Origin of the sequence: Roseateles sp., from assembly GCF_039929605.1 — a bacterium.
Taxonomy (GTDB): domain Bacteria; phylum Pseudomonadota; class Gammaproteobacteria; order Burkholderiales; family Burkholderiaceae_C; genus Pelomonas.
Genome location: NZ_JBDSQX010000050.1, coordinates 1 through 55853, shown reverse-complemented (window position 1 = coordinate 55853; position 55853 = coordinate 1). Strand labels below are relative to the sequence as shown.

General features: G+C 67.3%; 52 protein-coding genes, 3 tRNA genes and 1 pseudogene (1 of these 56 running past the window's edge). 40 read left to right on the top strand and 16 right to left on the bottom strand.

Annotated elements, in window-relative coordinates; all coding sequences use genetic code 11:
- The 3 genes from ABIS05_RS07165 to radC all read right to left on the bottom strand — a co-directional run.
- Positions 1-527, bottom strand: partial view of a hypothetical protein gene (locus tag ABIS05_RS07165; protein WP_348011372.1) — the 5' portion only. The gene continues 121 nt to the left of window position 1, outside the view; only the first 527 of its 648 coding nucleotides appear in the window; the start codon lies at positions 525-527; the stop codon falls past the left edge of the window.
- Positions 528-682: 155 nt separating this feature from the next.
- Positions 683-1327, bottom strand: a complete 645-nt coding sequence (locus ABIS05_RS07160) for a Smr/MutS family protein (protein WP_348011371.1) — start codon at positions 1325-1327, stop codon at positions 683-685.
- Positions 1324-1998 carry a DNA repair protein RadC gene (gene radC, locus ABIS05_RS07155; RefSeq protein WP_348011370.1) on the bottom strand — a complete coding sequence of 225 codons (675 nt, stop codon included), beginning with the start codon at positions 1996-1998 and terminating at the stop codon, positions 1324-1326. Before radC ends, ABIS05_RS07160 begins: the two co-directional genes overlap by 4 nt.
- A 41-nt stretch (positions 1999-2039) precedes the next feature.
- Between radC and ABIS05_RS07150 the strand changes: the two genes are divergently transcribed.
- From ABIS05_RS07150 to ABIS05_RS07105, 10 genes are all read left to right on the top strand, one after another.
- A complete protein-coding gene (locus ABIS05_RS07150) occupies positions 2040-2483 on the top strand; it encodes an FKBP-type peptidyl-prolyl cis-trans isomerase (protein WP_348011369.1) in 444 nt (147 codons plus the stop codon).
- On the top strand, positions 2483-3460 hold the full coding sequence (gene ispH / locus ABIS05_RS07145; protein ID WP_348011368.1) for a 4-hydroxy-3-methylbut-2-enyl diphosphate reductase: 978 nt from the start codon (positions 2483-2485) through the stop codon (positions 3458-3460). The genes ABIS05_RS07150 and ispH overlap by 1 nt, the downstream gene beginning before the upstream one ends.
- A gap of 71 nt (positions 3461-3531) precedes the next feature.
- A complete protein-coding gene (gene serS / locus ABIS05_RS07140; RefSeq protein ID WP_348011367.1) occupies positions 3532-4827 on the top strand; it encodes a serine--tRNA ligase in 1296 nt (431 codons plus the stop codon).
- A gap of 48 nt (positions 4828-4875) precedes the next feature.
- Positions 4876-4963: transfer RNA gene (locus ABIS05_RS07135), tRNA-Ser, on the top strand.
- A gap of 234 nt (positions 4964-5197) precedes the next feature.
- The gene (locus ABIS05_RS07130) at positions 5198-6445 is read left to right on the top strand and encodes a phage integrase central domain-containing protein (RefSeq protein WP_348011366.1); all 1248 of its coding nucleotides are present in this window, start codon (positions 5198-5200) and stop codon (positions 6443-6445) included.
- Positions 6446-6544: 99 nt separating this feature from the next.
- A complete protein-coding gene (locus ABIS05_RS07125) occupies positions 6545-7252 on the top strand; it encodes a hypothetical protein (RefSeq protein WP_348011365.1) in 708 nt (235 codons plus the stop codon).
- Between the two features lie 75 nt (positions 7253-7327).
- Complete coding sequence (locus tag ABIS05_RS07120; RefSeq protein WP_348011364.1) at positions 7328-7576, top strand: hypothetical protein; 249 nt, start codon at positions 7328-7330, stop codon at positions 7574-7576.
- The gene (locus ABIS05_RS07115) at positions 7573-7875 is read left to right on the top strand and encodes a helix-turn-helix domain-containing protein (RefSeq protein ID WP_348011363.1); all 303 of its coding nucleotides are present in this window, start codon (positions 7573-7575) and stop codon (positions 7873-7875) included. The genes ABIS05_RS07120 and ABIS05_RS07115 overlap by 4 nt, the downstream gene beginning before the upstream one ends.
- On the top strand, positions 7872-8603 hold the full coding sequence (locus ABIS05_RS07110; RefSeq protein WP_348011362.1) for a Rha family transcriptional regulator: 732 nt from the start codon (positions 7872-7874) through the stop codon (positions 8601-8603). The genes ABIS05_RS07115 and ABIS05_RS07110 overlap by 4 nt, the downstream gene beginning before the upstream one ends.
- Positions 8593-9156, top strand: a complete 564-nt coding sequence (locus tag ABIS05_RS07105) for a hypothetical protein (protein ID WP_348011361.1) — start codon at positions 8593-8595, stop codon at positions 9154-9156. Before ABIS05_RS07110 ends, ABIS05_RS07105 begins: the two co-directional genes overlap by 11 nt.
- Before the next feature lie 257 nt (positions 9157-9413).
- Here ABIS05_RS07105 and ABIS05_RS07100 read toward each other — a convergent pair whose 3' ends face one another.
- The 6 genes from ABIS05_RS07100 to ABIS05_RS07075 form a co-directional block, all read right to left on the bottom strand.
- Positions 9414-9851, bottom strand: coding sequence for a hypothetical protein (locus ABIS05_RS07100; RefSeq protein WP_348011360.1), 438 nt, complete (start codon positions 9849-9851; stop codon positions 9414-9416).
- Between the two features lie 4 nt (positions 9852-9855).
- Positions 9856-11229, bottom strand: coding sequence for a copper oxidase (locus ABIS05_RS07095; protein WP_348011359.1), 1374 nt, complete (start codon positions 11227-11229; stop codon positions 9856-9858).
- A gap of 16 nt (positions 11230-11245) precedes the next feature.
- Positions 11246-12619, bottom strand: coding sequence for a TolC family protein (locus ABIS05_RS07090; protein WP_348011358.1), 1374 nt, complete (start codon positions 12617-12619; stop codon positions 11246-11248).
- A gap of 76 nt (positions 12620-12695) precedes the next feature.
- Positions 12696-13031, bottom strand: coding sequence for a hypothetical protein (locus tag ABIS05_RS07085; RefSeq protein WP_348011357.1), 336 nt, complete (start codon positions 13029-13031; stop codon positions 12696-12698).
- A 103-nt stretch (positions 13032-13134) separates the two neighbouring features.
- A complete protein-coding gene (locus ABIS05_RS07080; protein ID WP_348011356.1) occupies positions 13135-13881 on the bottom strand; it encodes a response regulator transcription factor in 747 nt (248 codons plus the stop codon).
- A gap of 103 nt (positions 13882-13984) precedes the next feature.
- Entirely contained in the window at positions 13985-14962 is a 978-nt protein-coding gene (locus tag ABIS05_RS07075; protein ID WP_348011355.1) for an NADPH:quinone oxidoreductase family protein, read from the bottom strand.
- A gap of 93 nt (positions 14963-15055) precedes the next feature.
- Between ABIS05_RS07075 and surE the strand changes: the two genes are divergently transcribed.
- The 6 genes from surE to ABIS05_RS07045 all read left to right on the top strand — a co-directional run bounded on the left by surE (position 15056) and on the right by ABIS05_RS07045 (position 21736).
- On the top strand, positions 15056-15799 hold the full coding sequence (gene surE / locus ABIS05_RS07070) for a 5'/3'-nucleotidase SurE (protein ID WP_348011354.1): 744 nt from the start codon (positions 15056-15058) through the stop codon (positions 15797-15799).
- Positions 15799-16614, top strand: coding sequence for a protein-L-isoaspartate(D-aspartate) O-methyltransferase (locus ABIS05_RS07065; protein ID WP_348011353.1), 816 nt, complete (start codon positions 15799-15801; stop codon positions 16612-16614). Before surE ends, ABIS05_RS07065 begins: the two co-directional genes overlap by 1 nt.
- Before the next feature lie 58 nt (positions 16615-16672).
- A complete protein-coding gene (locus ABIS05_RS07060) occupies positions 16673-17557 on the top strand; it encodes a peptidoglycan DD-metalloendopeptidase family protein (RefSeq protein ID WP_348011352.1) in 885 nt (294 codons plus the stop codon).
- A gap of 45 nt (positions 17558-17602) precedes the next feature.
- Positions 17603-18619 (top strand): RNA polymerase sigma factor RpoS, encoded by a 1017-nt coding sequence (rpoS, locus tag ABIS05_RS07055; RefSeq protein WP_348011351.1) that lies wholly within the window; start codon positions 17603-17605, stop codon positions 18617-18619.
- Positions 18620-18734: 115 nt separating this feature from the next.
- Positions 18735-20087, top strand: a complete 1353-nt coding sequence (gene rlmD / locus ABIS05_RS07050) for a 23S rRNA (uracil(1939)-C(5))-methyltransferase RlmD (RefSeq protein ID WP_348011350.1) — start codon at positions 18735-18737, stop codon at positions 20085-20087.
- Between the two features lie 122 nt (positions 20088-20209).
- Positions 20210-21736, top strand: coding sequence for a glycoside hydrolase family 5 protein (locus tag ABIS05_RS07045; RefSeq protein WP_348011349.1), 1527 nt, complete (start codon positions 20210-20212; stop codon positions 21734-21736).
- Positions 21737-21854: 118 nt separating this feature from the next.
- On the opposite strand, the gene ABIS05_RS07040 is transcribed toward ABIS05_RS07045, so the two are convergent.
- Positions 21855-22547: a Bax inhibitor-1/YccA family protein gene (locus ABIS05_RS07040; RefSeq protein ID WP_348011348.1), complete on the bottom strand. Its 693-nt coding sequence runs from the start codon at positions 22545-22547 to the stop codon at positions 21855-21857.
- Positions 22548-22638: 91 nt separating this feature from the next.
- Here ABIS05_RS07040 and ABIS05_RS07035 point away from each other — a divergent pair, with 91 nt between their 5' ends.
- From ABIS05_RS07035 to ABIS05_RS07010, 6 genes are all read left to right on the top strand, one after another.
- The gene (locus ABIS05_RS07035) at positions 22639-23040 is read left to right on the top strand and encodes a heme-binding protein (protein WP_348011347.1); all 402 of its coding nucleotides are present in this window, start codon (positions 22639-22641) and stop codon (positions 23038-23040) included.
- A 213-nt stretch (positions 23041-23253) separates the two neighbouring features.
- Complete coding sequence (gene carA / locus ABIS05_RS07030) at positions 23254-24414, top strand: glutamine-hydrolyzing carbamoyl-phosphate synthase small subunit (RefSeq protein WP_348011346.1); 1161 nt, start codon at positions 23254-23256, stop codon at positions 24412-24414.
- Between the two features lie 14 nt (positions 24415-24428).
- Positions 24429-25070, top strand: a complete 642-nt coding sequence (leuE, locus tag ABIS05_RS07025; RefSeq protein WP_348011345.1) for a leucine efflux protein LeuE — start codon at positions 24429-24431, stop codon at positions 25068-25070.
- 21 nt (positions 25071-25091) lie between these two features.
- Complete coding sequence (gene carB, locus ABIS05_RS07020) at positions 25092-28370, top strand: carbamoyl-phosphate synthase large subunit (protein WP_348011344.1); 3279 nt, start codon at positions 25092-25094, stop codon at positions 28368-28370.
- 81 nt (positions 28371-28451) lie between these two features.
- Complete coding sequence (greA, locus tag ABIS05_RS07015; protein ID WP_348011343.1) at positions 28452-28928, top strand: transcription elongation factor GreA; 477 nt, start codon at positions 28452-28454, stop codon at positions 28926-28928.
- Positions 28928-29374 carry a DUF4149 domain-containing protein gene (locus ABIS05_RS07010; protein ID WP_348011342.1) on the top strand — a complete coding sequence of 149 codons (447 nt, stop codon included), beginning with the start codon at positions 28928-28930 and terminating at the stop codon, positions 29372-29374. The genes greA and ABIS05_RS07010 overlap by 1 nt, the downstream gene beginning before the upstream one ends.
- On the opposite strand, the gene ABIS05_RS07005 is transcribed toward ABIS05_RS07010, so the two are convergent.
- The gene (locus ABIS05_RS07005; protein WP_348011341.1) at positions 29352-29825 is read right to left on the bottom strand and encodes a YhbY family RNA-binding protein; all 474 of its coding nucleotides are present in this window, start codon (positions 29823-29825) and stop codon (positions 29352-29354) included. The two genes, ABIS05_RS07010 and ABIS05_RS07005, sit on opposite strands and share 23 nt — an antisense overlap.
- A 100-nt stretch (positions 29826-29925) precedes the next feature.
- Here ABIS05_RS07005 and ABIS05_RS07000 point away from each other — a divergent pair, with 100 nt between their 5' ends.
- The 11 genes from ABIS05_RS07000 (at position 29926) to phoR (ending at position 41786) form a co-directional block, all read left to right on the top strand.
- Complete coding sequence (locus ABIS05_RS07000) at positions 29926-30600, top strand: RlmE family RNA methyltransferase (protein WP_348011340.1); 675 nt, start codon at positions 29926-29928, stop codon at positions 30598-30600.
- Between the two features lie 114 nt (positions 30601-30714).
- Entirely contained in the window at positions 30715-32616 is a 1902-nt protein-coding gene (gene ftsH, locus ABIS05_RS06995) for an ATP-dependent zinc metalloprotease FtsH (protein ID WP_348011339.1), read from the top strand.
- A gap of 61 nt (positions 32617-32677) precedes the next feature.
- The gene (gene folP / locus ABIS05_RS06990) at positions 32678-33520 is read left to right on the top strand and encodes a dihydropteroate synthase (protein ID WP_348011338.1); all 843 of its coding nucleotides are present in this window, start codon (positions 32678-32680) and stop codon (positions 33518-33520) included.
- 13 nt (positions 33521-33533) lie between these two features.
- Complete coding sequence (gene glmM / locus ABIS05_RS06985; protein WP_348011337.1) at positions 33534-34865, top strand: phosphoglucosamine mutase; 1332 nt, start codon at positions 33534-33536, stop codon at positions 34863-34865.
- Between the two features lie 285 nt (positions 34866-35150).
- On the top strand, positions 35151-36200 hold the full coding sequence (pstS, locus tag ABIS05_RS06980) for a phosphate ABC transporter substrate-binding protein PstS (protein WP_348011336.1): 1050 nt from the start codon (positions 35151-35153) through the stop codon (positions 36198-36200).
- Between the two features lie 169 nt (positions 36201-36369).
- A complete protein-coding gene (gene pstC, locus ABIS05_RS06975) occupies positions 36370-37326 on the top strand; it encodes a phosphate ABC transporter permease subunit PstC (protein WP_348011335.1) in 957 nt (318 codons plus the stop codon).
- Complete coding sequence (gene pstA / locus ABIS05_RS06970; protein ID WP_348011334.1) at positions 37323-38186, top strand: phosphate ABC transporter permease PstA; 864 nt, start codon at positions 37323-37325, stop codon at positions 38184-38186. Before pstC ends, pstA begins: the two co-directional genes overlap by 4 nt.
- Positions 38187-38195: 9 nt before the next feature.
- Positions 38196-38981, top strand: a complete 786-nt coding sequence (pstB, locus tag ABIS05_RS06965) for a phosphate ABC transporter ATP-binding protein PstB (protein ID WP_348011333.1) — start codon at positions 38196-38198, stop codon at positions 38979-38981.
- A gap of 9 nt (positions 38982-38990) precedes the next feature.
- Positions 38991-39698, top strand: coding sequence for a phosphate signaling complex protein PhoU (gene phoU / locus ABIS05_RS06960; protein WP_348011332.1), 708 nt, complete (start codon positions 38991-38993; stop codon positions 39696-39698).
- Between the two features lie 2 nt (positions 39699-39700).
- Positions 39701-40402 carry a phosphate regulon transcriptional regulator PhoB gene (phoB, locus tag ABIS05_RS06955; RefSeq protein ID WP_348011331.1) on the top strand — a complete coding sequence of 234 codons (702 nt, stop codon included), beginning with the start codon at positions 39701-39703 and terminating at the stop codon, positions 40400-40402.
- Between the two features lie 52 nt (positions 40403-40454).
- Entirely contained in the window at positions 40455-41786 is a 1332-nt protein-coding gene (gene phoR, locus ABIS05_RS06950; protein WP_348011330.1) for a phosphate regulon sensor histidine kinase PhoR, read from the top strand.
- A 1-nt stretch (position 41787) separates the two neighbouring features.
- On the opposite strand, the gene ABIS05_RS06945 is transcribed toward phoR, so the two are convergent.
- From ABIS05_RS06945 to trxA, 4 genes are all read right to left on the bottom strand, one after another.
- A complete protein-coding gene (locus ABIS05_RS06945; protein ID WP_348063231.1) occupies positions 41788-43458 on the bottom strand; it encodes a hypothetical protein in 1671 nt (556 codons plus the stop codon).
- A gap of 85 nt (positions 43459-43543) precedes the next feature.
- Positions 43544-43795, bottom strand: coding sequence for a type B 50S ribosomal protein L31 (locus ABIS05_RS06940; RefSeq protein WP_348011328.1), 252 nt, complete (start codon positions 43793-43795; stop codon positions 43544-43546).
- Positions 43796-43924: 129 nt separating this feature from the next.
- On the bottom strand, positions 43925-45190 hold the full coding sequence (gene rho / locus ABIS05_RS06935; RefSeq protein WP_348011327.1) for a transcription termination factor Rho: 1266 nt from the start codon (positions 45188-45190) through the stop codon (positions 43925-43927).
- Between the two features lie 244 nt (positions 45191-45434).
- A complete protein-coding gene (gene trxA, locus ABIS05_RS06930; RefSeq protein WP_056876926.1) occupies positions 45435-45764 on the bottom strand; it encodes a thioredoxin TrxA in 330 nt (109 codons plus the stop codon).
- Between the two features lie 142 nt (positions 45765-45906).
- On the opposite strand from trxA, the gene ABIS05_RS06925 reads away from it, so the two are divergent.
- From ABIS05_RS06925 to ABIS05_RS06905, 5 genes are all read left to right on the top strand, one after another.
- Positions 45907-48465: a PD-(D/E)XK nuclease family protein gene (locus tag ABIS05_RS06925; protein WP_348011326.1), complete on the top strand. Its 2559-nt coding sequence runs from the start codon at positions 45907-45909 to the stop codon at positions 48463-48465.
- On the top strand, positions 48462-51656 hold the full coding sequence (locus tag ABIS05_RS06920) for a UvrD-helicase domain-containing protein (protein ID WP_348011325.1): 3195 nt from the start codon (positions 48462-48464) through the stop codon (positions 51654-51656). Before ABIS05_RS06925 ends, ABIS05_RS06920 begins: the two co-directional genes overlap by 4 nt.
- 15 nt (positions 51657-51671) lie before the next feature.
- Positions 51672-51748, top strand: a tRNA-Pro gene (locus ABIS05_RS06915).
- Between the two features lie 186 nt (positions 51749-51934).
- The gene (locus ABIS05_RS06910; protein ID WP_348011324.1) at positions 51935-53914 is read left to right on the top strand and encodes an OPT family oligopeptide transporter; all 1980 of its coding nucleotides are present in this window, start codon (positions 51935-51937) and stop codon (positions 53912-53914) included.
- 10 nt (positions 53915-53924) lie between these two features.
- Positions 53925-54001, top strand: a tRNA-Arg gene (locus tag ABIS05_RS06905).
- A 14-nt stretch (positions 54002-54015) separates the two neighbouring features.
- On the opposite strand, the gene ABIS05_RS06900 is transcribed toward ABIS05_RS06905, so the two are convergent.
- Entirely contained in the window at positions 54016-54702 is a 687-nt protein-coding gene (locus tag ABIS05_RS06900; protein ID WP_348011323.1) for an N-acyl amino acid synthase FeeM domain-containing protein, read from the bottom strand.
- A gap of 589 nt (positions 54703-55291) precedes the next feature.
- On the opposite strand from ABIS05_RS06900, the gene ABIS05_RS06895 reads away from it, so the two are divergent.
- Together ABIS05_RS06895 and ABIS05_RS06890 are read left to right on the top strand one after the other, a co-directional pair.
- Positions 55292-55723 (top strand): 2Fe-2S iron-sulfur cluster-binding protein, encoded by a 432-nt coding sequence (locus ABIS05_RS06895; RefSeq protein WP_348011322.1) that lies wholly within the window; start codon positions 55292-55294, stop codon positions 55721-55723.
- Positions 55701-55853 (top strand): annotated as a pseudogene (locus tag ABIS05_RS06890) (IS5/IS1182 family transposase); the annotation flags it as partial. The gene ABIS05_RS06895 and the pseudogene ABIS05_RS06890, both read left to right, overlap by 23 nt.

Here is a 55853-nt window from a genome sequence, read left to right as displayed (position 1 = left end):
TGCGTCACGCGGAAGTCGCTGCCCACGACCCGGCCACCGCGCACGGTGGCGAGCACCTGCAGCACGGCTTCGCCGCTCCAGTTCAGTGCCGGTAGTTCAGGCTTGGGCATCACGGAGCAGACCGCGCCGGGGGTCAGGACCTGCGGCTTGGTGCCCTGCTGCGGCGCCACCGTGGTTGTGGTCGTCGGCCCCGTGGCGACCAGCGGCCCGGCGTCGGGGCGCATGGGCACGGTGCTGATGATCGGATCCTGCGCGATGACTACTTCGATGGGGTCGGGCACGGGGATGGGCTGCGGAGGATTCAGCGTCGGCTGCGCTGCGCGCACATGCTCGATGGGTGGGGGCGGCTTTTGCACATCGGGTGGCAGGGTCTTGACCGGAGTCACTTCCCGGATGCGAGGCGACGTGTTGATCAACCCGGCGCTCAGCGCGTAAATACCGGCCAGGTGAAGGGCGACAACCAGACCGATGCCCACGTAGCTCTTGGGCTGGGGCGCACGGTCGGAATAGGCGTGGGACAGGTTCATGGGGCTCTCCTCTGCAGCGGTTGGGAAACCATGGGCCGCGCTGGCGGCGGCTTGACCCCAGGCTACTGCGCTCCGGCAAGGCGGGTCAATGGTGACTTTGCCCGTCGGCCGCGCGCGACGTGCGACAGAGTGCACGCCGCCCCGTCAGTGCTGCGTCAGCCCGTTCCAGTCAGCAGCACGATGAGGGCGCCGGCGCCGCCGTCGCTGCCACGCGCCTGCACGAAGGCCAGCACCTCGTTCTTCTGCACCAGCCAGCGGCGCACGCGGCCCTTCAGCACGGGTTCGCGGCCCGGCGAGCCATGCCCCTTGCCGTGCACCACGCGCACACAGCGCAGGCCGCGCCGGTTGCTTTCGTGGACGAAATGGCTGAGCGCCTCGCGTGCGCCGTCGCGGCGCAGGCCGTGCAGGTCGAGCTGGCCCTGCAAGGCCCAATGGCCGCGGCGCAGCTTGCGCACCACTTCGACGGAGATGCCCTCGCGGCGAAAGCTCAGCGTTTCGTCGGTGTCGAGCAGCGTGTCGACGTCGATCTCGTCGGACAGTGCCTGCAGCATCACGGCGCGCTCATCGGCCTCGCGCTGGCGCGGCTCGGGGGGCGGGGGCTCCAGGTCATGCAGCACACGCTCGACGTGGCGCAGCGGCGTGATCGGGCCCACAGTGAGCTCGAAGACGCGCCGCTCCTGCTCGGCCAGGCGCAGCGCTGCCGCCACGCGCTCGCGTTCCATCTCGGCAACCTGCCGCGCCGCCGCCAGCGCGCGCGCCAGCGGCTTGAGGTCGGCGAAGCTGCGGACCCGCTTGCTCACAGCAGGCCCCGCTCAGCGAAAGAGACGACTTCGCCCGCACCGACGATGAAATGGTCGACCACGCGCACGTCCACCAGCGCCAGCGCCTGGCTGAGGTGCTTGGTCAGGATCTCGTCGGCGCGCGAGGGCTCGGCCACGCCGCTCGGGGGGTTGTGCGCCAGGATGGCCGCACCGGCGCCCAGTGCCAGCGCGCGCTTGACGACTTCGCGCGGGTGCACGGTCGTGTGGCTCAGGGAGCCGTGGAACAGCGTCTCCATCGCGATCAGCTTCAATTGAGCATCGAGAAAGAGCACCGCAAACACCTCCTGCCCCAGCCCGCCGAGCTGCAGCCGCAGATAGGTCTTGACCGTGTCGACATCGCTCATCGCCGGCTTTTCGACCAGCTGCTGGCTCAGCGAGCGCCGGGCAATCTCCAGCACGGCGGCAATCTCCGCGCGCTTGGCCGGCCCGATGCCCTTGACCTTGCCGAGGTCCTGCACGCTGGTCGCCAGCAGCCCCGCCCAGCCGCCAAAGCGGTCCAGGATCTGCTGCGCGAGCTGCAGCACGGTCGTACCCTGGATGCCGGTACGCAGCAGCAGCGCCAGCAGCTCCGCGTCCGCCAACGCCTGGGGGCCGCGTGCGAGCAGCTTCTCGCGCGGGCGGGCATCGGGGGGCAGGTGAGTCAGCGGCATAAAATCGGCAGTCTAGCCAAGCGCTCCCCCACCTCTCTCGAATGAACCCCATCCAGGCCGGCTCCTTCCTCACGCTGCATTACCGGCTCTCGGGCCCGGACGGCGCCGACATCGTCAACACCTTCGACGACAAGCCCGCCACGCTGTCGCTCGGCGCCGGCCAACTGTCGCCGGCCATCGAGGCGCGCCTGATCGGCCTGCCCGAGGGTGCGCACGAGCGCTTTCAGCTCGCACCCGGCGAGGCCTTCGGTGAGCGCAACCCCGAGATGCTGCAGCGCGTGAAGCTCACGCTGCTGCGCCAGCTGGGCGACCCGGACGAGGTCTACAACGTCGGTGACGTCGTGCAGTTCCCGGGCCCAGACGGGCAGGGCGGCTATGCCGGCGTCGTGCGCGAACTCGGCGACGAAGCGCTGCTGTTCGACTTCAACCATCCGCTTGCTGGCCAGCCGGTCAGCTTCGAAGTCCAAGTGATCGGGGTGCTGTGATGAATGCTGTCGTGCATCCCCAGGAAGTGCTGCTGGCCGAACCGCGCGGTTTTTGCGCCGGTGTGGACCGCGCCATCGAGATCGTCGAGCGGGCGCTTGTCAAGTTCGGCTCGCCCATCTACGTGCGCCACGAGATCGTCCACAACACCTACGTCGTCAACGACCTCAAGTCGCGCGGCGCCATCTTCATCGAGGACCTGGCCGACGTGCCGGCCGGCGCCACGCTGGTGTTCAGCGCCCACGGCGTCAGCCAGGAGGTGCGCCGCGAAGCCGCCGCTCGTGGCTTCAACGTGTTCGACGCGACCTGCCCGCTGGTCACCAAGGTCCACGTCGAAGTGGCCAAGCTGCACCGCGAGGGCTATGAATTCATCATGATCGGCCACAAGGGCCACCCCGAGGTCGAGGGCACGATGGGCCAGCTGTCCGAAGGTATCTACCTCGTGGAGGATGTCGAGGACGTGGCCAAGGTGTCGGTGAACAACCCGAGCAAGCTCGCCGTCGTCACGCAGACCACGCTGAGCGTGGACGACGCTGCCGAGATCCTCGCCGAGGTGAAACGCGTCTTCCCGCAGGTCCGCGAGCCCAAGAAGCAGGACATCTGCTACGCCACGCAGAACCGCCAGGACGCTGTCAAGGTGCTGGCGCCGCAGGTCGACGTGGTCATCGTCGTCGGCAGCCCCACCAGCTCCAACAGCAACCGCCTGCGCGAGCTGGCCGAGCGGCTGGGCACGCCGGGCTACATGGCCGATGCGGCCGAAGACCTGCAGCCCGAGTGGCTGGAGGGCCGCGCCCGCGTGGGGCTGACGGCGGGTGCGTCGGCGCCCGACGTGCTGGTGCAGGCCGTCATCGACCGCCTGCGCGCGTTGGGTGCCACGACGGTGCGCAGCCTGCCCGGCGTGGAAGAGCACGTGCGTTTCCCGCTGCCCATGGGCCTGGGCGACAAGTCCATGGCCGAGGTGAGTGCGTCGCGATCCTGACGCCGGTGTCTCAAGCACACGGCGGCGCTGACATCGGCGCCGTTTTTGTATTCGATTTCTGAAAGACCGACATGCTCGACATCACCCAGCTGCGCAAGGACCTCGACGCCGTCGTCGAGCGCCTGAACGCGCGCAAGAGCCCCCAGCCCTACCTCGACGTGGAGCGCTTCAAGGCACTCGAAGGCGAACGCCGTTCGGTGCAGATGCGCACGGAGGAATTGCAGGCGCGCCGCAACGCGCTGTCCAAGCAGATCGGCATGGCCAAGGGCAAGGGCGAAGACGCCTCGGCGCTGATGGCCGAGGTCGGCAGCATCCCCGACGAACTGAAGGCCGGCGCTGAGCGCTTGGACGCCATCCAGCTCGAGCTGAACACCATGCTCATGGGCGTGCCCAACCTGCCTGATGCCAGCGTGCCTGCGGGCTCTGACGAGCACGGCAACGTCGAAGTCCGCCGCTGGGGCGCACCCCGCACCTTCGACTTCGAGGTGAAGGACCACGTCGACCTCGGCGCCCCGCTGGGCCTGGACTTCGAGATGGGCGCTCGCCTCTCGGGTTCGCGCTTCGCTTTCATGAAAGGCCCCGCCGCCCGCCTGCACCGGGCGCTTGCGCAGTTCATGCTCGATGTGCAGACGGCCGAGCATGGCTACACCGAGTGCTACACGCCGTACATCGTCAACCGCGAGATCCTCGAAGGCACTGGCCAGCTGCCGAAGTTCAAGGAAGACATGTTCTGGGTGCTGCGCGGCGGCGACGAAGAGCAGGTCGAGCAGTACCTGATCTCCACCTCGGAAATCTCGTTGACCAACACCGTGCGCGAGAGCGTGCTCAAGCCCGAAGAGCTGCCCATCAAGCTGACGGCGCACAGCCCCTGCTTCCGCTCGGAAGCCGGCTCGGCCGGCCGCGACACGCGCGGCTTGATTCGCCAGCATCAGTTTGACAAGGTCGAGATGGTGCGCATCGAGCACCCCGACAACAGCATGGCCGCGTTGGAAGAGATGACCGGCCACGCCGAGGCCGTGCTGCAGAAGCTCGGCCTGCCTTACCGCACCGTGCTGCTGTGCAGTGGCGACATGGGTTTCGGCTCGACCAAGACCTACGACCTCGAGGTGTGGCTGCCGGCGCAGAACACCTTCCGCGAGATCAGCTCCTGCTCGAACATGGGCGCCTTCCAGGCCCGCCGCATGCAGGCGCGCTTCAAGAACGCGCAAGGCAAGAATGAGTTCGTGCACACGCTGAACGGGTCAGGTCTTGCGGTGGGTCGCACGCTCGTCGCAGTTCTTGAAAATTATCAGAACGCAGACGGCAGCATCACGGTGCCGGAGGCGCTGCGCCCCTATGTCGGTGGCGTCGACACCCTGCGCGGCTGAGGCGAAAAAGCCTGGCTATAATCTTGGGCTCAGCTCGCACCAGATTCCGGAGAGGTGGCAGAGTGGTTGAATGTACCTGACTCGAAATCAGGCGGGCGGTAACGCCTCGGGGGTTCGAATCCCCCCCTCTCCTCCAAGACAGTGATTCACAACGAATCATGTCCGATCAGGCCCCTAAGTGAATCAACCACTTAGGGGCTTTTTCTTTGTCCGGACGGCTCAGGACCACGCTTACAGCGCACCGGCAACCGGGGCACATTTCGGGGAACGTTTCGGCACGACCGTGGCAAACCGGGGCACGCTGCCCCCGGTCAGCCAGGGCAACCGGGACACCACTGTTCCCCAACGGACCGGGACACCGGGACACGACATGCCGACCCTGACTGAAGCCGCGTGCAAAAACACCACCTGCCCGCCCGAGCTGAAGCGCAAGCGGCTGTCTGATGGCGCCGGCCTGTACCTGGAGATCGCGCCCAACGGCTCGAAGCGCTGGTTCTGGAAGTTCTACCCGGACGGTAAGGAATCCCGCATGGCGCTGGGCAGCTATCCGGACGTGAGCCTGAAGTCAGCGCGCGCTGCGCGAGACGAAGCCCGCAAGACCCGGCAGGCCGGCGTGAACCCAGTACAGAAGCGCCTGGCCGAGAAGATCGTCAGCGGCACCGCCACGGCCACCACCTTCGAGGCCGTCGCCCGCGAGTTCCATGCGCTCAAGGCCGACACCTGGAGCCCGAGCCACGCGGACAAGTGGCTGCGCTCCAGCGAGAACCACCTGTTCCCGCACCTGGGCACGCTGCCGCTGGACGGCATCAAGGCCCCAGCGCTGCTGGCAGTGCTGAAGAACGCCGAGGCCAAGGGCATCCTGAGCACGGCGCAGGATCTGCTGTCGATGGCGGGCCAGGTGTTCCGCTACGGCGTGCAGACCGGCCGCTGCGAGCGCAACCCGGCCGCCGATCTGCGCGGCGCTCTCAAGCCCCATGTGCCCGAGAACTTCGCGGCCATCGTGGAACCGGCAAAGGCGGGCGAGTTGCTGCGCGCCATCGATGCCTACACCGGCCAGCCCACCACCCGCGCCGCGCTGATGCTGGCAGCCCTGATCTTTCAGCGGCCTGGCAACGTGCAGGCCATGCATTGGGCCTGGCTGGACCTGGACGCGGCGCTGCTCACCATCCCGGCCGCTTCGATGACGCGCACGGCCCACGGCAAGCTCAACGGCCGGCCGCACCTGGTGCCCCTGTCCACGCAAGCCCTGGCCCTGCTGCGCGCCCTGCAGCCGCTCACCGGCCATGGCGTCTACGTGTTCCCGTCTGCCCGCACCGGCGAGCGCCCCATGAGCAACGGCACCATGAACGCCGCGCTGCGCCGGCTGGACTTCTCAGGCGATGAGCATGTGGCCCACGGCTTCCGGGCGATGGCGCGCACGATGATGGCCGAGATCATCCCGGGCATCGACCCCGAGGTCATCGAGGCCCAGCTAGCGCACGGCAAGAGCGGCCCGCTCGGGTCAGCCTACGACCGCGCCGAGTACATGGCGCAGCGGCGCGTAATGATGCAGACGTGGGCGGACTATCTCGACCAGTTGAAGGCGGGGGCGAAAGTGTTCGAGTTCAAGGCCGCGTGAGTCACGGTCAGAATCGGTTAGACCGCGCCTAGGCTGATCACCGACACCCCGTTTCCCTGACGGGCTGGCGCGGCCCTCTCTCAGGGCGCGCGAGGGCGCATGACAACGAAGGTTAGGAGTGAGCGGGAGATTCTCTGGCGGCTCGCTGAACAGCGCAGCCAGATGGCTGATGAGCTTCTGTGGTTGCTTGGCCGGTCGCTGCAATGTGTACAAGCTGGGCTTAATGGCCAAGGGCCGTATGACGTTGAACCGCACGATGACGCTGAACCTGTGGGCCGCCTCTTCTTGAGGGCGCGTTTCAAAGCAGAGGCGCAAGTTCAATGCGATCCAGATGCAGCGGAGGGGCGGTCTATCGATGCGGTGGTTAGCAACGAGCTTTTCTGCCTTCAAGATTCGTTGGTACTCTTCGCGCGGCAGTGCACCCAGGAATCGGCTCAGCTCTCGCAAATGGCAGCGAAGGTTCGACGCGGGCGCCGGAAGGTTGTTCCCGCCAGTTCCATGAACGCCCTAGTTGCGGCCCTCTTGGGCATCAAATACAGCGGGCCGACGACAAAGAAGCCAGTACGGCGCCCCGGGCGCCCACTCCGCATCAATATGACCGACGACGCGATCCTTCGTGCCGTGGAGGCGGGGAAAGCAACCGGAGAACGTACGGAGCGGCGGGTTCTGGAGCGCCTTGCCAAGCAGGCCCTGACGGAAGAAGGCAAGCACACGGCTGGAAGCCGAGTTCGTGAGATTGCAGACAACTTGAAGAGGTGCCTTGCGGCTTTTCGAGCGAAGCAGTCTGGTGCAAAACGCATCGGCTAATTGTGCGAATTGGAGGTCGGGATTCCGACCACCATGTCAGCGGAAATTGCGCTCATCCAACCACGAGGGCGCACGATGCAGCCAATTCAACCCGAAGCCCGCCGCGCAGTCTCGCGCAGCGTCCAGCCACTCAACGTACTTGAACTGCCCGACGCATTGCTGCGGCTGGAAACGCTGGCGCTGGCAGCCGGTATGTCCGTCGCGACGCTGTATCGAAAGGCGGCAACCGGTGAGCTGCCACTGGTCAAGATCGGCAAGCGCTGCACTCGCGTGCGGTCCGCTGATGCGCGGGCGTTCATTGCAGCCCAAGGGGATGCGCAATGACCGCCCCGCTGCACGCCACCCCGCCCGAGCGCGTCGCGGCCTTGCACGCCATCCGCGATCGCCATCGCGGTGACACGTCGGCCACCGGCGCGGCGCGGCTGCTGGACGCCATGCAGACCCTGGCGCACGTCACCACTTTTGAGGCGTCGCGCTATCTCGACCTCTACGACCCTCGCGCCCGCAAGCTGAACTTGGTCCAGCAGGGCCACCGGGTGCTGACGACCTGGAGCACGGTGCAGACCGAAAGCGGCGAGCGGCATCGCGTGGGGGTCTATTCGCTGGTGCGGGGCGCGCAATGAGGCCCGTCACCAAGACAGAAGCCCCGGCCGTTGGCGCGGCGCAGGGCTTCGGTGAACTGACTTCTATCGACACCCCGGATTGTGCCGAGGCCGTGCCGGCGCTGCCACTGTCGACCATCAAGGACGAGGCCCGCATGGACTCGCGGCTGCTGGCCGAGGCGCTGGCGCTGCAGCATCGCAGCGTGTTCAAGCTGGTGAGCGACAACCGGGCCGACTTCGCGGCGCTGGGTAAGGTGCGATTTGAAATCGCAGCTTCGCCCGACAGTGCCACCGGCCAGGCGAGCAAGTTCGCGCTGTTGAATGAGGACCAGTGCTATCTGCTGCTCACCTACAGCCGCAACACCGAGCGGGTGCGCGGGCTCAAGCTGCGGCTGGTGCAGGCTTTCCGCGAGGCTCGCAACGCGGCCGAGGTGCGGCGCAGCGAGTACCTGCCCGGCTATCACCAGTTGCATGACGACATTCATGCGCTGGCGGCCGGCTCGCCCAATGAGCGCTTCGTTCACCTGAACGTCAACAAGCTGGTGAACCGCACGGCGGGCCTGGACGCGGGCGAGCGCAGCAGCGCACCCTTGCCCAAGCTGGCGGCGGTGATCCTGGCGCAGAACCTGGCGGCGCGGGCCATGCGCAGCGCGGGAGACCACCACGAGGGGTTTGCGCGGGCCAAGGTGGCGCTGCACTCGCTGCAGAACCTGCTGCAACTTGCCGGGTTTGGCGGCAATGAGGCGTGACCGCGCCGGCCAGCGCAAAGGCGATCTGGGGCGCGTGCCGGCCGCGTTCGTGGCCTTGCCCTGGTCGGTGCTGGACAGCGGCGCCTATGCCTCTCTGAGCGCCACGGACAAGGCCCTGCTGGTCGAGATCGCGCGCCAGTCCCTCAGGGACAACAACGACCGTTTGCTGGCGAGCCGGGCCTATCTGGCCGGGTGGGGCTGGGAGTCTGCCGACACCATCCACCGGGCGACTCAGAACCTGCTGGCGGCCGGCCTGATTCACCAGACCGTGCAGGGCCACCGACCCAGCAAGGCGAGTTGGTTCGCGCTGACCTGGTATCTGCTGGACCCGCACCCAGGCTATGACTCCGGCGCGGCGGCGACGTTCGTGCGCGGGAGCTATCTGTGGCCACGCCTGAACCGGCGGCGCGGCGCCAGCCACCGAAGCGGACCACGATTGTTGGCGCCGACACCTTGTCGCTGCGGGACAGGCCCAGGAGCGCCTGGCCACCGTCCTCGGCGAACAAGCCGTCGCTTGAACCAACTGCTTGCACCCCAAGTGCAGGCAGCATGACGCGCCGCGACAAGCCGTCGGTGGCTGGCCGGGATGCGGGTGCGCGCAATTGCGCAGGTAAAGGAGGAGGGCCGCGCAGCGGGCCGGAGGACTGAGCCCGGACTCAAACAGTCCTGAGGACTGTTTGTGCCTGGCGAAGGATCGGGCCTCTGGCCCGAGCAACGGAGCAATTGCGTGCGCCCGCGTCCCGGCTCAATCCGATCTTTGCAAGCGAGAGAAAGGCGCTCGCGGTGGAAAGGCGAACGAGATTCCCGCCCTCAGCGCCGCAGCTCCACCTCAACCTTCACCCCCGCCGCGCCCGCGTTTGTCCACATCCAGCAATGCGCCGGTTCGGCGTCGAAGCGCTGGCGGCCCTGCGCGCGGTCGGCTTGTTCCAGGCGGGCGGCGTAGACGACCTTCTTGCCTTGGTGGACATGGATGTTGAAGGCGAGCGGGGCCGACGCCTCGAACGACCACTGAATGTGGCTGCGCAGCGGCAGCTTGCCGCAGACCTCCAGCACCTCCTTGGCCGCAAGCGTGGTGGCGTGGGCAAAGCGGCCCTCGGGTGTCCAGGCGATGTCCAACACCTGGGCGGCCGCGAGAACGGGGCCGGTGACGGCGGCTAGGCAGAGCAGGGCGAGCGTTTTCATCGAATGGGCCTGAAGTTCGGAGAGCTTGATCTTGGCCGCGGCAAGGTCGGCCTTGCGGGGATTCATGGCGTCAGTGGCCCGCGTGGCCATGGGGTTTGCGCACCTGCACCTCGACGTCGGTCGGGCGGGAGGCAGAGGCCGGCGCGGCCGGCGCGCTCGGTGCTGGTGGCGCGTCGCCCACCTCGCGGGCCAGCGTGCCCGCCGGATGCTCGAACCAACCCGGGTCGCTGTAGTCCCCGCGCTTCAGCCCGCGCCTGACCTTGAGCATGCTGAACATGCCACCCATCGCGACCGGGCCGAACGGCCCCTCGCCGGCCATCATCGGCGCGGTGTTTTCGGGCAGCGGCATGGCCATCTCGGTCATCTCGTGCATGCCGTTCTGGCCCATGGCCATGTAGCCGGGCACGAGCTTGCGGATCTTGGCTTCCAGGTCGCTGGCATCCACGCCCAGCATGGTCGGCACGTTGTGGCCCATCGCGTTCATCGTGTGGTGGGCCTTGTGGCAGTGGAAGGCCCAGTCGCCTTCCTCGTCGGCGATGAATTCCAGCTGGCGCATCTGGCCGACGGCGATGTCGGTCGTCACCTCGGGCCAGCGCGCGCTCTTGGGCACCGGGCCGCCGTCGGTGCCGGTGACCTCGAACTCATGCCCGTGGATGTGGATGGGGTGGTTGGTCATCGTCAGGTTGCCGACGCGGATGCGCACGCGGTCGCCCTGGCGCGCCACCAGCGGCGCGATGCCGGGGAAGACGCGGCTGTTCCAGCTCCACAGGTTGAAGTCCAGCATCGTCATGATCTTGGGCGTGGCGCTGCCGGGCTCGATGTCGTAGGCGTTGAGCAGGAAGGCGTAGTCGCGGTCGACCTCGGCGATGTGCGGGTGCTTGGCCTTGGGGTGCGTGATCCACAGGCCCATCATGCCCATGGCCATCTGCACCATCTCGTCGGCATGCGGGTGGTACATGAAGGTGCCGGGGCGGCGGGCGATGAACTCGTAGACCCAGGTCTTGCCGGGCGGGATGGGCGGCTGCGTGAGGCCGGTCACGCCGTCCATGCCGTTGGGCAGGCGCTGGCCGTGCCAATGCATGCTGGTGGCCTCGGGCAGGCGGTTGGTGACGTAGAGGCGCACGCGGTCGCCCTCGACGACCTCGATGGTCGGCCCCGGGCTCTGGCCGTTGTAGCCCCACAGCCTGGCAGTGAAGCCGGGCGCCATCTCGCGCACGACGGGCTCGGCGACGAGGTGGAACTCCTTGACGCCTGCGTTCATGCGCCAGGGCGCCGTCCAGCCGTTCAGCGTGACGACCGGGTTGTAGGGCCGGCCGGTGGGCGGCACGAGCGGGGCCTGCGTGTCGGGCGAGGTCTGGATGACGGGCTCGGGCAGGGCGGCCATGGCCACTTTGGAGACGGCGGCGAGTGTGGTCGCGCCGAGGAGTGAACGTCGGTTGAACATGATCGGTACTCCGGGTTCAGTGGGCAGCGGCGTTAGGCGGGGCAGTGGGGCCCTGAGGAAGCATGGGTGTGACGCTGCCGACGAGGGCCTGGTCCAGGTCGGCCTGCGCGAGCCAGAAGTCGCGCAGCGCCTCCTGCGCGGCGCTGACAGCGGCGACCTGCGCGCGCGCGTCGGCCAGCAGTTCGAAGACGCCGATCAGCATGCTGTTGTAGCGCAGCAGTTGCTCGTCGGCGACGCGCCTGGCCAGCGGCATCAGCTCGTCGCGGTGCAGGCGCGCGATGTCGAAAGCGCTGCGGTACAGGCCGTGGGCCTCGCGCACTTCGGAGCGGGCGCGAATGGCCGTGTCCGCCGCCTCGTGCGCGGCCTGGCGGGCCAGCGCTTCGGCGCGGGGCAGCGGGCCGGGGCCGAACAGCGGCAGCTCCAGCGCGACCTCCCAGCCGCGTTGCGTCGGCTGCTCGTTGGACGAGTTGCGCACCGTGCCCAGCTCCAGCATGGAGACGAACCGCGTCGTGCGCGCGAGGTCGGTCTGGCGCGCGGCCTGCTCCAGCGTCAGGCGGGCGGCCTGCACGTCCAGGCGCTGCGACAAGGCCAGTGCTTCGAGGTCCGCCGGTTCGCGCGGCGCGGCGGGCAGCTCGGGCAGGCATTCGTGCAGGCGCAGCGGCGTGCCGTCCTCCAGGCCAAGCAGGCGCACGAGGCGTTCGCGCGCAGCCATGCGCTGCTGTTCGGCACGCCCGAGCGCCAGTCGCGCTTCGGCCTCGAAGGCTTGTTCGCGCGCACGCGTCAGCGCATTGAAATTGCCGGCGGCCTGCATGCGCGCGGCCAGCTCGGCGCCGGCCTCGGCGGCCTCCATCACCTGCTGGCGATAACGCAGCGTCTCCTCGGCAGACACGGCGCGCACCCAGGCGCGGCGGGTGTCAGCGGCCAGGGTCAGCACGTCGGCGGCGGCCTGCTGCTGCTCGGCCTGCAGGCGGCGCTGCTCGGCGGCGCGCACGAGGGGCAGCGTCAGCAGCCGGGCGAGGTCGACATGCCAGCCGCGCTCCAGCTCCACCTCGCTGCCGCGCGTGAGGCGGCTGAAGCGAAAGCCCGGGTTGGGCAGGTGGCCGGCATCGGCCACTTCGGCGGCCGTCACGCCCAGGCGGGCGAGCCGGGCCTGCAGCGCGCGAGTGTTCTGCAGCGCGAGTTGCACTGCGGCGTCGGCGGACAAGGGCTCGCGCAGCCGCTCGGCCAGCGCCTCGGGCGGCAGGGTCTGGTCAGCCAGCGGCTGGTGGGTGTGCGGCTCGGTCAGCCGGTTGACGTCGGCCAGCGGCGCGCCGGGGTCGACGCTGGCGCAACCCGTGAGGGTCAGCGCGAGCAGCAGCGGCAGCGCCACATTGGTGGAGAAAGGGGGCATACAACAAGCCTCTCGGGGCAGGGCGAGAACCAAGCCCGCCGGCAGTGAAGGCGGCGGGCAGCGGGAGACGAGAGGCTCAGGCCCGGGGAGGCGGGTCGGGCAGGGGCGGCACGACGCTCGCCCAGGGCTTGGCAGGCGCGAGCGCCACACGCTCGGCGGGCGCCGTGGTGACGGCGCTCAGCACCAGCACCGGTGGCGGCGCGGCCGCCAGGCAGCAGGGCGCGCAGAGCTTGCAGGGCTTGGCGGCGTGGTCGTGCGCATCGCCATGGCCGGCGCTGTGTTCATGGCCGGCATGCTGCTCCTGCGTCACTGGCGGCGGCTCGCAACTCAACTGACCGGCCGCGAGCAGGCTGCGCAGAGGCAGCAGCACGAGCAGCAGACAGAGGACGAGGAAGCGGCCGGGGCGACGCATGGGCTGCACTTTAGCTTTGCTGCAGCGACGACTGGTCGGCCACGCCAGAAACAACAAGGCCCCGGACTTGCCGAGGCCTTGAATCGGATGATGCAGCGCTTGCCTAGACCAGACCCTGCTTCGACGCCAGCACCGCCGCTTCCGCGCGGCTGGAGACGTTGAGCTTCTTGTAGATGCTCTTGATGTGGTCGTTGACCGTGAACCACTTGATGCCCATCAGGTTCGCGATCTCCTTGATCGTGAAGCCCTTGCTCAGGTAGGTCAGCACTTCGCTTTCGCGGGGCGTCAGGCGCTCCCACTCGGGCGGTGGGTCCAGCGCGACGTTGCGGCTGTTGCTGAAGGGCGCGTGCGACGACGACAGCGAGCCGAAGCCCGAGTTCAGCGGCATGGTGCCGCTGTCGCCGGTCGGCGCCGGGCGGAAGTGCGACAGCAGGCGGCGCGCAATGGCCGGTGACAGCGGTGGCTGGCCGCGCACGATGCGCTGCAGCTCTTCCACCAGCACTTCGAAGCGGTCTTCTTTCAGCAGATAGCCATCAGCGCCGCATTGCAGCGCGGGGAAGAGGTGGTCATCATCGGAGTAGAGCGTCGTGACGATCTTCAGCGACGGGGAGCCGGTGAGTTCGGTGAGGAACTCCATGCCGTTGCCGTCGGGCAGTTCGAGGTCGACGAGGATGAGCTTGAAGCCGCTCTCCGGTGCGCTGCTGGTGAGCTTGGCCACCTGGCGGCGTGCGTTCTCGAGATCGCCTACCTCGGTGATCTCCATCGCATCGCTGAAGCTCTCTCGCACCACGCGGCACAGGAAGCTGCGGGCGACGGGGTTGTCTTCGATGATGAGGACTTTGACGGTCATGGCGGGAGAAGCACGGTGGCTGTCGAATCGACCGACGAATGTAGCGCACGCCTCTTGGCCGCAAGGGGCGAGACTGCGGGGGGCGACGCCCCCCTTTCAGGCTTCACACATTGGTAAGAACTACCTTGCCCACGACCCCCCGAGCGGCCATGCGCGCGAAGGCGACGGGCAGCTGTTCCAGCGGCAGCACGCGGTCCAGCACGGGCTTGATCTTGCCGGCGGCGTACCACGCGGCCAGCTCGCCGAGCATCTTGGCGTTGCGGCCCGGTTCGCGCTTGGCGAACTCGCCCCAGAACACGCCGACGAGGGACGCGCCCTTGAGCAGCGCGAGGTTCAGCGGCAGCGAGGGAATGGCGCCCTGCGCGAAGCCGATGACGAGGTAGCGGCCGCGCCAGGCGATGGAGCGGAAGGCCGCCTCGGCCAGGTCGCCGCCGACGGGGTCGTAGACGACGTTCGGGCCCTTGCCTTCGGTCAAAGTCTTCAACTCGTCACGCAGGTTCTGCGTCGTGTAGTTGATGGTCGCGTCGGCGCCCAGGGCCTTGCAGGCTTGGCACTTCGCGTCGCTGCTCGCAGCAGCGATGACGCGCGCGCCGGCCGCTTTGGCGATCTGGATGGCCGCCGTGCCGACGCCACCGGCCGCGCCGAGGATGAGCACCGTCTCGCCGGCCTGCAGCGCGGCGCGGTCGATGAGCGCGTGGTGGCTGGTGGCATAGGTGCAGATGAAGGCGGCGGCGTCCTCGAAAGTGAAGGCGTCCGGCAGCGGCATGGCCAGCGCGGCGGAGATGCAGACCTCGGTGGCGAAGCCGCCCAGCCCGCCGAAGGCCGCGACGCGCTGGCCGATGGCAAAGCCTCTCACCCCTTCGCCCACCTCGCTGACGATGCCTGAGAACTCCGTGCCCGGCACGAAGGGCAGGGGCGGCTTCATCTGGTACTTGTTCTGCACGATGAGCAGGTCGGGAAAGTTCAGGCTGGCGGCCTTGATCTGCACGCGGATCTGGCCGGGGCCAAGGGCCGGCGGAGGCAGTTCCCGCAACTGCAGGGACTCGACGCCCACCGGGTTTTCGCAGACCCATGCCTTCATCGCCATCTCCTTTGAATTTGAGGCGGCCATGATAGGAATTCGAAGGGCTTACACCCGGTCTCCGAGGTGACGCCTTCCCTACAATTGGCCGCCATGCGCATCCTGATTTCCAACGACGACGGCTACCTCGCTCCCGGCCTTGCCGCCCTGGTCAAAGCCTGCGAGGGCCTCGGCGAGATCGACGTCATCGCTCCCGAGCAAAACGCCAGCGGCACGTCCAACTCGCTGACGCTGAACCGCCCACTCAATGTGTACCGTGCCGCCAACGGGTTCCGTTACGTCAGCGGCACGCCGTCGGACGGCGTGCACCTCGCGCTGAGCGGGTTGCTGGGCTACCGGCCTGACCTAGTCGTCTCCGGCATCAACAACGGCGCCAACATGGGCGACGACACGCTGTATTCCGGCACCGTCGCCGCTGCGACGGAGGGTTATCTTTTCGGCATCCCGTCCATCGCCTTCTCGCAGGTCGAGAAGGGCTGGGGCGATCTCGACGCGGCCGCGCGCGTCGCACGCAGCGTCATCGAGCAGGTGCTGCAGGGCGGCCTGGGCCAGGCCTTCCTGCTCAACGTCAACATCCCGAACCGGCCGAATGCCGACACGCTGCCGCGCCGCATCACGCGGCTGGGCCGGCGCCACTCCAGCGAGTCCGTCATCGAGCAGATCAACCCGCGCGGCGAAACGATCTACTGGATCGGCCCGGCCGGAGACGCCCGCGACGCCGGCGAGGGCACGGACTTCCACGCCACCAGCAACGGCCAGGTGTCGATTACGCCATTGCAGGTCGACCTCACCGAGCACGCCACCCTCGGCACGTGGGCGCAACGGCTGGGCCTTTGATGACAGGGCCCAAGCGCTTTCCGGCCAGCTTGAAATCGGCCACGGCACCGCAGCGCGAGCTGCTGATGCCGCAGCGCCATCTGCACCAGGCCACGGTCGACGCGGCTCGTCTGGCGCGGCCAAACGGCAAAAGTGCGGGCGCGGGAATGGACAGCAGCGCGGTGCGCCAGCGCATGGTGGGGCGCCTGCGTGCCGAGGGAAAGTTCGACGAGCAGGTGCTGGCCGCCATGGCAGCGGTGCCGCGCCACGAGTTCGTCGACAGCGCGCTGGCCGCCCAGGCCTATGAAGACACGGCCCTGCCCATTGGTCACGGCCAGACCATCTCCAAGCCCTCGGTCGTCGCCCACATGCTCGGCCTGCTGCTGGCCAGCGCCGGCGCCCGCCAGCGCGGCTCGCTCGGCCGAGTGCTGGAGATTGGCACCGGCTGCGGCTACCAGGCTGCCGTTATCGCCATGCTGGCGCGCCAGCTCACGTCCATCGAGCGGCTGCAGGCCCTGCATGACAAGGCCAAGTTGAACCTTCAGCGCGTCGTGCTGCCCCGCTCTCCGCGCCTCATCTGGGGCGATGGGCGCATCGGCCATTCCGCCAGCGGGCCGTTCGACAGCATCATCGCGGCCGCCGGTGGCGAGGACATTCCGCAGGCCTGGACGGAGCAGTTGGCACCGGGCGGCCGCCTCGTCGCACCCACGGCGGCGCGCGGGCGCGGGCAGGTGCTGGTGGTGCTGGATCACGTCGTTGAAGGCGGTGTCAGCCGGTGGGTGCGAAGCGAGCACGAGGCCGTGCTCTTCGTCCCCCTAAAATCTGGCGTCGTCTGACGGGCCGCTGGCGCACCGCGCCACACAATCCCGGCGGCCTCCAAGCTTCAGCCACACGATGCCCTCACGCCTGCGCTACCTCCTTATTCTTGTTCCCACCTCGCTGTTGCTCAGTGCTTGCAGCAGCGTTTCGCTGAACCAGGCGCCGGTGGAAGACCGCAACCCGACACCCGCCAAAATCGCAGCGCCAGTGCCGGAACCGGCGGCTTCCGCGCCGTTGGTTCCAGAGGTCAAGCTGTTGCCAGGCGCCGAGAACGCCGGCAAGCCGGGCTACTACACCGTCAAGCCGGGTGACGCGCTGATCCGCGTCGCGCTGGACAACGGCCAGAGTTGGCGCGACGTGGCCAAGTGGAACAGCCTGGAGAACCCCAACCGCATCGAAGTCGGCCAGGTGCTGCGCGTCGTGCCGCCTGGCGTCGATGCCGCTGCGGTGACGGCCAAGCCCATCGCGGGCGCTGGCAAGGTCGAGGCCCGCCCGCTGGATGCCAAGCCGCCAGTCGCCTCGGCCAGCGCCGCGTCTGCCGTCGCTCCTGTAGCCAAAGAGCCACCCAAGGAGTCAACCGGTTCCGACGACGACAACCTGGCTTGGGGCTGGCCGGTGTCGCAGCCGGTCAGCGCCGGTTTTGACGATCAGCGCAACAAGGGGCTGGACTTCGCCGGCAAGCCGGGCGATGCGGTGCTGGCTGTCGCAGATGGCCGCGTCGTTTACGCAGGTTCGGGCTTGCGCGGCTACGGCAACTTGGTCATCATCAAGCACAACAACACCTACCTGACGGCGTATGCCCACAACCGGGCGATGCTGGTCGAGCAGGACCAAGTCGTACGCAAAGGCCAGAGGATTGCCGAGATGGGTTCCACCGAGAGCGACACCGTCAAGCTGCACTTTGAAGTGCGCAAACTCGGCAAGCCCGTCGACCCGTCCAGGATCCTGCCTGCGCGCTGAGACAATCAGTTAGCGAACCAAACACTGCGGGCCAGCGAACACGTCATGAAACACGCTGTGCCCAAGTCCAACGGCCATGACGGCGCGGCCCGCGAGCCCGGCGTCATGCTGAGCATGAACGGCGGTACCGACATCGAGCCCGCCGCCGACGCCCCCGATGAAGACAGCCAGGCGCTGCGCAATATCGCCATTGGCAATGGTCACGAGGTGGAGGTGGGCAACGCGCTGCAGGCCTATCTGCGCGACATCCGCCGCACCCCGCTGCTGACGCCGCAACAGGAGTTCGACACGGCTGTGGCTGCCCGTGCGGGGGACTTCGATGCCCGCCAAGCCATGATCGAGCACAACCTGCGCTTGGTTGTCAGCATCGCCAAGAACTACCTCGGCCGCGGCCTGCCGATGAGCGACCTCATCGAGGAGGGCAACCTTGGCCTGATGCACGCGATCAGCAAGTTCGAGCCAGAGCGCGGTTTTCGCTTCTCGACCTATTCGAGCTGGTGGATCCGCCAGAGCATCGAGCGCGCGCTGATGCACCAGGCCCGCCTCGTGCGGCTGCCGGTGCACATCGTGCGCGAACTGAACCAGGTGCTGAAAGCACGACGCGCGCTCGAAGCGCTGCAAAGCGCCAACGGTGCCGAGCGCCGCGTGCGCGCCGAGGACGTGGCCCAGGCGCTGGGTCGGCCGGTCGACGAAGTGGCCGAATTGCTCGCCTACGCCGAACTGCCCAGCTCACTGGATTCACCGGTGGACCGCAACGGCGAGGGCGGCGAGTCCATGCTCGATCTCGTCGCCGACGACCATGCCATCGACCCGCTGGGCCTGCGCCTGTCACACGAGGTGGAGTTGCTGCTGCAGCACGGCCTCGCGAGCCTGAATGACCGCGAGCGCGAGGTGCTGGCCGGGCGCTACGGCCTGTCGGACCGCGAGCCCGAGACGCTGGACGTGCTGGCCATCCGCCTGAAGCTGACGCGCGAGCGCATCCGCCAGATCCAGATCGAGGCGCTGGCCAAGCTCAAGCGCAACATGATGCGTCACGGCGTGGATCGGGATTCGATCTTCTGAAGTCGGTGGGGCCGAGCGCAGGGCCGCCCCAAGCCGGCCCGCATCCCCTTGGGGGATCGCTCGCAGTATTCGGCGGGCGAGGGGCTCCAATCAGTGCCGGGATAATCCTGGCCCTATGAATCAGACGACAGATTGGCTCAAGGTCGAAAGCATCGAACTTGAGGCGCAGGGCGTGGCGCACAACGCCGAGGGCAAGGTGGTCTTCATCGACGGGGCCTTGCCGGGTGAGATCGTGAAGGCGCAGATCTCGCGGCGCAAGAACAACTGGGAGCAGGGCCAGCTCACCGAGATCAAGAAGGAAAGCCCGCTGCGGGTGACGCCGGGCTGCCCGCATTTCGGCCTGCACCCTGGCGCCTGCGGCGGCTGCACGATGCCGCATCTGCATGCCGGCGCCCAGGTGGCGGTGAAGCAGCGGGTCGTCGAGGACCAGCTCTGGCACCTCGGCAAGGTCAAGCCCGAAGTGCTGCTGCGGCCCATCGAGGGCCCGACCTGGGGCTACCGCTATCGCGCCCGTTTCTCGGTGCGCTACGTGCAGAAGAAGGGCACGGTGCTGATCGGCTTTCACGAGCGCAAGAGCCGTTACGTGGCCGACATGCAGGTCTGCAAGGTCGTGCCCAAGGTCGTCAGCGACCTGCTGATGCCGATGCGCGAACTGATCGCCGGCATGGCCGAGCGCGACCGCCTGCCGCAGATCGAGCTGGCCATGGGCGACGAGGTCATTGCGCTGGTGCTGCGCCACCTGAACCCGCTGCCAGAAGGCGACCTGGCGCTGCTGCGCGAATTCGCGACCCAGCACGGCGTGCAGTGGTGGTTGCAGTCCAAGGGGCCGGACACGGTCAAGCTGCTCGACGAGGGCGGCCCGCAGTTGGCCTACCGCCTGCCCGAGTTCGGCGTGACGATGCCGTTCAAGCCGACCGACTTCACGCAGGTCAACCCGCACATCAACACGACGCTGGTCGGCCGTGCGCTGCGCCTGCTGGCCGTCGAGCCGGACGAGCGCGTCATCGACTGGTTCTGCGGCCTGGGCAACTTCACGCTGCCGCTGGCCACCAAGGCGCGTGAGGTGCTGGGCATCGAGGGCAGCGAGACGCTGGTGGCCCGCTCGCGCGAGAACGCGGAGCTGAACGGCTTGGCGCACAAGACCAGCTTTGTCACGCGCAACCTGTTCGAGATGACGCCCGAACTGCTGGCGCTGGACGGCATTGCCGACCGCTGGCTCATCGACCCGCCGCGCGAAGGCGCCTTCGCGCTTGCCAAGGCCGTGGCGGACATTGCGCAGGACCCGTCGCTGGCGCCCGGCTGGACGCCGCCCAAGCGCATCGTCTACGTGAGCTGCAACCCGGCGACGCTGGCACGCGATGCCGGGCTGCTCGTCAATTTGGCAGGCTACCGCTGCACAGCTGCGAGCGCGGTGAACATGTTCCCGCACACGGCCCACGTCGAGTCCATTGCCGTCTTTGACCGCTGACCCTGCGGCTCGGCTCTCCGCGTAAGTCCGGGGTGTTGAATCCGGTGCAGTGGACAAAATAAGTAAACATTCTTGTTTAGTTTGTTTACCTATAAATCACACAGCCGGAGACAAGGCAAGCCATGTTCAATCGTTTCAAAGTTGCTCGACTGTTCGGTCTGGCTTGGCTGGCCCTCAGCCTGTCGGGCCCGGCCCAGGCCCAGGCCCAAGGGGAGGGCGCCTCGGCGCTGGGCGCGCTCAAGCGCGGCGTCAACATCGTCGGCTACGACGCGATCTGGGTGGATCCGGCCAAGGCGCGTTTCCAGCCACGTCACATGCAGGCCATCCGTGACGGCGGCTTCGACCATGTGCGCTTCAACCTGCACGCCTTCGCCCACATGGACGCGGACAACCGCCTGTCCGCGCAGTGGCTCAAGACGCTGGATGAACTCGTCGACGCCGGCCTGAAGGCGGGCCTGCAGCTCATCCTCGACGAGCACAACTTCAACGAGTGCGCCAAGGAGGCAGACCTGCCGTCCTGCCGCGTGCGGCTGCAGGCGTTCTGGCGCCAGGTTGCCGCCCGCTACAAGGGCGCCCCTGACGCGGTGATCTTCGAGATCCTGAACGAGCCCAACGGTGCGGCCGATGCCGTGTGGAACGACATGCTGGCCGAGAACCTGGCCATCATTCGCGAAACCAACCCCACGCGTCGCGTCATCGTTGGCCCCAAGTCCTGGAACTCCCTGGACCAGTTGGACAGCCTGCGCCTGCCCGAGGCCGATCGGCGGCTCATCGCCACCTTCCACTACTACACGCCGATGCCGTTCACCCACCAGGGTGCGTCGTGGACGCCGGAATTCCAGAAGCTGTCCGGCATTAACTGGGGCACTGCAGCTGAACAGGAGAAGCTGAAGAAGGACCTGGACCAGGTCAAGGCTTGGGCAGACAAGAACAAGCGGCCTATCCTGCTGGGTGAGTTCGGCGCGCTGGAAACCGCCGGCATGGCCCAGCGCGTGGCGTGGACGGCGGCGGTGGCCCGCAGTGCCGAGGCGCGCGGCTTCGCGTGGTCCTACTGGCAGTTCGACTCCGACTTCGTGCTCTGGGACATGAAGGCCGACGGCTGGGTGAAGCCCATCCACGGCGCCCTGGTGCCGGAGAAGGCCACGGCCGCACCCGCTGCGCGCGCCACGGACCCGGCGCTGGATTACCTGATCAACACGCCGCGGGTCACGACCTGGTCGGTCTACGGCGATGGTCAGTCCACCCAGCAGGTGCCCTGCGCGGCGAGCGGCAAGGTCTGCCTGCGGGTGGCGCTGCAGGGCGCCAAGCCGAACGTCTGGGACATCGGCGCCGTCGCGCCGCTGCAGGGCAGCATTGCCAAGGGCGACAAGCTGCAAGTCCTCGTCTGGGCCCGGCTCGATACCGAGGACGCCAAGGCCCAGGCCGTCGCGCCCATGATGTTGCAGGTTGGCGCGCCGCCCTACACGGCCGTGATCTCGGGCTCCGTCACGTTGACGAGCAAGTTGGAGCCCATCGCCATCGGCGGCGTGGCGGCCGAGAGCTTCGCCGGCGGCACGGTCAACCTGGCATTGCAACTGGGCCAGATCGGCCAGCCCGTCGTGCTCAGCGCGCCGTATGTCCTGAAGAACTACAAGCCGACCGCGCAATAAAAAAAGGAGCCGCGTTAGCGGGCTCCTTCATCAAGCAGCTGCCGTGGAACCGGCTTTGCCGGGCCGCTGGCAGCGCCCCCTTGAGGGGGAGGCGCGAAGCGCCTCCGGGGTGGGTCAATCAGTCGCGCTCGCCGCCGAAGATGCCCAGCAGCGACAGCAGGCTCTGGAACACGTTGTAGATGTCCAGGTAGATGGCCATCGTCGCGCTGATGTAGTTGGTCTCGCCGCCGTCGATGACACGCTTGATGTCGTACAGCATGAAGGCCGAGAACACGCCCAGCATCAGCACCAGGATGGTCAGCATCAGTGCCGACGACTGCAGGAAGAAGTTGGCGATGCAGGCCACCAGCAGCACCACCGCACCCACTGTCAGGAACTTGCCCATCGACGACAGGTCGCGCTTGATGACGGTGGCCAGCGTGGCCATCGTGAAGAAGATCGCCGCCGTGCCGCCGAAGGCCGACATGACGAGCGATGTGCCGTTCTTGTAGCCGAGCACGTGGTCGATCATGCGCGACAGCATCAGGCCCATGAAGAAGGTGAAGCCGAGCAGGGCAGCGACACCGACGGCGCTGTCCTTGGTCTTCTCGACCAGGAACATCAGGCCGAACGCGCCGACGAAGAACACGATCATGCTCGTGCCCGGGCTCATCATCTGGAGCACACCGGTGGCGACGCCGATCCAGGCGCCCAGCACCGTCGGCACCAGGGACAGGGCCAGCAGCCAGTAGGTATTGCGCAGCACGCGCTGACGATCGACGGCCAGGCCGGCGTTGGCGTAGCTGTATGGCGTTTGAATGCTGTTGTTCATGAGGATCCTCCGAGGGAAGAATGGAAACCGCACAGATTCTAGGCGGCTGACTGCCAGCTACATTGGGGGCTGTCCCTTGGAAAGCAAGCCCATGAAACAGCAAACTCAACTCGAACTCGGCGATGTCAAACGCATCGCCGCCGCCGCCGAAGCCCATGCTGCCGCGCAGAACTGGGCCGTCACCATCGCCATCGTCGACGCCGGCGGCCACATGCTGTGGTTGCAGCGCCTGGACGGCGCCGCGCCGATTTCCGCCCAGATCGCGCCCGCCAAGGCGCACACCGCAGCGCTGGGGCGGCGGGAATCCAAGGTCTATGAAGACATGATCAACGGCGGCCGCATGTCCTTCCTCAGTGCGCCCGGCCTCGCCGGCACGCTGGAGGGCGGAGTGCCAATCCTCGTGGATGGGCAATGCGTCGGCGCCGTCGGTGTCAGCGGCGTCAAGTCCAGTGAAGACGCGGAAATCGCCAAGGCGGGCATCGCTGCACTCTGAGGCAGCCATTTGAGGCGTCACGAAGCCGTCGCGAGGTGGTCACGAAGCCTCCGTACTTACCCGAGGCGGCTATACTCGATGGGTTTACCTGAACCCATCGCTGCCCGGCGGAAACCTGCAAGGTTTCTAGAAAACCTCCCCTTTGGTTTCTACAAGTTGACTCGTCTGCGGACGGGTTGATGCCGGGCACGCGCCCCACTTGCGGAGACCTTTGTGCTGGCTGACCTGCTCCACCCCCCTCAAGCAATCCTGGCATTGGCGGATGGAACGGTGTTCCGAGGCCAATCCATCGGCGCCACTGGCCAGACGGTGGGCGAAGTGGTGTTCAACACCGCGATGTCCGGCTATCAGGAAATCCTGACCGACCCGAGCTACTGCAAGCAGATCGTCACGCTGACGTATCCGCACATCGGTAGCTACGGTGTCAGCGATGAAGACGTCGAGGCGGCCAAGGTGCATGCCGCCGGCCTCGTCATCAAGGACCTGCCGCTGCGCGCCTCCAACTTTCGCTCGGGCCGAACCCTCGACCAATACCTGCGCGACGAAGGCACCGTGGCCATCGCCGGCCTCGACACGCGCCGCCTGACCCGCGTGCTGCGTACCAAGGGCGCGCAGAACGGCTGCATCCTGGCGCTGCCCGCCGGTGTCGCGTTGACGCAGGACCTCATCGACGACGCCGTCGCAGCCGCGCAGGCTGCCCCGTCGATGTCCGGCCTGGACCTCGCCAAGGTCGTCAGCCGTACCGAGAGCGAAGCCTGGACGCAAACCGAGTGGAAGCTCGGCACCGGCTACGGCACGCAAACCGCACCGAAGTTCCACGTCGTCGCCTACGACTTCGGCGTCAAGCTCAACATCCTGCGCATGTTGGCCGAGCGCGGCTGCGAGGTCACCGTCGTGCCGGCGCAAACGCCCGCCAGCGCCGTGTTCGACCTGGAGCCGGACGGCGTCTTCCTGTCCAACGGCCCCGGCGACCCGGAGCCTTGCGACTACGCGATCGCGGCCACGGCGCAGCTGATCGAGTCCGGCATCCCGGTCTTCGGCATCTGCCTGGGCCACCAGATCCTAGCGCTCGCCTCCGGTGCCAAGACCTTCAAGATGAAGTTCGGCCACCACGGGGCTAACCATCCGGTGAAGGACCTGGACAGTGGCCGCGTCGGCATCACCAGCCAGAACCACGGCTTCGCCGTCGACGCGGACTCGCTGCCGGCCAACCTGCGCGCGACGCACGTCAGCCTGTTCGACGGCACGCTGCAGGGCATCGCCCGCACCGACAAGCCGGCCTTCAGCTTCCAGGGCCACCCGGAAGCCAGCCCCGGCCCGCACGACATCGCCTACCTGTTCGACCATTTCGTGTCCTTGATGAACAAGTCCTGAAGGAGGGCCACTTCATGTTCGGCATTACCGACCTCGGCACCTTCCTCGCGGCTGCGATCTTCATCATCCTGCTGCCTGGGCCGAACTCGATCTACGTGCTGTCCGTCGCGGCGCAGCGCGGCGTGCGCACGGGTTATGGCGCGGCCTGCGGCGTGTTCGTCGGCGACACGCTGTTGATGACCGCAGCCGCTGCCGGCGGTGCGTCGCTGCTGATGGCCAGCCCGCAGATCTTCTTCATCGTGAAGATGGTGGGCGCGATCTACCTGGGCTGGATCGGCATCCAGTTGATGCGCGGCGCGGTGAGCACGTGGCGCGGTGAGGCCAAGACGGCCGAAGCGCCTCGCATGGTCGATGCCAGCCAGCCGTTCAAGAAGGCCTTGGTCGTCAGCCTGCTGAACCCCAAGGCCATCGCCTTCCTGCTGTCGTTCTTCATCCAGTTCGTCGACCCGGCCTACCCGCACCCGGCGCTGACCTTCCTGGTCCTGGGTTCCATCATCCAGGTGTTGAGCTTCCTCTATCTCTCGACGCTGATCTTTGCCGGCGCCCGCCTGGCTGCCGCCTTCCGCGCGCGCCGCCGGTTGTCCAGCACGGCCAATGCCGGCGTCGGTGCACTTTTCGTTGGATTCGGGGCCAAGCTGGCCACGGCCACTCTCTAAGTTCCAAGAGCGCAGACCGCCATGCCGAAACGTACAGACCTCAAGACCATCCTCATCATCGGCGCGGGCCCGATCATCATCGGCCAGGCCTGCGAGTTCGATTACTCCGGTGCCCAGGCCTGCAAGGCGCTGCGCGAGGAGGGCTACAAGGTCGTCCTCGTCAACAGCAACCCGGCGACCATCATGACGGACCCGGACACGGCGGACGTCACCTACATCGAGCCCATCACCTGGCAGGTGGTCGAGAAGATCATCGCCAAGGAACGGCCCGATGCAGTGCTTCCGACCATGGGCGGCCAGACGGCGCTGAACTGCGCGCTGGACCTGCACAAGCACGGCGTGCTGGCGAAGTACAACGTCGAGATGATCGGTGCCAACGAGCACGCCATCGAGAAGGCCGAGGACCGCCTCAAGTTCAAGGACGCGATGACCAAGATCGGCCTGGGCTCGGCCCGGTCTGGCATCGCGCATTCGCTGGAGGAGGCCTGGAGCGTGCAGAAGCGCATCCAGCTCGAAATCGGCGGCGCGGGCTTCCCGATGGTCATCCGCCCCAGCTTCACGCTCGGTGGCTCGGGTGGCGGCATTGCCTACAACCCGGAAGAGTTCGAAGAGATCTGCAAGCGCGGCCTGGACCTCTCGCCGACCAACGAACTGCTCATCGAAGAGAGCCTGATCGGTTGGAAGGAATACGAGATGGAAGTCGTCCGCGACAAGGCGGACAACTGCATCATCGTCTGCTCGATCGAGAACCTGGACCCCATGGGCATCCACACCGGTGACTCGATCACCGTGGCGCCCAGCCAGACGCTGGCGGACAAGGAATACCAGCTGCTGCGCAACGCCAGCATCGCCATCCTGCGCGAGATCGGCGTGGACACGGGCGGCTCCAACGTGCAGTTCTCCATCAACCCGAAGGACGGCCGCATGGTCGTCATCGAGATGAACCCGCGCGTGTCGCGCTCCTCAGCCCTGGCGTCCAAGGCGACCGGTTTCCCCATCGCCAAGATCGCCGCCAAGCTGGCCGTGGGCTACACGCTCGACGAGCTGAAGAACGACATCACCGGCGGTATCACGCCGGCGTCGTTTGAGCCCAGCATCGACTACGTCGTCACCAAGATCCCGCGCTTCGCGTTCGAGAAGTTCCCGATGGCCGACTCGCGACTGACGACGCAGATGAAGTCGGTCGGCGAAGTGATGGCCATGGGCCGCACCTTCCAGGAGTCGTTCCAGAAGGCACTGCGCGGCCTTGAGACTGGCATCGACGGGTTGACCGAGCGTTCGAGCGACCGCGAAGAGATCGTGCAGGAGATCGGCGAAGCCGGCCCCGAGCGCATCCTCTTCCTGGCCGACGCTTTCCGCATCGGCATGTCGCTGGACGAGATCTACGAAGAGACTGCGGTGGACCCGTGGTTCCTCGCGCAGATCGAGCAACTCGTGCAGATCGAAGGCGAGCTGAAAGGCCGCGCCATCGAGTCCGTCACCGAGGCCGAGCTGCGCTTGCTGAAGAGCAAGGGCTTCTCGGACAAGCGCCTGGCCAAGCTGCTGGGAACGCACCAGCACGCCGTGCGTGAACGCCGCCATGCGATGAACGTGCGCCCGGTCTACAAGCGCGTGGACACCTGCGCGGCCGAGTTCGCGACGCAGACGGCCTACATGTACTCGACCTACGAAGGCGCGGACGCCGAGTGCGAGGCCAACCCGACGGACAAGAAGAAGATCATGGTGCTGGGCGGGGGCCCCAACCGAATCGGCCAGGGCATCGAGTTCGACTACTGCTGCGTTCACGCCGCGCTCGCCCTGCGCGAGGACGGCTACGAGACCATCATGGTCAACTGCAATCCAGAGACCGTTTCGACCGACTACGACACGTCGGACCGCCTCTACTTCGAGTCGGTCACGCTGGAAGACGTGCTCGAGATCGTCGACAAGGAGAAGCCGGTCGGTGTCATCGTGCAGTACGGCGGCCAGACGCCTCTGAAGCTGGCGCTGGACCTGGAGCGCTACGGCGTGCCCATCATCGGCACCTCGCCCGACAGCATCGACATGGCCGAAGACCGCGAGCGCTTCCAGAAGCTGCTGCACGAGCTGGGCTTGAAGCAGCCGCCCAACCGCATCGCGCGCACCGAAGAAGCCGCCGTGGAGCTGGCCAACGAGATCGGCTACCCGCTGGTCGTGCGCCCGAGCTACGTGCTGGGCGGCCGGGCGATGGAGATCGTGCACGGCGACAAGGACCTGGAGCGCTATATGCGCGAGGCCGTGCGCGTGTCCGAGAAGTCGCCCGTGCTGCTGGACCGCTTCCTGGAGGACGCCGTCGAGGTCGACGTGGACTGCATCGCCGACTCGACGGGCGACGTCATGATCGGCGGCATCATGGAGCACATCGAGGCCGCCGGCATCCACTCCGGCGACTCGGCTTGCTCGCTGCCGCCGTACACGCTGGCGGCCGACCTGCAGGACGAGCTGCGCCGCCAGACGGCCGCGATGGCCAAGGCGCTCAAGGTCATCGGCCTGATGAATGTGCAGTTCGCCATCCAGGGCGATGTGACCGCCGACCTCGCGGCCTGCACGGTCTACGTGCTGGAAGTGAACCCGCGTGCTTCGCGCACCGTGCCTTACGTGAGCAAGGCCACCGGCCAGCAACTCGCCAAGATCGCCGCGCGCTGCATGGCCGGCCAGAGGCTTGTCGACCAGCGCGACCGCAAGGGCCGCGTGCCGGCCGAGGTCATCCCGCCTTACTTCAGCGTCAAGGAAGCCGTCTTCCCGTTCAACAAGTTCCCGGGCGTGGACCCCATCCTCAGCCCCGAGATGCGTTCGACGGGTGAGGTCATGGGTTCAGCCAGGACCTTCGGCGAAGCGATGCTGAAGAGCCAGATCGGCGCCGGTTCGCGGCTGCCGCGCCAAGGCAATGTGCTGATCACGGTCAAGAGCGGCGACAAGGCCCGCGCCGTCGCCATCGCCAAGGACTTGCACGAGCTGGGCTTCGGCATCGTCGCGACACGCGGCACCGCTGCTGCGATCACGGAAGCCGGCGTGCCCGTCAAGCTGATCAACAAGATCAAGGACGGACGCCCGCACATCGTCGACGCGCTCAAGGGTGGCGACATCCAACTAGTCTTCACGACGGTGGACGAGACCCGCACGGCGATTGCCGACAGCCGCTACATCCGCCAGTCGGCGCTGGCCAGCCGCGTGACCTACTACACGACGATGGCCGGCTGCGAAGCTGCGGTCGAAGGCATGAAACACCGTGATGGCCTGACCGTGCAATCCCTGCAGGAACTGCACGCCGAGCTGATTTAGACTGCATCCCTATTGATTCCGCCGCCGCAGCCTGGACACGGGCCGCAGCGGCGGAACGCTTTTTGCCCATCGAGTTTTGATATGACGACCATTCCCCTGACCAAGCGCGGCGCCGAGGCGCTCAAAGCAGAGTTGCACCGACTCAAGACCGTCGAGCGCCACGCCGTCGTTCAGGCGATCTCCGAAGCGCGTGCGCAGGGTGACCTGAGCGAGAACGCCGAGTACGACGCGGCCAAGGACAAGCAGGGCTTCATCGAAGGCCGCATCCTCGAAATCGAAGGCAAGCTGGCGGCCGCGCAGATCATCGACCCGTCCACGCTGGACGCCGGTGGCCGCGTGGTTTTCGGCGCGACGGTGGACCTCGAAGAAGAGGCCAGCGGCACCGAGGTGACCTACCAGATCACCGGCGACGACGAGGCCGACATCAAGTCCGGCCGCGTCTCCATCGGTTCGCCCATCGCCCGCGCGCTGATCGGCAAGGAGGCCGGTGACGTGGCCGAGGTGCAGGCACCCGGCGGCACCAAGCGTTACGAGATTGTCGACGTGCGCTATATCTGATGTTCGCGCGGCTTCAAGCCCTGCTGGCCGCCCTCTGGGGCGGCTTTTTGCTGTGTGTGGCCTTCGCAGCAGCGCCGAGCGCGTTTGCCGTGCTGGAGCGGGCCAACGCAGGCTTGTTCGTCGGGCGGCTGTTTGCCACCGAAGCCAAAGTCAGCCTGGCGATCGCGCTGATCCTGATGCTGCTGGAACGCCGCATCACGCGCGACAAGGTCGAGGCCGGCGCCGCCAGCAACGTTTTCTCCTGGGAGCTGCTGCTGCCGGCCGTGGTGCTGTTCTGCACCATCGCCGGCTACTACGCCCTGCAGCCGTTGATGACCGATGCCAAGGCCGGCACAGGCGTCGCATCTTTCGCGGTGCTGCACGGCGCCTCGTTGGCCTTCTTCGCGGTCAAGGGCTTCGCCGTGCTGGCGCTGGCCTGGCGACTCAGTCGGACACGTTCTTCTTGACGCTGGTCATGCGGCGCTTGGCGCGCTTGAGCTCGCCGCCCTGGGCGACGCGTTGATTGCCTAGCACCTTGAGCTTGGTGACCTGGGGACGGCCGTTGCCACTCTTGGAGAACTTGACGATCTTGACGACGCGCGCGCCGGGCTTGGCGCTCGTGCGGTCGGCGGCCACTTTCTCGGGAATCGGGCGCCACAGCACCAGCAGCTTGCCGATGTGCTGGATGGGCGCTGCACCCAGTTCGTCGCAGAGCTGCGTGAACATCGCCTCGCGGGCCGTGCGGTCGTCGCCCAGCACCCGTATCTTGATCAGGCCGTGGGCGTTCAGCGCGGCGTCGGTTTCCTTCACGACGGCTGGGGTGAGGCCATCGCCGCCGATCATCACGACCGGGTCGAGATGGTGGGCGTCGGAGCGCTTGTCCTTGCGCTGGGCAGGGGTCAGGAAGATTTGAGGCATCCCCGAATTATGTCTTCGGCCCGGCGCTGAGCGCCTTCGCGTCGCTCGCGACATGAGCCTGCGACGCAACCTGCCAGCCGTTGTCCCGTCTAATAGCCCTGTGAAAACTCAAACGAAAAGCAAAAAGCTGAACAAGGCGTGGCTCAACAACCACGTCAACGACCCCTATGTGCAACAGGCGCAGAAGGACGGCTATCGGTCTCGCGCGGCCTACAAGCTCAAGGAGATCGATGAAGAGCTGAAGCTGATCCGCCCGGGCCAGGTCGTCGTCGACCTGGGTGCCACGCCGGGCGCGTGGAGCCAGTACCTGCGCCGCCGTTTCGCGCCCACGGAGGCGGGACGAGGCGGGGCGGCGGTGGGCCAGCTCAACGGCACCATCATCGCGCTTGACCTGTTGGAGTTCGAGCCCATTGAGGGCGTGCAGTTCATCCAGGGCGATTTCGAGGACGCCGCTGTCTACGCCCAACTGGAAGCTGCATTGGCCGGCCGGCCGGTGGACGTGGTGGTGTCGGACATTGCGCCGAACATGTCCGGTATTGCATCTATCGATGGCGCCCGCATTTCCAACCTCGTCGAGCTGGCCGTGGATTTCGCCGGCCAGCATCTCAAGCCCGAGGGCGCGCTGGTGGCCAAAGTGTTCCATGGCAGCGGTTACGACCAGCTTGTTCAGTTGTTCCGGGAACGCTTCAAGACCGTCAAAGCCGTGAAACCCAAGGCCTCGCGCATCCGGTCTTCAGAGAACTTTCTGGTCGGTATCGGTTTGAAACCTCGTTAAAGCACGGTGATGCCGGGGGCTGGCCCCTTGCGTCACCTAAAATCGCCCTCACTGTCCTGGGGCCGAACGCGAGAGCGTCGTGGTAACAGGGCCAAGAAGGGCCAAGGAGTCGCAGTGAACAATCAATGGTTTTCGAAGTTCGCCGTCTGGATCGTGATCGCGCTGGTGCTGTTCACGGTGGTGAAGCAGTTCGGCGGCGCGACGGCGCCGGGCAAGCAAGTGACGTATTCGGAATTCCTGGACATGGTCCAGGCGCGCCGGATCAAGTCCGCCACGTTGCCGGATGGTTTCGCCGGGGACGTCATTGCCGAGGACACCGAAGGCAACAAGCTGCGCACCCTGGCTACAGCCAAGGATCAGGGCCTTGTCGGCGACTTGCGCAACAACGGCGTCAAGTTCGACGTCAAGCCGCGTGAAGAGCAGAGCTTCCTGCTCAGCATGCTGATCAACTGGGCGCCGATGCTGCTGCTGATCGGCGTGTGGGTCTACTTCATGCGCCAGATGCAGGGCGGTGGCAAAGGCGGGGCGTTCAGCTTCGGCAAATCCAAAGCCCGCATGCTCGACGAGGCCAGCAACACCGTCACCTTCGCCGACGTCGCCGGGTGCGACGAGGCCAAGGAAGAGGTGAAGGAGCTGGTTGACTTCCTGAAGGACCCGCAGAAGTTCCAGAAGCTCGGCGGTCGTATCCCGCGTGGCGTGCTGCTGGTCGGCCCTCCCGGCACCGGCAAGACGCTGCTGGCCAAGTCCATCGCCGGTGAAGCCAAGGTGCCCTTCTTCACGATCTCGGGTTCCGACTTCGTCGAAATGTTCGTCGGTGTCGGCGCGGCCCGCGTGCGCGACATGTTCGAGCAAGCCAAGAAGAGCGCGCCCTGCATCATCTTCATCGACGAAATCGACGCTGTCGGCCGCCATCGCGGTGCTGGCCTGGGCGGCGGCAACGACGAGCGCGAGCAGACGCTGAACCAGATGCTGGTCGAGATGGATGGCTTCGAGACCAATCTCGGTGTCATCGTCGTCGCGGCCACCAACCGCCCCGACATCCTCGATCCGGCCCTGTTGCGCCCCGGCCGATTCGACCGCCAGGTCTATGTGACGCTGCCGGACATCCGTGGCCGCGAGCAGATCCTGAATGTGCACATGCGCAAGGTGCCCATCGGTCAGGACGTCAACGCGTCCATCCTGGCCCGCGGCACGCCCGGCATGAGCGGCGCCGACCTGGCCAACCTCGTCAACGAGGCGGCGCTGTTTGCTGCCCGCCGCAATGGTCGCTTGGTGGAAATGCTTGACTTCGAGCGCGCCAAGGACAAGCTCTACATGGGCCCCGAGCGCAAGAGCATGGTCATGTCCGAGGACGAGAAGCGCGCCACGGCTTATCACGAGTCCGGTCACGCCATCGTTGCCGAGATCCTGCCCAACACCGACCCGGTCCACAAGGTCACCATCATGCCGCGCGGCCGCGCGCTGGGCGTGACCTGGCAACTGCCCGAGCGTGACCAGCACAGCCTTTATTTCAAGCAGATGCTCAACAGCATCAGCATCATGTTCGGGGGCCGCATTGCCGAGGACCTCTTCGTCCACGACATCTCGACGGGCGCGTCCAACGACTACGAGCGTGCCACCCGCATGGCCCGCGACATGGTCACGCGCTACGGCATGAGCGAGGTGCTGGGCCCGATGGTCTATGCCGAGAACGAGGGCGAAGTCTTCCTCGGCCGCAGCATGACCAAGACGGCCAACATCAGCGAGAACACGCAGCAGAAGGTCGACGGCGAAATCCGCCGCATCCTCGACCAGCAGTACGCCGTGGCGCAGAAGATCCTGGAAGACAACCGCGACAAGGTCGAGACGATGACCGCCGCGCTGATGAAGTGGGAAACCATCGACCGCGACCAGATCCTGGACATCATGGCCGGCCGCCCGCCGCGCGAGCCGGGTGGCGGCACGCCGACCCCGAGCAGCGGCCCGAGCGGTGGCACGCCCCCGGTCAGCACCGACGGCGCTCCGGCCGCAGCCTGATCCTCTCCCCATCGACGGGCCCGGCTTCCACCGGGCCCGTTTTCTATTTGCGAACGACAACATGCATTGGCAGACGCGCCGTTTCCGCATCGACCTGAGCCGCCCGAAGGTGATGGGCATCGTCAACGTGACGCCCGATTCCTTCTCGGACGGCGGCCGGCACGACGACGATCGCACCGCCATCGCCCACTGCGAGCGGCTGGTGGCGGAGGGCGCAGACATCCTCGACATCGGTGGCGAGTCCACTCGCCCCGGAGCCCCCAGGGTCGATGCCGACAGCGAATGGGCGCGCATCGTGAAGGTGCTGGCCGCGGCCGTCACGCTGGGTGTGCCGGTCTCGGTCGACACCTGCAAGCCCGAGGTCATGCGCCACGCGCTGGATGCCGGCGCCGACATCATCAATGACGTACAGGCCCTGCAACTGCGCGGTGCGTTGGCGGCCGTTGCTGGCAGCGGCGCCGGTGTCTGCCTGATGCATATGCGCGGCGAGCCGGCGTCGATGATGGATCTGGCGGTGTATGGCGACGTTGTCGTCGAGGTGGGCGCCTTCCTGGGCCAGCGGGCGCAGGCAGCACGGGACGCGGGCATCCCGGCCGACTGCATCGCGCTGGACCCTGGCTATGGTTTTGCGAAGACCGCTGAGCACAACCTCCAGTTGCTCGCGGGCCAGCAGCGCCTGACTGAACTGGGCTACCCGCTGCTGGTCGGCTGGTCACGCAAGCGCACGCTGGGCGACATCACCGGCAGGCCCGTCGACCAGCGCCTGCCCGCCAGCCTGGCTGCCGCGCTGCGCGCCGTCAGCGCTGGCGCGAACGTGATTCGTGTGCACGATGTCGCTGCGACGGTGGACGCCCTCAAGGTCTGGGCTGCAGTCGATGCGGCGACAATTCCGGCGACTGAATAAGAGAAAGAGCTCAATGAGCCGCAAGTATTTTGGAACCGATGGCATTCGGGGCACAGTCGGTCAGTCGCCCATCACGCCGGACTTCATGCTGCGCCTGGGTCATGCCGTCGGCCGTGTGCTGCGCAAGACCAGCCAGCGCTCCACGGTGCTGATCGGCAAGGACACGCGCATCTCCGGCTACATGCTGGAGTCAGCGCTGGAAGCCGGCTTCGCCTCCGCTGGCGTCAATGTGCTGCTGACCGGCCCGCTGCCCACGCCGGGCGTGGCCTACCTGACGCGAGCGCTGCGCCTGGACCTGGGCGTCGTCATCAGCGCCTCGCACAACGCCTTCCAGGACAACGGCATCAAGTTCTTTTCCGCCAAGGGTGAGAAGCTGCCTGACGCCTGGGAGCTGGCGGTCGAAGCGGCGCTGGACGAAGAGCCGCAATGGGTCGACTCCGCCAGCCTGGGCCGCGCCAAGCGCCTGGAAGACGCGCGCGGCCGCTACATCGAGTTCTGCAAGAACAGCTTCGGCTCCGACCTCACGCTCAAGGGCCTGAAGATCGTCGTCGACGCGGCCAACGGCGCGGCCTATCACGTCGCGCCAGACGTGTTTCATGAGCTGGGCGCCGAGGTCATCTCCATCGGCTGCAAGCCCGACGGCTTCAACATCAATGCCGGCTTTGGTGCGACCTCGCCAGGCGCGCTGGTTGAAGCGGTCAAGACCCACGGCGCCCACTACGGCATCGCGCTGGACGGCGACGCCGACCGGCTGCAGCTTGTCGACGGCAATGGCCGCCTCTACAACGGCGACGAGCTGCTCTACGCGATGGTGCTGGACCGCCTCGGCCAGGGGCAGCGCGTGCCCGGCGCGGTCGGCACGCTGATGACCAACATGGCCGTCGAACTGGCGCTGCGTTCGCGCGATGTCGAGTTCGTGCGCGCCAAGGTGGGTGACCGCTACGTGCTGGAAGAACTGGCCGCCCGCGGCTGGGAACTTGGCGGCGAGGGCTCGGGCCACCTACTGGCGCTGGACAAGCACACGACGGGCGACGGCATCGTCAGCGCGCTGCTGGTGCTGCAGTCGGTCTGCCGCAGCGGGCGTAGCCTGGCGGAGCAACTGCAAGGCGTCGACCTGTTTCCACAGGTGCTGCTCAATATTCGGTTGCAACCCGGCCAGGATTGGAAGAGCAGTACCCGCCTCGCCGAGGAGCAGGCTGCGGTGACGGCCGAGCTGGGCAACAAGGGGCGCATCCTGATCCGTGCCTCGGGCACCGAGCCGCTGCTGCGCATCATGGTCGAGGCGTCGGACGCGGGCATGGCTCAGCGCTGTGCCCAGCGGCTGGTAGACGCTGTGTCGGCCTGATCTCCGCCGCGCCAAAGCAAACAGGCCGGCCTCGGGCGGCCTGTTTGCTGGGCGTGCTGCGTTCAAGGCTCCGGTGTGTAGAAAAGCGCTGTGCGGCACCTAGAAGTCAAATATGACGTTTGCGTGAACGTCAAATGACACCGTCACAAAGTCGGTCGCACGGCTTCACACCAGGGCTTTGGCGCGCTCCAATTGCCGAATGGATCAGTAGCGGTCACTGAATGGTCACATTCGATCCCTAGGATGTCGAACATCGTCAAAACCGCTTTGCGGAAGGTGTTTCAGATGAAATCTGTCCAGGTCAGCAAGTCGCTCGCACTCATTTCCACTTTCGCGAGCCTGTTCGGCGCTCAAGTGGCGCTTGCTCAGGACGTCACCGGTGCCGGTGCCACCTTCCCGGCACCCATCTACGCCAAGTGGGCCGATGCCTACAACAAGGCGACCGGTGCGCGCATCAACTATCAATCGGTCGGCTCCGGCGCGGGCATCCGCCAGATCAAGGCCAAGACGGTGGACTTCGGTGCGTCCGACATGCCGTTGAAGGACGAAGATCTGGCCAAGGACGGCCTCGTGCAATTCCCCACCGTCATCGGTGGTGTTGTTCCCGTCGTCAATATCAAGGGCATCGCCCCGGGTCAGATCAAGCTGACGGGCACCGTGCTGGCTGACATCTACCTCGGCAAGATCACGAAGTGGAATGACGCGGCCATCGTGGCGCTGAATGCCGGCCTGGCGTTGCCGGACGCCGTCATCGCCCCGGTCGCTCGCGCCGACGGCTCGGGCACCACGTTCATCTTCACGAACTACCTGTCCAAGGTCAGCGAAGACTGGAAGAGCAAGGTCGGCGAAGGCACGACGGTCAAGTGGCTGGCCGGCACCGCCGGCAAGGGTAACGAGGGCGTTGCCGCCTTCGTGCAGCGTCTGCCCAACTCCATCGGCTACGTCGAGTACGCCTATGTGAAGCAGAACAAGATGACCTACGTCCAGTTGAAGAACAAGGATGGCCAATGGGTCAGCCCGACGGACGACGCCTTCAAGGCCGCCGCAGCCGGGGCCGACTGGAACAAGACCTTCTACCAGGTCACCACCGACCAGCCCGGCAAGACCGCCTGGCCGCTGACCAACCCGACCTACATCCTCATGTACAAGTCGCAGGACAAGGCCGCCCAGGCCAGCGCCGCGCTGAAGTTCTTCGAGTGGGCTTACGTTAACGGCGACAAGATGGCCGACGATCTCGACTACGTGCCCCTGCCCGCGAGCGTGAAGGACCTGGTGCGCAAGCAATGGGCCGACCACATCAAGGACACGGCCGGCAAGCCTGTCGCGTTCAAGTGACCCCTGGGCGCAATCCTTGACCTGATAGCAGGCCCGGCACTCGCCGGGCCTTGCCATGTCAAGGCGCCCAATCCCATGATGACCCCAAATCGGAGGTTCCTTGGCAGCCATCCTTCCAGCCGACAGCTCAGGCGCTGATCGACGCGAACCTCACTCGCATATTTCTCCGATGAGCCCCCCACCTCCGCGCCGCCGAGTCGCTCCCTGGGCTGACGCCGTTTTCGCCGCGCTGTCCCAGGGCGCCGCATGGCTGACGCTGCTGTTGATGGTGGGCATCATCGGCTCGCTCATCGTCGGCGCGACGCCGGCCCTGAAGGCCTTCGGCCTCGGCTTCCTGACCAGTTCTGAATGGGACCCGGTACAGGAGAAGTTCGGCGGCCTGGTGATGATCTACGGCACGCTGGCCAGCTCCTTCATCGCGCTGGTCATCGCCGTGCCGATCAGCTTCGGCATCGCCATCTTCCTGACCGAGCTGTCGCCCAACTGGCTGAAGCGCCCGCTGGGCATCGCCGTCGAGTTGCTCGCCGCCGTGCCCTCCATCGTCTACGGCATGTGGGGCCTGCTGGTGTTCGGGCCCATCCTGGCTAGCTTCGTCCAGGAGCCGCTGCAGGCGCTGCTCGCTGGTGTGCCTGTCCTGGGTGCGCTGGTCACCGGCCCGCCCGTCGGCATCGGCATCCTGTCGGCCGGCATCATCCTGGCGATCATGATCATTCCCTTCATCGCCTCGGTGATGCGCGACGTCTTCGAGGTCACGCCGCCTATGTTGAAGGAAAGCGCCTATGGCCTGGGCGCGACGACCTGGGAGGTCGTCTCCCGCGTCGTGCTGCCGTACACCAAGACCGGCGTTGTCGGCGGCGTCATGCTGGGCCTGGGCCGTGCCTTGGGCGAGACGATGGCGGTCACCTTCGTCATCGGCAACATGAACCAGCTCTCACCGTCGATGTTCGAAGCGACCAACAGCATCACGTCCACGCTGGCCAACGAGTTCGCCGAAGCCGGTGAAGGCCTGCACCAGGCTTCGCTGATGTACCTCGGCCTTGTGCTCTTCCTCATCACGTTTGTCGTGCTCACCATCTCCAAGCTGCTGCTGATGCGCCTGAAGAAGAGCGAAGGAACCCGCTCATGAATTCCGCTCTCGACGTTCGCCGTCTGGCGATGCACCACAAGCGCAAGCGCAAGAATGCCGTCGCGCTGGCGCTGTCCCTCGGCGCGATGGGCTTCGGCGTGTTCTGGCTGGTCTGGATCCTGTTCGAAACGATCTATCTCGGCATCGGCGGCCTGACGCTGGCCACCTTCACCGAGATGACACCGCCGCCCCAGGGCGATGGCGGTGGCCTTGCCAACGCCATCTTTGGTAGCTTCGTCATGGTGGGTCTGGCCACGCTTGTCGGCACGCCGGTCGGCATCCTGGCCGGTGTCTACCTCGCCGAGTACGGCCAGAAGACATGGCTGGGCAGCGTGGTGCGTTTCATCAACGACATCCTGCTGTCCGCGCCGTCCATCGTCGTCGGCCTGTTCGTGTACGCGATGGTCGTGGCCAAGCTGAAGAGTTTCTCCGGCATGGCGGGTGCACTGGCGCTGGCGCTGCTGGTCATCCCGGTCGTCATCCGCACGACGGAGAACATGCTGAGCCTGGTGCCCAACGCACTGCGCGAGGCGGCCTACGCGCTGGGCACGCCGAAGTGGAAGGTCATCATGACCGTGACGCTGAAGGCAGCCCGCGCCGGCGTGCTCACCGGCATCCTGCTGGCATTGGCCCGTGTGTCGGGCGAGACGGCGCCGCTGCTGTTCACGGCCCTGTCCAACCAGTTCTGGACCAGCGACATCAGCGCGCCGATGGCCAGCCTGCCGGTCACGATCTTCAAGTTCGCGATGAGCCCCTACGAGAACTGGCAGAAGCTGGCCTGGGCCGGCGTCTTCCTGATCACCATGGGCGTGCTGCTGCTGAACATCCTGGCCCGCGTGCTCTTCAAGAACAAACATTAAGGAACCACCATGGACGCCAAGATTGAAACGCCCGTGGGTGAGCGCGCCAAACTTTCGGTGCGCAACCTGAACTTCTTCTACGGCAGCTTCCACGCGCTGAAGAACATCAACCTCGACATCCCCCAGAACAAGGTCACCGCCTTCATCGGCCCCTCGGGCTGCGGCAAGAGCACGCTGCTGCGTACGCTGAACCGCATGTTCGAGCTCTACCCCGAACAGCGCGCCGAAGGCCAGATCTTGCTGGACGGCGAGAACATCCTGGAGAGCAAGGACGACGTCTCGCTGATCCGCGCCAAGATCGGCATGGTCTTCCAGAAGCCCACGCCCTTCCCGATGTCCATCTACGACAACATCGCCTTCGGTGTGAAGCTGTTCGAGACGCTGCCGCGCGTGGAGATGGACGAGCGCGTGGAGTGGGCGCTGAAGAAGGCGGCCCTCTGGGGTGAAGTGAAGGACAAGCTCAACCAGAGCGGCTCCGGCCTCTCCGGCGGCCAGCAGCAACGCCTGTGCATCGCACGCGGCATTGCCATCAAGCCCGAGGTGCTGCTGCTCGACGAGCCCTGCTCGGCGCTGGACCCGATCTCCACCGGCAAGATCGAGGAGCTGATCCATGAGCTGAAGGCCGACTACACCGTCGCCATCGTGACCCACAACATGCAGCAGGCCGCGCGCTGCTCGGACTACACCGCCTACATGTACCTGGGCGACCTCATCGAATTCGGACCGACCGCTGAGCTCTTCATGAAGCCCAAGCGCAAGGACACCGAGGACTACATCACCGGCCGGTTCGGTTAAGGATCTCCCATGGTTGACAAGCATCTCTCCACCCAATTCGATGCCGAACTCAGTGGCATCTCGACCCGTGTGCTGGAAATGGGCGGTCTCGTCGAGGCCCAGGTGGCCCAGGCCGTGCAGGCCCTCAGCGACTTCAACCCCGAGTCGGCCGACGAAGTCCTGGCCAAGGAAGGCCGCGTGAACGCGATGGAAATCGAGATCGACCGCGATCTCTCGACCATCATTGCGCGCCGCCAGCCCACGGCCCGTGACCTGCGCCTGCTGATCGCCATCAGCAAGAGCATCGCTAACCTTGAGCGCGTCGGCGACGAGGCCGCGCGCATCGCCCGGACCGTGCAGCGCCTTGTGGCCAGCGGCGTGTCGAGCCGCATGCGTGTGCCGATGTCCGACCTCAAGTTCGAGGCTGAACTGGCCACCGCCCAGTTGCGCAAGTCGCTCGACGCCTTCGCCCGCCTGGACGTGGAGCGCGCGCTGGACGTGCTCAAGCACGACGACGAGATCGACAAGGAATTCGACGGCCTGCTGCGCAAGCTCATCACCTACATGATGGAAGACCCGCGCACCATCTCCTCGTCCATCGACCTCGTCTTCGTGGCCAAGGCCATCGAGCGTGTCGGCGACCACGCCAAGAACCTGGCCGAGGTCGTCATCTACGTGGTCAAGGGCCAGGACGTGCGTCACAACACGCCCGAAGCCGTTGAAACGATGGTGAGGTGAGCATGAGCCGCATCCTTGTCGTCGAAGACGAATCGGCCATCGCCGAGCTGATCTCCATCAACTTGCGCCACGCCGGTTTCGAGGTGACGCTGGCCGCCAGCGCAACGTCGGCTCAGTACGAGGTTGACCGCGTGCTGCCGGACCTCATCGTGCTGGACTGGATGCTGCCCGGCCAAAGCGGCGTGGCCCTGGCCCGCCAATGGCGCAGCGCGGCGCGCACGAAGGAGCTGCCCATCATCATGCTGACGGCACGCGCCGATGAGGGCGACAAGATCGCTGGCCTCGACGCAGGCGCGGACGACTACATCACCAAGCCCTTCTCGACCAACGAACTGCTCGCCCGCATCCGCGCCGTGCTGCGCCGCAAGGCGCCCGAGGCGCTGGACAGCGCGGTCGAGGTGGGCCCGCTGCTGCTGGACCCGGGCACGCACCGCGTGAGCCGCGAAGGCAACGAGATCAAGCTCGGTCCCACCGAGTTCCGCTTGCTGCACTTCTTGATGACCCACCCCGAGCGCGTGCACAGCCGCTCGCAGCTGCTGGACCGGGTCTGGGGAGATCACGTCTTCATCGAAGAGCGCACCATCGACGTCCACGTCAAGCGCCTGCGCGAGGCGCTGGAGCGCGTGCAGTGCGCCCGCATGATCGAGACCGTCCGCGGCGCCGGTTACCGACTGACCCAACAGAGCAGCACGCTCTCAGCTTGAGCTTCTCCCGCCCCGCATGACCTGGTTGCTACCCCGATTGCTGAGGGCCCTTGTGGCCGCACTGCTTGGGATTTTCATCGGCGTGGCGGTCCGCGCGGCCACGGGCATCGAAGGCCTCGGCCTCGGGGTCGGCGTCGTCAGCGGCGTCCTGCTGATGATGCTTGTCGACGCCGTGCGCGGGCACCGCTTGATCACCTGGCTGCGCGGCAATCAGCTCGAGAACGCGCCGCGCGACACCGGCCTGTGGGGCGAGGTCGGCTACCGCATCGAACGTGCTGTGCGCGACCGCGACCGCGCTGTCGCCCGCAGCCGCCTGGAGCTGGAGCAGTTCCTCTCGGCCATCGAGGCCTCGCCCAACGGCGTGCTGTTGCTGGACGTGCAGGAGCAGATCGTCTGGTGCAACCGCATCGCGGCCGACCACTTCGCACTCGACCCGCAGCGCGACCTGCGCCAGCGCATCACCAACCTCGTGCGCGCGCCGGCCTTCGTCGCCTACCTGCAGGCCGGCAACTTTGCCGAGGCCCTCGTGCTTGGCAACGGACGCGGTCCAGGCACGCTGTCCATCATCGTGCGCGAGTACGGCGAAGGCATGCGCCTCGTGCTCTCGCTCGATGTCACCGAGCGCGTGCGCTCCGAGGGCATGCGGCGCGACTTCGTCGCCAACGTCTCGCACGAGATCCGCACACCGCTGACCGTGCTGTCCGGCTTCATCGAAACCATGCATTCGCTGCCGCTGACGACGGCGGAGCGCGAACGCGTGCTGGTGCTGATGAACCAGCAGACCCAGCGCATGCAGACCCTCGTGGCCGACCTGCTGACGCTGGCCCAGCTGGAAGGCAGCCCGCGCCCCGGCGCCGACCGCTGGGTCAGCCTGGACGGGCTGCTGCTGCGCATCGCTGCCGACGCCGAGGTGCTGTCAGCCGGCCGCCATGTGCTCCACCTCAGGCCGACCACCGGCTACGAGCTGGCCGGCATCGAGAGCGAGCTGCTCAGCGGCGTGGCGAACCTTGTCACCAACGCCGTGCGCTACACGCCCGAGGGTGGCGAGATCGAGGTGACCTGGCGCTTGCTGGAAGGCGGCGACGGCGAACTGGCGGTCATCGACACCGGCCTGGGCATCGCGCGCGAGCACATCTCGCGGCTGACTGAGCGCTTCTACCGCGTCGACGGCAGCCGTTCGCGCGAGACCGGTGGCACGGGCCTGGGGCTGTCCATCGTCAAGCACGTCATGCAGCGCCACGGCGGCGAGCTGATGGTGCAGAGCGAGGTCGGCAAGGGCTCGCGCTTCCGCCTCGTCTTCCCGGCTGCACGCGTGCGGCAGGCGACGGACTCGGCGCTGGGCGATGAAGCGGCGTTCAACGCGGCTGCCCTGTCAGATCACTGAATCATGGACGCTTGAGCAGCACCAGGCCAGCGCTGCCGCTGCGGTCGGTCGGCCGCGTCACCTGCGCGATGACCTGCCAGCCCTGGGGCGTCGGCTGGCCGGCGGAGATGACGGCATAACTGCAGGGCGTGGTGGCAAGCATTCCCCGGCCCTCCACACGCCAGCCGCCATGCCATTCCAGCGCAGCCAGTGTGGGCAGGCTCTGACCCGATGCCGCGAGGCAGGACACCTGCGCCGGCATGCGGGCCTTGAGCCGCCCGACCAGCGGCGCCAGGCTGCGTGCGTAGTCCAGCGGCGGCAGCAGCAGGCTGGTGACCAGCAACCAGCCCAGCGCCACGCCACCGGCCGGCAGGGCCAGGCTCTTCCACAGCGCATGGCGGTGCCGCGCGGTGCGCCAGCGCACGAGGGCCAGCCAGGCGGCCGTTGCAGCGAGTGCAAACAGCAGCGCGAGCAGGCTGAAGCTTGGCTCGAAGCCCTCGGCCAGGCGCTGCAGATTGGCCAGCGGGCGAGCCGGCCAGCCGGTCTGCATAGACAGGTAGTAGAGCCAGAAGAACAGCGCCGCCGCGCTGAAGAAGAACACCGAGAACCAGTCCACCGCCGCCGAGAAGCCGCGGCTCAGCGTCGGCAGCGCGAAGGCCGCCAGGATGGCCAGCGAGGGCAGGGCCAGCAGCAGCGCACGCTCCGAGCCGTCCATCGCCACACAGGCCACCAGCGGCACCAGCAGCGCGATGGCGGGCACCGTGATGTGCCGGCGTAGCCCGTGCCGGCGCCAGCGCCACAGCGTCCACAGCGCTAACGGCCCGGCGGGCCAGCAGAACCAGGCCAGCAGGCTCAGCAGCGAGGCCACGTCTAGGGTGGCACGCACCCGCCAGGCCCAGCCATTGAAGGCCCAGGCGGCCAGCACGGCGAGCGTCAACGCGCCCAGCAGCCAGACGCGCTGGCCCTTGGCGTCGCCGTAGCTGGAGCGGTGGTTGAGCAGCACGCCCAGCAGCCCCAGCCCGCAGGCCACGGCAGGCGCGCCGCTGGCCGCCAGGACGGGCAGGGCGAGCAGCACGGCCAGGCGCGAACGCCGGCGGCGGTAGGGCGCAGCCGCCAGGCCGTAAAGGTAGACCGACACGGCCAGCAGTTGCACCAACTCGGGCGTCGTCTCGTGGCCCAGCTGCAGCAAGCCCAGCGACGCCATCAGCGCGAGCAGCGCGCCGTCGGCCAATGCGCGTGCGTAATCCACCGCCTGGGCCTCGCCACCGAAAGCGAAGGCGACCGGCTGAGCGGCGTCGGTGCGCGCCAGGTGGAAGCAGGCGTACCAGACTGCCACCAGCACGCCCACCAGCACGAAGGCATAGGGCAGCCGCGCGGCGACGGGGGCGTCCAGAAAGGGCAGCGCCTTGATCGCCAGCGCGCCCAGCCAGTAGGGCAGGGGGCCGCCTTCCGCCGGAATGCCGGCGATGGCTGGCTGCCACCAGGGCGCGTGGCCCTGGGCGATGCTGGCCATGAAGCCGAAGGATGTCAGGTCGGCATTGCGCCAGGGTGCGCGGCCGAAGATGCCGGGCAGCACGTAGGCCGCGCACAGCAACAGCAGGGCCAGTCGCGGCAGGCGCTCGACGCCGCGTTCGGCGACGATGGCGGGGGTGGGGAGATTCACGCGCGAGAGTTCGATGAAACCGACCGGCATGATGCCGTCAAATGGGGCTCAAAAAGCAAAAGGGCAGCGAAAGCTGCCCTTTGACGTTGGTGCTGCGAAGCAGCAGCAAACCGATTTACTTCTTGAGGTGAGCAAACTTGTTGCGGAACTTCTCGACGCGACCGCCGAGGTTGTCGATGCTCTTTTGCGTGCCCGTGTAGAAGGGGTGCGACTCGCTGGTGGTTTCCAGCTTCACCAGCGGCATCTTCTTGCCATCGATCTCGACGGATTCCTTGGACTGCACGGTGGAGCGCGTCACAAATTGGAAACCGTTGGACTGGTCGATGAACGCGACGTCGCGGTAGTTGGGGTGAATGCCGTCTTTCATGGGAACCTCTTGGGTCTGGTCGGGAGCCACGTCGCGAGCTCGGCGACGCACTTTCCGGGGGTGTCTGGGGCGGAAAACCCGCGATTGTAGCGAGCTTCCTACCGGTTTGGCTAGTTCAGATGAGAAGGCTCACCCGCCGCGCCGCATCATGTCGAAGAAGTCCAGGTTGTTCTTCGACGCCTTCATCTTCTCGAGGATGAACTCCATCGCCTCGATCTCGTCCATGTTGTAGAGCAGCTTGCGCAGGATCCAGCTCTTTTGCAGGATCTCCGGCTTGAGCAGCAGCTCTTCACGGCGCGTGCTGGACTTGTTGATCAGGATGGACGGGTAGACGCGCTTCTCGGCCATGCGGCGATCCAGATGGATTTCGCAGTTGCCGGTGCCCTTGAACTCTTCGTAGATCACCTGGTCCATCAGCGAGCCGGTGTCGACCAGCGCGGTGCCGATGATGGTCAGCGAGCCACCTTCCTCGATGTTGCGTGCCGCGCCGAAGAAGCGCTTGGGGCGCTGCAGCGCGTTGGAGTCCAGGCCGCCAGACATGACCTTGCCGGAGGAGGGCAGCACGTTGTTGTAGGCGCGGGCCAAGCGGGTGATCGAGTCCAGCAGGATGATCACATCCTTCTTCAGCTCCACCAGGCGCTTGGCGCGCTCGATGACCATCTCGGCCACCTGCACGTGGCGGGCGGCGGGCTCGTCGAAGGTGGAGCTGATGACCTCGCCGCGCACGGTGCGGATCATCTCGGTCACTTCTTCCGGGCGCTCGTCGACGAGCAGCACGATGAGGTGGCAGTCCGGCGCGTTGGCAACGAGAGCATGGGCGATGCTCTTCATGATCTCGGTCTTGCCCGTCTTTGGCTGGGCAACGATCAGCGCGCGCTGGCCTTTGCCGATGGGTGCCACCAGGTCAATGATGCGGCCGGTGATGTTCTCTTCGCCCTTGTAGGCCTCACGCTCAAGCCTGAACTGCTCCTTGGGGAACAAGGGCGTCAGGTTCTCGAACATGATCTTGTTCTTGCTCTCCTCCGGCGTCTGGTTGTTGACGCGGTCGACCTTGACCAGCGCGAAGTACCGTTCGCCGTCCTTGGGCACGCGCACTTCGCCTTCCACCAGGTCACCGGTGTGCAGGTTGAAGCGGCGGATCTGGCTGGGCGACAAGTAGATGTCGTCCGTCGACGCCATGAAGCTGGCCTCGATCGAGCGCAGGAAGCCGAAGCCGTCGGGCAGCACTTCGAGCACGCCATCGCCGAAGACTTGCTCGCCACCCTTGGCGCGCTTCTTCATGATGGCGAACATCAGCTCCTGCTTGCGCAGGCGCGTGACGTTGTCGATCTCCAGCTCCTCGCCCATCTGGATGAGGGCGGAGACGTGAAGCGCTTTGAGTTCGGAAAGATGCATGGGTGAGTACCCGTCAGGGGTCGCAGCGCCAGCCAAGGCACAACGACGATTCCACGGCCGCCCCGGAACAGGACCGAATGTCTATCGCTCAAACAGCGAGCGACGCGATTCGACAACTAAACAGTGGTGGGAGGGGGAGCCGAGACCACGCTGGCTGAACTCCTTGGAGTTCGGGGCGTGTTGGCTTTGGCTGCTGCAGCGAGGCGCCGGGAGGCGCGGGGGTCGCCGCAGCAGTTGGACGCGATTATAGGTTCGCGTCGAGGAAGGCGGTCAACTGGGCCTTGGAGAGGGCACCGACCTTGGTGGCGGCCAACTGGCCGTCCTTGAAGAGCATCAGCGTCGGGATGCCGCGGATGCCGAACTTGGCGGGCACCTCGCGGTTCTCGTCGACATTCATCTTGGCGACCTGCAGCTTGTCACCGTAGCCGGTGGCGACCTCGTCCAGGATGGGCGCGATCATCTTGCAGGGGCCGCACCATTCGGCCCAGTAGTCCACCAGCACCGGCTTGCCGGACTGGATCACGTCGGCGTCGAAGGACGCGTCGGAAACATGCTTGATCAATTCGCTGCTCATGGGAGGGTTCCTTGGCCTCAAAGGGTTGACGGCGGCCTCTCGGCGCCGTCGGAATAGGCAAAAATGATTGTGACATAGCCACTTTTGCCCCGACGGTCAGCGGGGTGACCGAACAGGGCAGACGTCAGGGCGGGAGGGCTCTTTGCAAGTCATCAATCTAGGCCTTGAGCCCGGGGAAGACATCGACGGTTTCTGGCGCCGCGTCGCGGCCGTCAGCGCCGACTGGCTGGCCGGCCAGGGCGCGACGCTGCGCGACGCCGTGCTGCTGCTGCCGTTTGCCCAGCAATTGGCGCCCGCGCGCCGCGCGTTTCTGGCGCGTGGCGGCTGGTTGCCTGTGCTGGCGACGACGCGCAGCCTGGCCTCTGCGCTGGGCCCCACGGCGCTGGCGGCGCCGCAGCAGATCAGCGGCGACGCGCCGGTGGACGCGCTGGCCGCCGATGCGCTGTTGGCCCAGCAGACCTGGGCGCAGACGTTGAAGCGCGAGGACCCGCGTGCCTACCGGCTGGCGCTGGCCCGGCTCGTCGAGACGGCCCACGCCTTCGCCCGCGCCGCCGGCCAGCGCGCCCCGGCGGACCGCGCCGCATGGTTCGACGCCGCCCGTCGCCATCTGGGCGAAGACGCCATCGGCGGCACCGAGCGCGCGCTGGTCTGGGTGGCGCTGGAATGGGCCGCAGCCGATGACCGCGCGCCAGCCACCGACGCGTTGTTCCGCCACCGCCCCAGCGCCTGGATCGCGTTGCAGGCCGGTGGCGCCGACCCGCTCGCCCAGGCCCTGCTGGCGCGCGGCGCCGTGCCAACGCTGCTGCTCAACGCCGATGTCGACCTGGACGCGCTTGCGCAACCGACGGCTCACGTCGAAGAAGCGCTGTGCGCCGATTTCGAGACGCTGGCCCAGGCCAGCGCCGTTGCCGTGCTGCAGCACCTGGCCGCCGGCCGCGCGCCGGTGGCGCTGATCGCGCAGGACCGCGTCGTCGTGCGCCGCGTGCGTGCGCTGCTGGGCCGCCAGGGCCTGCCCATGCACGACGAAACCGGCTGGACGCTGGCGACCACGCCCGCCGCCTCGACGCTGATGGCCCTGCTGCGCGCGGCCCTCGGCGGCGGCGCGGTGGACGACTGGCTCGCCTGGCTCAAGCTCAGCGCCGAGCCGTCGCCGGCGCTCGATGCGCTGGAAGCCCTGTGCCGCCGCCGCCGCATTCGCCGCGCCGAGACGCTGGACGCGTTGGACAAGCTGCCCGCCCAGGCGCTGTGGCAGGCCAGGCGCCAGGCGCTGGCGCCGCTTACGAGCAGCGGGCGGCGGCCGTTGGTGCAGTGGCTGTTCGAGCTGAAGCGCGCCCTCGGCCCCGAGCCGCTGGCCGGGCTGGAAGGCAGCGAAGGTGTGCTGATGGCGCTGTGGCTGTCGCGCAACCCCTGGCCGGGCAGCGCACACGAGGCGGTGCTGAGGGACGCGCGGCTGGACGGCGCAGGCTTCCTGGCCTGGGTGGGCGACGTGCTCGAAGCCGGCCAGTTCGCACCTAGCGATCCCGGCAGCGCACCGGTCGTCATCACGCCGCTGGTGCGCGCCATGCTGCGACCCTTTGGTGCGCTGGTGCTGCCGGGTGCGGACGCCGACACGCTGGGCCGGGGCGGCCGACCCTTGAGCCTGCTCAGCGATGTGGATGCCGCCGCTTTAGGCCTGCCCACGCAAGCCCAGCAGCGCGAGGCCGAGGCGCAGGCCTTTGCGCAGGCGCTGCGCGCACCGGTGTTGACGCTGCTGCGCTGCACGCGCGCCGGCGCCGAGCCGCTGCCGGCCAGCCCGCTTATCGAGCGCCTCGCCGCAGCCGCCCGCCGCGCCGGGCGTGCGTCGCCGCTGCAGCCCTGGGTGGACGAGCGCCAGCCGCAGGCCATCGCTCCGCAACCCGTGGCGCGGGCCAGCGTCGCCGCCGCGCTGCTGCCGGCCGCGTTGAGCGCCAGCGCCGTCGAGTCGCTGCGCCGCTGCCCCTACCAGTTCTTCAGCCGCCATCTGCTCGGCCTGCACGACGCCGACGAGCTGGAGGCCGAGGTGGAGAAGCGCGACTACGGCACCTGGCTGCATGCGGTGCTGCACCGCTTCCACACCGAGCGCCAGCCGGGCGACATAACGGCTCAGCTGCGTGCTGCGGCCAAGGCGGAGAGCGTTGGCCTGGATGACGCCGACTTCCTGCCCTGGCAGGCCAGCTTCGAACGGCTGCTGCCGCGCTACGTGTTGTGGCTGGGCGGAGCCGAGCTCAACGGCCTGGTCTTTGCCGACGGCGAGCTGGACCGTCAATGCACGCCCTTCGACGGCGCGCTGGCGGACCTGCTGCTGCGCGGCCGCATCGATCGCATCGACACCACCGCCGAGGGCCAGCGCGTGCTGCTGGACTACAAGACCGGCAGCGTCGCCAGCCTGAAGGTCAAGGTGGCCGAGCCTTTCGAGGACACGCAGATGGCTGTCTACGCGCTGCTGATGGATGCAGCGCCCGACCTGAGCGCGGCCTACCTGGCGCTGGACGACCCGGGCGGCGTGGTGACCGTCGAACATCCCGACGTGTCCGCCACGGCCGAGGTGCTGCGCGAGGGTCTGCAGGCCGACCTGCTGCTGATGCTGGAGGGAGAACCGCTGGCGGCGCTGGGCGAAGGCAGCGCCTGCGAACACTGTGAGGCGCGCGGCCTGTGCCGCCGCGATGACTGGAGCGCGGCATGAGCTACGCGTACTACGCCGACGGCGCCCTCGTCCCGCGCGAGCGCTTCTATGCCTTCGCCTGCGACCCTGCCCGCAGCGCCGTCGTCGAGGCCTGTGCCGGCGCGGGCAAGACCTGGATGCTGGTGTCGCGCATCCTGCGTGCACTGCTGGCGGGCGCGGCGCCGCAGGAGATCGTGGCCATCACCTTCACGCGCAAGGCCGCCGGTGAAATGCGCGAACGGCTGCTGGAATGGCTGGCCGAGTTCGCCGCCGCCAGCGAGGCACGGCGTGTGGCCGAGCTCATCGCCCGAGGCATGACGGAGGCCGAGGCCCGCGCCGCCGCGCCTCGGCTTGCCGGCTTGCAGGACGAGCTGCTGCGGGCGGGGCGCTCGGTCGAGATCCGCACCTTCCACGGCTGGTTCTCGCAGCTGCTGCGGGCGGCGCCGCTCGCCGTGCTGCAGGCCGAAGGCTTGTCCGCCGAGCTGCAGCTCATCGAGGATGAAGCCGAGCTGATGCCCGCGTTGTGGCGGCGCTTCCACGGCCGCGTGCTGGCGGACACCGAACTCGCCAGCGCCTTCCAGTGCCTGACCGAGACGCGTGGCCGGCACAACCTGCGCGAGTGGCTGCTGGCGGCCTTCAACAAGCGCGTGGAGCTGCGCCTGGCCGTGCGTGCCGGCGTGCTGGCGGGCAGCCTGCCCGACGTGGCCGAGCCGCTGGCGGCACTGGCGCCGTGGCGGCCCAGGCTGGCTGCACTGGCGGTGACGCTGGGCACCAGCAGCAAGCTGACACCACAGAAAGCGGCCACGGCGCTTGAGCAGGCCCTGGCGCTGGCCGACGCAGCCGCCTTCCCCGCGCTGTGGGCCGCGCTGTTCACCAAGACCGGCACCGCCAAGAAGGGCCTGGGCGACTCGACCGCGCAGCTCGACGCCTGCGCCGCGCTGGAAGCCATCGCCGCCGACATCGCCCAGCACGAGGCCTCCATCGAGCACGCCCGTATGGCGCGGCTGTCCGAAGTGCTGGTCGCCGAGTTCGAGGCGCTCAAGCGCGAGCGTGGCCTGGTCGACATGAACGATCTGGAGCGCGGCGCGCTGGCGCTGCTGTCCAAGCCCGAGCTGGCCGGCTGGGTGCAGCAGAAGCTCGATGCACGCGTGCGCCATCTGCTGATCGACGAGTTCCAGGACACCAGCCCGCTGCAGTGGCAGGCCCTGCACGGCTGGCTGGGCGCCTATGCCGGCGCGGGCGGCGGGCAGATCGCCGTCTTCATCGTTGGCGACCCCAAGCAGAGCATCTACCGCTTCCGTCGAGCGGAGCCGCGCGTGTTCGCGGCAGCGGGCGATTTCGTCCGTGACGGCCTGGCTGGTGTGACGCTGGCTTGCGACCACACGCGCCGCAACGCGCCCGAGGTGCTGGCCGCCGTCAACGCGGCCTTCACAGCGCAGATGCCGGGCTTTCGGCCGCACACGACGGAGCAGGGCACCGATGCTGCCGCCGGGCTGTTCACGCTGGACGGCCCGCCGCTTGTCGACGCTGCCGCTGAAGCCGACCCCGACCGTTGGCGCCCCAGCCTGACCGAGGCGCGCGTGGAGGCCGAGATCGCCCGCCGCGCGCCGGAGTGCGAGCGCGTCGCCCGGGCCATCCGCGCGCTGCTGGCCGAAGGCCTGCGGCCGCGCGACGTCTTCGTGCTGGCCCGCAAGCGCGCGCCGCTGCGGCAGATGGCCGAGGCGCTGTTGGCGGCCGGCATCCCGCACGTCGCGCCCGAGGACAACCGCCTGGCGGACCTGCCCGACGCGCAGGACCTGATCGCACTGCTGGACGCGCTGGCGTCGCCGGGCCATGCGTTGTCGCTGGCGCGGGCGCTGCGCAGCCCGCTCTTTGGCGTGGACGAAGCCGACCTGCTGCAGCTCGCGGAGGCCGCCGGCACGGCCGCGTGGCTGGGCGCGGCGCCGCGTGAGGTGCGCGAACGGCGCGGTTGGTGGGACGCGCTGGCCGACCTGGCCGCGCCCAGCCCGGCCCTGGCTCGCGCCCGCACTCTGCTGCTGGCCTGGCGCGCGGCGGCGTCGCGTTGCACGCCGCATGAGCTGCTGGACCGCATCGTCAGCGAGGGCGACTTGCTGCCGCGCCTGCTGGCCGCCGCGCCGCCTTCCGAGGCGGCCAATCGGCTGCGCACCGTCAACGCGCTGCTGCAGGCCGCGCTGGAGCTGGACGGCGGGCGGTTTGCCGAGCTGTATGGTTTCGTGCGTGCGCTGAAGGCCCGTTCGCCCAAGCTCGTGCCCGCACCGGCCGACGACGCGGTGCAACTGCTGACGGTGCACGGTGCCAAGGGCCTGGAGGCCGAGGTCGTCATCCTGCTGGATGCCGACGCCGCGCCACCGCGCGCCGAGACGCTGTCCCTGGCCTGCGATTGGCCGGTCGATGCGCCTGCGCCGGCGCGGCTGGCCTTCCTCGTCTCTGAACGCCGGCCGCCACCGGCGCTTCAATCCCTGATCGAGGCCGAGCAAGTGCTGCGCGAGCGCGAGGAGCTGAACGCGCTCTACGTGGCGATGACGCGGGCGCGGCGCCGGCTGATCGTCAGCCGCACGCCGCCCCGGCGTGGCGCGAGTGACGCGAGCTGGTGGGCCCGGCTCTCGCCGCTGGGCCGGCCGCTCACGCTCGCGGAGCCAAGCGACGATGCACCGCTGGACATGCCGCTGCCTGTGCATCTGCCGCTGCCGAACTGGACCGCACCGCCCGTGCCCGCGCGGGCCGGCGCGGCCGATGACGCCGCGCAGGCCAACCTCGGCGAGGCCCTGCACCGCGTTCTCGAATGGGCCAGCGCGGCCAGCCAGACGCAGCCTCTGGCCGTGCTCATCGCGGCCTCGGGCCAGGCCTTCGGCCTCGATGCTGCGGCACGAGAACGCCTGGCCACGGCCGCCGACGCCATCCTGCAAAGCCCTGACTGCCGGCCCTTCTTCGACCCGGCGCGCTTGCGCTGGGCCGCCAACGAGGTTGCCATCAACGCCGCAGGGGATGACCGCCGCATCGACCGCCTTGTGCAGTTGGACGACGGCGTCTGGTGGGTGCTGGACTACAAACTCGGCGCCACGCCCGAGCGCGAAACGGCCTACCTGGAGCAGATGCGCAGCTACGTTGCGGCCGTGCAGAAACTGCAGCCCGACGAGCTCGTCAGAGCCGCTTTGATCAGCGGCACCGGACGCCTCGTCGTTGTCAGCTAGAATGTGCGGCTTGATCGGGGCGTAGCGCAGCCTGGTAGCGCATCTGGTTTGGGACCAGAGGGTCGCGAGTTCGAATCCCGCCGCCCCGACCATTTATTCCGGAACCCGCCTTGGCCCTGCGCCACGGCGGGTTTTCTTTTGTGAAGCCCCCGCATCACCCCGCATCCGGGGCCTCTACCCCAGGGCATCCCCCCAAGTCCGACCGATCGGTCGGCCAGGACAATCCCCGGTTATTCGCTGCAACCCTGGCATGGTCACAAGCCGCGCCCGAGAGACCCATGGCACTTCAACACCTGACCGACGAGCAGATCGCCACCTGGACCCGCGCCCAAAAGGACGAGTGGTGGTTCAAGAACATCTTTCGCGGTGACATGGCCCAGCTGACGCTGCGCTCCGGCTTCACCGGCTTCCTGCTCGGCGGCATCCTGTCGGCCACCGGCCTGTACATCGGCGCCAAGACCGGCATCTCGCTTGGTGTCGGCCTGACCTCGGTGATCCTGGCATTCGCGCTCTTTCGCGCGCTGCATGCCGGCGGCTGGGCCCAGGACTACACCATCCTGGAAAACAACTGCACGCAGTCCATCGCCACGGCGTCGGGCTATGTGACCACGGCGCTGATCTCCAGCCTGCCGGCCTACATGCTGGTCTCGGGTGTCATCCCGCCGTGGTGGCAGCTGATGATCTGGATGATCGTCATCTCGACGACCGGCGTGCTGATCGCGTTTCCGCTGAAGCGCCGGTTCATCAACGAGGACCAGGCGCCGTTCCCCGAAGGCCGTGCCTGCGGCGTCGTGCTGGATTCGCTCTACAACGGCCGTGGCGACGAGGGCGTCTTCAAGGCCAAGCTGCTGGGCTGGGTGAGTGGCGGGGCCGCGCTCTACCAGGCCGCGATCAGTGACGGCTGGATGAAGCTGGTGCAGTTCAAGCTGCTGATGCTCGACAAGTGGGCCGGCGTCGTGGAGCCCTGGCATCTGCACGAGCGGCTGGACGACTACTACTACACCTGGGCTGCGAAGGCCGATGCCGTCATGCCCAGCATCCTCGGCACCAGCTTCAAGACGCTGGGCTTGCGCCTCACGCTGGACGTCGCCGTCATCGGCGTGGGCGGGCTGATGGGCCTGGCCATCGCCGGCAGCTGCTTCCTCGGCGCCTTCATCAACTTCGTCATCCTGGCGCCGCTGATGATCCAGATGGGCGACATCGCGCCACGCCTGGGCGCCAACGGCCTGCCGGTGCCGCTGAGCCGCGTCGAGATCGTCAACCAGTGGTCGCTGTGGTGGGGCGTCACGATGATGGTGGTCGGCGCGCTGGTGTCGCTGGTGGCCAAGCCCGAAATCTTCAAGGGCCTGTTCAAGAAGCGTGTCGCCAAGCCGGCAGACGCGGGCCCCGACCTGCTGAAGGACATCGAGGTGCCGCTATGGGTGTCTTACGTCGGCGTGCCGGTCTTCGGGATGCTGGGCGCCTACGTGACCCACCTGTTCTTCGGCGTGCCGCTGTGGATGGCCGTCATTTCGCTGCCGCTGATCTTCGTGCTGAGCATCATCTGCACGAACTCCATGGCCCTGACCTCGTGGACGCCGACCGGCGCGCTGTCCAAGATCACCCAGTTCACGATGGGCGCGCTGGACCGGAGCAACCCCGCGTCCAACCTTCTGCCGGCCGGCATGACGGCGGAGATCGCCTCCAACGCCGCCAACCTGCTCTCCGACATCAAGCCCGGCTACATGCTCGGCGGCAAGCCGCGCCACCAGGCCATCGGTCACATCATCGGCAACATCGCTGGCGTGCTGGTCTGCGTGCCGCTGTTCTTCCTGCTGTTCCTGCAGCCCGATGCGTCGGGTGTGCGGGGCACGGCCGGCATCGTGTCCGACCAGTTCGGCTTTCCGGCCGCACTGCAGTGGAAGGGCGTGGCCGACGTCATCGCCAAGGGCCTGAAGAGCCTGCCGGTCTCGGCGCTGGTCTCGATGGCCATTGCCGCCGTCGCCGCTGTAGTGATGGAACTGGCGCGTATCAAGAGCAAGGGCCGCTTCCAGCTCTCCGCCGTGGCCACCGGCCTGGGCGTGGTGCTGCCGCCCGAGGCGGTCATCGGCATGTTCGTGGGCGCGCTGATCTTCTGGGGCATGGGCCGCAAGCACAAGGCGCCCGGCACCAAGGGCCACCGCATCTGGGTCGAAGGCATGGAGCCCATCTGCGCCGGCCTCATCTCCGGTGCGGCGCTGATGGGCATCGGCAATGCCATCATCAACGTGCTGATCTAATCCCCGTTTTCCGACCGTAGCTCAACTGGATAGAGCACCCGCCTTCTAAGCGGGCGGTTACAGGTTCGATTCCTGTCGGTCGGGCCAAATTGTCCTCACGCTCAGGGCATCCTGGCCAGCATCCTGGCTTCGGTCACTTCGTCCCAGAACAGCGGATACAGGCTGCGCGCCGAGGCGACGGAGTCGGGATGGCCGCCCCACAGCGAGACCTGTTCGCGTACTTCGGCAAAACCGATGCTCATCAGCACGGCGGGCGCGTTGACGCGCGGGTTGTGTCGCGCAGCCGTGATGGGCACCAGGCCCAGGCAGCGCCGGTAGAAGCCCACGTGGCGCGGGTTGACCTCGATGACGAGCCGCTCGCAGCCGGCGCGCCGGTGGGCGTGCAGATAGCCGAGGTGGAAGATGTGGGCCAGCACGCTCCTGGGGTCGCGGGAATGCTTGTCGGTGGCCAGGCCGCCGAACTCGCAAAGCTTGATGCCGGCGGCGCGCCAGTCGTCCAGTTCCGCGCCGAAGAGCAGGTCGGCGTGCAGGCCACCGACGCCGTCGAAACGAACTGACAGCGTGCCGACGATGGCATCGCCATCACGGGCGGTGCAGACGACGTCGCCATCCTGTTTGCGACTGGTGTAGTTCTCCCGGCTCACGGCCAGGCCGCGATGGGCGTAGCGGCGTTCAACGAGGTCGAGGGCCTCGCCATCGAGCCCGCCGAAGCCGCTGTCCAGCTCAAGTGGTGCACCGCCAAAGTGCTTCGGCGGGTGGCTGCGGCTTGCTTCAAAGATTGGGAGCATGTGCTTGAAATCCTCAGCGCCCAGTGCGCGAGCCGCGAGTCTAGGGACGTGAGGCGGGTCATTTCGCGGCCCTCACAGACCGATACATCGGTTGTATGTAGTCCATGCGATTTCTCACGCCCCAAGAGACTGCCGGCGGGATGCGATGAGGCGTTGTCCTACGCGTTGTCCGTAGGGCGACCCTTAGGCTTGGGACCCTTAGGCTTGGTTTGCCTGCTTTCTCCCTCCCTGGGCAGGCGCCCGACGCGACAGCGTGCGGGGATTGCGTCCCGGCCTTGGTGCCGGGATTTTTTTTGGCCTGCAGTCCTACATCTGGTCGCCGTGCGTCCGATTACATTGAGCGCGGGCTTCGGCCCCCTGCTGTTCCTCCCTGAGCAGGCGTCTACCGTGACAGCGGAAGACGGTTTCAAACCCTGGTCCGATGGACCGGGGTTTCTTTTTTTGCGCGCGGTCGCGCTGAAGCGCTGCCTGGCTGTACGGAGCGGATGGCAGCCGAACTGAGCGCTTGCTCGCCCGGGTGGCGGCCCACCGCTGACCCTGCTAGTCTGCCCGCGCCCGCCAACCGTGGCGGAAGACGGGAGCTGCAGGCATGGCGGAATTGATGGTCAACGGCAGGCAGGTGCAGTTCGAGGCGGAAGCCGATACGCCGCTGCTCTGGGTGCTGCGTGAGCAGTTGAGCCTGACGGGCACGAAGTACGGCTGCGGGGTCGCCCAGTGCGGTGCCTGCACCGTGCACATCGACGGCGCGCCGGTGCGCAGCTGCGTGATGCCGGCTTCGGCGCTGACAGTGGCGCAGAAGATCACCACCATCGAGGGCCTGGCGCCGAACGCCTCGCATCCGTTGCAGAAAGCCTGGGACGCGCTGGACGTGCCGCAGTGCGGCTTCTGCCAGAGCGGCATGTTGATGGCCGCCGCCGCGCTGCTGAAGGCTAAGAGGTTATCCGTAAATAGTAAACTCTCGTCCCGAACCGCCATTCACGCGGTGGTTGGGTTAAGGCATGGCGACACGCAAGAGAGTTGAGTTGTGGGTGGTGACCGATGATTTCTGGCAACGCGTCGAACCACTGATCCCTGTACGTGAGCGCGTTGGCGGCAAAGAGTACCTGCGCAAGCCAGGGGCAGGACGGCCAGCCAAGCCGGCGCGACAAGTG

What these genes read in the sequence shown, in the direction of transcription:
- ABIS05_RS07060 (WP_348011352.1), top strand. Translation starts at nt 16,673, where the DNA reads ATGCCCTCACGCCTGCGCTACCTCCTTATTCTTGTTCCCACCTCGCTG.
- ABIS05_RS07085 (WP_348011357.1), bottom strand. Translation starts at nt 13,031, where the DNA reads ATGCGTCGCCCCGGCCGCTTCCTCGTCCTCTGTCTGCTGCTCGTGCTG.
- phoU (WP_348011332.1), top strand. Translation starts at nt 38,991, where the DNA reads ATGGTTGACAAGCATCTCTCCACCCAATTCGATGCCGAACTCAGTGGC.
- pstA (WP_348011334.1), top strand. Translation starts at nt 37,323, where the DNA reads ATGAATTCCGCTCTCGACGTTCGCCGTCTGGCGATGCACCACAAGCGC.
- ABIS05_RS07115 (WP_348011363.1), top strand. Translation starts at nt 7,573, where the DNA reads ATGACCGCCCCGCTGCACGCCACCCCGCCCGAGCGCGTCGCGGCCTTG.
- ABIS05_RS06940 (WP_348011328.1), bottom strand. Translation starts at nt 43,795, where the DNA reads ATGAAAGACGGCATTCACCCCAACTACCGCGACGTCGCGTTCATCGAC.
- ABIS05_RS07005 (WP_348011341.1), bottom strand. Translation starts at nt 29,825, where the DNA reads ATGCCTCAAATCTTCCTGACCCCTGCCCAGCGCAAGGACAAGCGCTCC.
- carB (WP_348011344.1), top strand. Translation starts at nt 25,092, where the DNA reads ATGCCGAAACGTACAGACCTCAAGACCATCCTCATCATCGGCGCGGGC.
- ABIS05_RS07065 (WP_348011353.1), top strand. Translation starts at nt 15,799, where the DNA reads ATGACAGGGCCCAAGCGCTTTCCGGCCAGCTTGAAATCGGCCACGGCA.
- serS (WP_348011367.1), top strand. Translation starts at nt 3,532, where the DNA reads ATGCTCGACATCACCCAGCTGCGCAAGGACCTCGACGCCGTCGTCGAG.
- ABIS05_RS07010 (WP_348011342.1), top strand. Translation starts at nt 28,928, where the DNA reads ATGTTCGCGCGGCTTCAAGCCCTGCTGGCCGCCCTCTGGGGCGGCTTT.
- ABIS05_RS07130 (WP_348011366.1), top strand. Translation starts at nt 5,198, where the DNA reads ATGCCGACCCTGACTGAAGCCGCGTGCAAAAACACCACCTGCCCGCCC.
- ABIS05_RS07080 (WP_348011356.1), bottom strand. Translation starts at nt 13,881, where the DNA reads ATGACCGTCAAAGTCCTCATCATCGAAGACAACCCCGTCGCCCGCAGC.
- phoB (WP_348011331.1), top strand. Translation starts at nt 39,701, where the DNA reads ATGAGCCGCATCCTTGTCGTCGAAGACGAATCGGCCATCGCCGAGCTG.
- ABIS05_RS07100 (WP_348011360.1), bottom strand. Translation starts at nt 9,851, where the DNA reads ATGAATCCCCGCAAGGCCGACCTTGCCGCGGCCAAGATCAAGCTCTCC.
- trxA (WP_056876926.1), bottom strand. Translation starts at nt 45,764, where the DNA reads ATGAGCAGCGAATTGATCAAGCATGTTTCCGACGCGTCCTTCGACGCC.
- rho (WP_348011327.1), bottom strand. Translation starts at nt 45,190, where the DNA reads ATGCATCTTTCCGAACTCAAAGCGCTTCACGTCTCCGCCCTCATCCAG.
- ABIS05_RS07110 (WP_348011362.1), top strand. Translation starts at nt 7,872, where the DNA reads ATGAGGCCCGTCACCAAGACAGAAGCCCCGGCCGTTGGCGCGGCGCAG.
- pstB (WP_348011333.1), top strand. Translation starts at nt 38,196, where the DNA reads ATGGACGCCAAGATTGAAACGCCCGTGGGTGAGCGCGCCAAACTTTCG.
- ABIS05_RS07035 (WP_348011347.1), top strand. Translation starts at nt 22,639, where the DNA reads ATGAAACAGCAAACTCAACTCGAACTCGGCGATGTCAAACGCATCGCC.
- ABIS05_RS07120 (WP_348011364.1), top strand. Translation starts at nt 7,328, where the DNA reads ATGCAGCCAATTCAACCCGAAGCCCGCCGCGCAGTCTCGCGCAGCGTC.
- ABIS05_RS06920 (WP_348011325.1), top strand. Translation starts at nt 48,462, where the DNA reads ATGAGCTACGCGTACTACGCCGACGGCGCCCTCGTCCCGCGCGAGCGC.
- ABIS05_RS06900 (WP_348011323.1), bottom strand. Translation starts at nt 54,702, where the DNA reads ATGCTCCCAATCTTTGAAGCAAGCCGCAGCCACCCGCCGAAGCACTTT.
- folP (WP_348011338.1), top strand. Translation starts at nt 32,678, where the DNA reads ATGCATTGGCAGACGCGCCGTTTCCGCATCGACCTGAGCCGCCCGAAG.
- ABIS05_RS06945 (WP_348063231.1), bottom strand. Translation starts at nt 43,458, where the DNA reads ATGCCGGTCGGTTTCATCGAACTCTCGCGCGTGAATCTCCCCACCCCC.
- ABIS05_RS07105 (WP_348011361.1), top strand. Translation starts at nt 8,593, where the DNA reads ATGAGGCGTGACCGCGCCGGCCAGCGCAAAGGCGATCTGGGGCGCGTG.
- pstS (WP_348011336.1), top strand. Translation starts at nt 35,151, where the DNA reads ATGAAATCTGTCCAGGTCAGCAAGTCGCTCGCACTCATTTCCACTTTC.
- ABIS05_RS07125 (WP_348011365.1), top strand. Translation starts at nt 6,545, where the DNA reads ATGACAACGAAGGTTAGGAGTGAGCGGGAGATTCTCTGGCGGCTCGCT.
- surE (WP_348011354.1), top strand. Translation starts at nt 15,056, where the DNA reads ATGCGCATCCTGATTTCCAACGACGACGGCTACCTCGCTCCCGGCCTT.
- rpoS (WP_348011351.1), top strand. Translation starts at nt 17,603, where the DNA reads ATGAAACACGCTGTGCCCAAGTCCAACGGCCATGACGGCGCGGCCCGC.
- ispH (WP_348011368.1), top strand. Translation starts at nt 2,483, where the DNA reads ATGAATGCTGTCGTGCATCCCCAGGAAGTGCTGCTGGCCGAACCGCGC.
- radC (WP_348011370.1), bottom strand. Translation starts at nt 1,998, where the DNA reads ATGCCGCTGACTCACCTGCCCCCCGATGCCCGCCCGCGCGAGAAGCTG.
- ABIS05_RS06910 (WP_348011324.1), top strand. Translation starts at nt 51,935, where the DNA reads ATGGCACTTCAACACCTGACCGACGAGCAGATCGCCACCTGGACCCGC.
- ABIS05_RS07095 (WP_348011359.1), bottom strand. Translation starts at nt 11,229, where the DNA reads ATGTTCAACCGACGTTCACTCCTCGGCGCGACCACACTCGCCGCCGTC.
- glmM (WP_348011337.1), top strand. Translation starts at nt 33,534, where the DNA reads ATGAGCCGCAAGTATTTTGGAACCGATGGCATTCGGGGCACAGTCGGT.
- rlmD (WP_348011350.1), top strand. Translation starts at nt 18,735, where the DNA reads ATGAATCAGACGACAGATTGGCTCAAGGTCGAAAGCATCGAACTTGAG.
- pstC (WP_348011335.1), top strand. Translation starts at nt 36,370, where the DNA reads ATGAGCCCCCCACCTCCGCGCCGCCGAGTCGCTCCCTGGGCTGACGCC.
- ABIS05_RS07075 (WP_348011355.1), bottom strand. Translation starts at nt 14,962, where the DNA reads ATGAAGGCATGGGTCTGCGAAAACCCGGTGGGCGTCGAGTCCCTGCAG.
- ABIS05_RS07040 (WP_348011348.1), bottom strand. Translation starts at nt 22,547, where the DNA reads ATGAACAACAGCATTCAAACGCCATACAGCTACGCCAACGCCGGCCTG.
- ABIS05_RS07150 (WP_348011369.1), top strand. Translation starts at nt 2,040, where the DNA reads ATGAACCCCATCCAGGCCGGCTCCTTCCTCACGCTGCATTACCGGCTC.
- ABIS05_RS07045 (WP_348011349.1), top strand. Translation starts at nt 20,210, where the DNA reads ATGTTCAATCGTTTCAAAGTTGCTCGACTGTTCGGTCTGGCTTGGCTG.
- ABIS05_RS06895 (WP_348011322.1), top strand. Translation starts at nt 55,292, where the DNA reads ATGGCGGAATTGATGGTCAACGGCAGGCAGGTGCAGTTCGAGGCGGAA.
- leuE (WP_348011345.1), top strand. Translation starts at nt 24,429, where the DNA reads ATGTTCGGCATTACCGACCTCGGCACCTTCCTCGCGGCTGCGATCTTC.
- ABIS05_RS07090 (WP_348011358.1), bottom strand. Translation starts at nt 12,619, where the DNA reads ATGCCCCCTTTCTCCACCAATGTGGCGCTGCCGCTGCTGCTCGCGCTG.
- greA (WP_348011343.1), top strand. Translation starts at nt 28,452, where the DNA reads ATGACGACCATTCCCCTGACCAAGCGCGGCGCCGAGGCGCTCAAAGCA.